The organism is Phyllobacterium chamaecytisi (genome assembly GCF_020164455.1).
GTDB lineage: Bacteria > Pseudomonadota > Alphaproteobacteria > Rhizobiales > Rhizobiaceae > Phyllobacterium > Phyllobacterium chamaecytisi.
The window spans coordinates 1-57,671 of sequence record NZ_JAIQWW010000009.1 but is presented as its reverse complement, the minus strand read 5'-3'; the positions used below and the strand labels follow the sequence as shown (position 1 = coordinate 57,671).

56 protein-coding genes and 2 pseudogenes (1 of these 58 running past the window's edge) are annotated in these 57,671 nt (G+C 56.2%); 43 read left to right on the top strand and 15 right to left on the bottom strand.

From position 1 onward, the window contains the following. From LB462_RS15410 to LB462_RS15395, 4 genes and pseudogenes are all read left to right on the top strand, one after another. Positions 1 to 66 carry the 3' portion of a hypothetical protein gene (locus LB462_RS15410; protein WP_224509490.1) on the top strand. It extends 156 nt beyond the left edge of the window, so only the last 66 of its 222 coding nucleotides appear in the window; the start codon falls outside the window, past its left edge; its stop codon occupies positions 64 to 66. 35 nt (positions 67 to 101) lie between these two features. Then, positions 102 to 326: a hypothetical protein gene (locus tag LB462_RS15405; protein WP_224509487.1), complete on the top strand. Its 225-nt coding sequence runs from the start codon at positions 102 to 104 to the stop codon at positions 324 to 326. Positions 327 to 508: 182 nt separating this feature from the next. Then, positions 509 to 1,492, top strand: a complete 984-nt coding sequence (locus LB462_RS15400) for a cyclase family protein (protein ID WP_224509484.1) — start codon at positions 509 to 511, stop codon at positions 1,490 to 1,492. Positions 1,493 to 1,675: 183 nt separating this feature from the next. Further along, positions 1,676 to 2,595, top strand: a pseudogene (locus LB462_RS15395) (helix-turn-helix domain-containing protein); the annotation flags it as partial. 15 nt (positions 2,596 to 2,610) lie between these two features. On the opposite strand, the gene LB462_RS15390 reads toward LB462_RS15395, so the two are convergent. The 3 genes from LB462_RS15390 to LB462_RS15380 are packed head-to-tail and all read right to left on the bottom strand — an operon-like array spanning position 2,611 to position 8,383. Next, entirely contained in the window at positions 2,611 to 5,691 is a 3,081-nt protein-coding gene (locus tag LB462_RS15390; RefSeq protein ID WP_224509481.1) for an efflux RND transporter permease subunit, read from the bottom strand. Positions 5,692 to 5,705: 14 nt separating this feature from the next. After that, the gene (locus tag LB462_RS15385; RefSeq protein ID WP_224509478.1) at positions 5,706 to 6,821 is read right to left on the bottom strand and encodes an efflux RND transporter periplasmic adaptor subunit; all 1,116 of its coding nucleotides are present in this window, start codon (positions 6,819 to 6,821) and stop codon (positions 5,706 to 5,708) included. After that, positions 6,818 to 8,383 carry an efflux transporter outer membrane subunit gene (locus LB462_RS15380; protein WP_370637192.1) on the bottom strand — a complete coding sequence of 522 codons (1,566 nt, stop codon included), beginning with the start codon at positions 8,381 to 8,383 and terminating at the stop codon, positions 6,818 to 6,820. The genes LB462_RS15385 and LB462_RS15380 overlap by 4 nt, the downstream gene beginning before the upstream one ends. Positions 8,384 to 8,555: 172 nt before the next feature. On the opposite strand from LB462_RS15380, the gene LB462_RS15375 reads away from it, so the two are divergent. Then, positions 8,556 to 9,242, top strand: a complete 687-nt coding sequence (locus tag LB462_RS15375; RefSeq protein WP_224509472.1) for a TetR/AcrR family transcriptional regulator — start codon at positions 8,556 to 8,558, stop codon at positions 9,240 to 9,242. Between the two features lie 242 nt (positions 9,243 to 9,484). Here LB462_RS15375 and LB462_RS15370 read toward each other — a convergent pair whose 3' ends face one another. The 7 genes from LB462_RS15370 to LB462_RS15340 all read right to left on the bottom strand — a co-directional run bounded on the left by LB462_RS15370 (position 9,485) and on the right by LB462_RS15340 (position 14,907). Next, on the bottom strand, positions 9,485 to 9,754 hold the full coding sequence (locus LB462_RS15370) for a hypothetical protein (protein ID WP_224509469.1): 270 nt from the start codon (positions 9,752 to 9,754) through the stop codon (positions 9,485 to 9,487). A gap of 125 nt (positions 9,755 to 9,879) precedes the next feature. Beyond that, complete coding sequence (locus tag LB462_RS15365) at positions 9,880 to 10,320, bottom strand: OsmC family protein (RefSeq protein ID WP_224509466.1); 441 nt, start codon at positions 10,318 to 10,320, stop codon at positions 9,880 to 9,882. Further along, positions 10,320 to 11,693, bottom strand: a complete 1,374-nt coding sequence (locus LB462_RS15360; protein ID WP_224509462.1) for an LLM class flavin-dependent oxidoreductase — start codon at positions 11,691 to 11,693, stop codon at positions 10,320 to 10,322. The genes LB462_RS15365 and LB462_RS15360 overlap by 1 nt, the downstream gene beginning before the upstream one ends. Before the next feature lies 1 nt (position 11,694). Continuing rightward, entirely contained in the window at positions 11,695 to 12,765 is a 1,071-nt protein-coding gene (locus LB462_RS15355; RefSeq protein ID WP_224509460.1) for an ABC transporter substrate-binding protein, read from the bottom strand. An 8-nt stretch (positions 12,766 to 12,773) separates the two neighbouring features. Next, positions 12,774 to 13,505, bottom strand: coding sequence for an ABC transporter ATP-binding protein (locus LB462_RS15350; RefSeq protein ID WP_224509457.1), 732 nt, complete (start codon positions 13,503 to 13,505; stop codon positions 12,774 to 12,776). Further along, positions 13,502 to 14,233 carry an ABC transporter permease gene (locus LB462_RS15345; RefSeq protein WP_224509454.1) on the bottom strand — a complete coding sequence of 244 codons (732 nt, stop codon included), beginning with the start codon at positions 14,231 to 14,233 and terminating at the stop codon, positions 13,502 to 13,504. Before LB462_RS15345 ends, LB462_RS15350 begins: the two co-directional genes overlap by 4 nt. Positions 14,234 to 14,679: 446 nt before the next feature. Beyond that, on the bottom strand, positions 14,680 to 14,907 hold the full coding sequence (locus LB462_RS15340) for a hypothetical protein (protein ID WP_224509451.1): 228 nt from the start codon (positions 14,905 to 14,907) through the stop codon (positions 14,680 to 14,682). A 647-nt stretch (positions 14,908 to 15,554) separates the two neighbouring features. Here LB462_RS15340 and LB462_RS15335 point away from each other — a divergent pair. The 11 genes from LB462_RS15335 to LB462_RS15285 all read left to right on the top strand — a co-directional run bounded on the left by LB462_RS15335 (position 15,555) and on the right by LB462_RS15285 (position 28,338). Next, on the top strand, positions 15,555 to 15,833 hold the full coding sequence (locus LB462_RS15335; protein ID WP_224509448.1) for a CopG family ribbon-helix-helix protein: 279 nt from the start codon (positions 15,555 to 15,557) through the stop codon (positions 15,831 to 15,833). Continuing rightward, positions 15,821 to 16,111 (top strand): type II toxin-antitoxin system RelE/ParE family toxin, encoded by a 291-nt coding sequence (locus tag LB462_RS15330; protein ID WP_224509445.1) that lies wholly within the window; start codon positions 15,821 to 15,823, stop codon positions 16,109 to 16,111. The genes LB462_RS15335 and LB462_RS15330 overlap by 13 nt, the downstream gene beginning before the upstream one ends. A 758-nt stretch (positions 16,112 to 16,869) precedes the next feature. Then, a complete protein-coding gene (locus LB462_RS15325; protein WP_224509442.1) occupies positions 16,870 to 17,865 on the top strand; it encodes an LLM class flavin-dependent oxidoreductase in 996 nt (331 codons plus the stop codon). 105 nt (positions 17,866 to 17,970) lie between these two features. Then, a complete protein-coding gene (locus LB462_RS15320) occupies positions 17,971 to 18,528 on the top strand; it encodes a GNAT family N-acetyltransferase (RefSeq protein WP_224509439.1) in 558 nt (185 codons plus the stop codon). A 76-nt stretch (positions 18,529 to 18,604) separates the two neighbouring features. Next, positions 18,605 to 20,236, top strand: coding sequence for an ABC transporter substrate-binding protein (locus LB462_RS15315; protein ID WP_224509435.1), 1,632 nt, complete (start codon positions 18,605 to 18,607; stop codon positions 20,234 to 20,236). Between the two features lie 70 nt (positions 20,237 to 20,306). Further along, the gene (locus LB462_RS15310; protein WP_370637191.1) at positions 20,307 to 21,926 is read left to right on the top strand and encodes an ABC transporter substrate-binding protein; all 1,620 of its coding nucleotides are present in this window, start codon (positions 20,307 to 20,309) and stop codon (positions 21,924 to 21,926) included. A 56-nt stretch (positions 21,927 to 21,982) separates the two neighbouring features. Then, positions 21,983 to 22,984, top strand: a complete 1,002-nt coding sequence (locus tag LB462_RS15305; protein ID WP_224509429.1) for an ABC transporter permease — start codon at positions 21,983 to 21,985, stop codon at positions 22,982 to 22,984. A 13-nt stretch (positions 22,985 to 22,997) separates the two neighbouring features. Continuing rightward, positions 22,998 to 23,864, top strand: a complete 867-nt coding sequence (locus LB462_RS15300) for an ABC transporter permease (RefSeq protein WP_224509425.1) — start codon at positions 22,998 to 23,000, stop codon at positions 23,862 to 23,864. Continuing rightward, entirely contained in the window at positions 23,861 to 25,537 is a 1,677-nt protein-coding gene (locus LB462_RS15295) for a dipeptide ABC transporter ATP-binding protein (RefSeq protein ID WP_224509423.1), read from the top strand. Before LB462_RS15300 ends, LB462_RS15295 begins: the two co-directional genes overlap by 4 nt. Positions 25,538 to 25,603: 66 nt before the next feature. Further along, positions 25,604 to 26,965, top strand: a complete 1,362-nt coding sequence (locus LB462_RS15290) for an LLM class flavin-dependent oxidoreductase (protein WP_224509420.1) — start codon at positions 25,604 to 25,606, stop codon at positions 26,963 to 26,965. A 47-nt stretch (positions 26,966 to 27,012) separates the two neighbouring features. Further along, complete coding sequence (locus LB462_RS15285; RefSeq protein ID WP_224509417.1) at positions 27,013 to 28,338, top strand: NtaA/DmoA family FMN-dependent monooxygenase; 1,326 nt, start codon at positions 27,013 to 27,015, stop codon at positions 28,336 to 28,338. A 273-nt stretch (positions 28,339 to 28,611) separates the two neighbouring features. Here the strand turns inward: LB462_RS15285 and LB462_RS15280 are convergent, their stop codons facing one another. Next, positions 28,612 to 29,265 (bottom strand): nucleoside/nucleotide kinase family protein, encoded by a 654-nt coding sequence (locus LB462_RS15280; RefSeq protein WP_224509414.1) that lies wholly within the window; start codon positions 29,263 to 29,265, stop codon positions 28,612 to 28,614. Between the two features lie 653 nt (positions 29,266 to 29,918). On the opposite strand from LB462_RS15280, the gene LB462_RS15275 reads away from it, so the two are divergent. From LB462_RS15275 to LB462_RS15200, 15 genes are all read left to right on the top strand, one after another. Then, the gene (locus LB462_RS15275) at positions 29,919 to 30,212 is read left to right on the top strand and encodes a hypothetical protein (RefSeq protein ID WP_224509411.1); all 294 of its coding nucleotides are present in this window, start codon (positions 29,919 to 29,921) and stop codon (positions 30,210 to 30,212) included. 371 nt (positions 30,213 to 30,583) lie between these two features. After that, positions 30,584 to 31,588 carry an LLM class flavin-dependent oxidoreductase gene (locus LB462_RS15270; protein WP_224509408.1) on the top strand — a complete coding sequence of 335 codons (1,005 nt, stop codon included), beginning with the start codon at positions 30,584 to 30,586 and terminating at the stop codon, positions 31,586 to 31,588. A gap of 14 nt (positions 31,589 to 31,602) precedes the next feature. After that, complete coding sequence (locus tag LB462_RS15265) at positions 31,603 to 32,958, top strand: LLM class flavin-dependent oxidoreductase (RefSeq protein WP_224509405.1); 1,356 nt, start codon at positions 31,603 to 31,605, stop codon at positions 32,956 to 32,958. A 2-nt stretch (positions 32,959 to 32,960) separates the two neighbouring features. Further along, the gene (locus LB462_RS15260; RefSeq protein ID WP_224509402.1) at positions 32,961 to 34,142 is read left to right on the top strand and encodes a M20 aminoacylase family protein; all 1,182 of its coding nucleotides are present in this window, start codon (positions 32,961 to 32,963) and stop codon (positions 34,140 to 34,142) included. Positions 34,143 to 34,166: 24 nt separating this feature from the next. Further along, entirely contained in the window at positions 34,167 to 34,709 is a 543-nt protein-coding gene (locus LB462_RS15255; RefSeq protein WP_224509934.1) for a GNAT family N-acetyltransferase, read from the top strand. A gap of 227 nt (positions 34,710 to 34,936) precedes the next feature. After that, positions 34,937 to 36,754 (top strand): amino acid ABC transporter permease/ATP-binding protein, encoded by a 1,818-nt coding sequence (locus tag LB462_RS31340; RefSeq protein WP_304610448.1) that lies wholly within the window; start codon positions 34,937 to 34,939, stop codon positions 36,752 to 36,754. A gap of 50 nt (positions 36,755 to 36,804) precedes the next feature. Beyond that, positions 36,805 to 37,701 (top strand): ABC transporter substrate-binding protein, encoded by an 897-nt coding sequence (locus LB462_RS15240; protein ID WP_224509928.1) that lies wholly within the window; start codon positions 36,805 to 36,807, stop codon positions 37,699 to 37,701. Further along, positions 37,698 to 38,765 (top strand): LLM class flavin-dependent oxidoreductase, encoded by a 1,068-nt coding sequence (locus LB462_RS15235; protein ID WP_224509399.1) that lies wholly within the window; start codon positions 37,698 to 37,700, stop codon positions 38,763 to 38,765. Before LB462_RS15240 ends, LB462_RS15235 begins: the two co-directional genes overlap by 4 nt. After that, a complete protein-coding gene (locus LB462_RS15230) occupies positions 38,762 to 39,697 on the top strand; it encodes an ABC transporter substrate-binding protein (RefSeq protein WP_224509396.1) in 936 nt (311 codons plus the stop codon). Before LB462_RS15235 ends, LB462_RS15230 begins: the two co-directional genes overlap by 4 nt. A 327-nt stretch (positions 39,698 to 40,024) precedes the next feature. After that, positions 40,025 to 41,068 (top strand): amino acid ABC transporter substrate-binding protein, encoded by a 1,044-nt coding sequence (locus LB462_RS15225; RefSeq protein WP_224509393.1) that lies wholly within the window; start codon positions 40,025 to 40,027, stop codon positions 41,066 to 41,068. 52 nt (positions 41,069 to 41,120) lie between these two features. Further along, positions 41,121 to 42,290 (top strand): amino acid ABC transporter permease, encoded by a 1,170-nt coding sequence (locus LB462_RS15220; protein ID WP_224509391.1) that lies wholly within the window; start codon positions 41,121 to 41,123, stop codon positions 42,288 to 42,290. Then, entirely contained in the window at positions 42,287 to 43,363 is a 1,077-nt protein-coding gene (locus LB462_RS15215) for an amino acid ABC transporter permease (protein ID WP_224509387.1), read from the top strand. The genes LB462_RS15220 and LB462_RS15215 overlap by 4 nt, the downstream gene beginning before the upstream one ends. 221 nt (positions 43,364 to 43,584) lie before the next feature. Continuing rightward, complete coding sequence (locus LB462_RS15210; protein ID WP_224509384.1) at positions 43,585 to 43,788, top strand: hypothetical protein; 204 nt, start codon at positions 43,585 to 43,587, stop codon at positions 43,786 to 43,788. 277 nt (positions 43,789 to 44,065) lie between these two features. Further along, on the top strand, positions 44,066 to 45,682 hold the full coding sequence (locus LB462_RS15205; RefSeq protein ID WP_224509380.1) for an ABC transporter substrate-binding protein: 1,617 nt from the start codon (positions 44,066 to 44,068) through the stop codon (positions 45,680 to 45,682). A 59-nt stretch (positions 45,683 to 45,741) separates the two neighbouring features. Next, positions 45,742 to 46,752, top strand: coding sequence for an isopenicillin N synthase family dioxygenase (locus LB462_RS15200; RefSeq protein WP_370637183.1), 1,011 nt, complete (start codon positions 45,742 to 45,744; stop codon positions 46,750 to 46,752). A gap of 65 nt (positions 46,753 to 46,817) precedes the next feature. Here LB462_RS15200 and LB462_RS15195 read toward each other — a convergent pair. The 4 genes and pseudogenes from LB462_RS15195 to LB462_RS15180 form a co-directional block, all read right to left on the bottom strand. After that, positions 46,818 to 47,126 (bottom strand): annotated as a pseudogene (locus LB462_RS15195) (Rossmann-fold NAD(P)-binding domain-containing protein); the annotation flags it as partial. Between the two features lie 312 nt (positions 47,127 to 47,438). Then, positions 47,439 to 48,023 carry a Fic/DOC family protein gene (locus tag LB462_RS15190; RefSeq protein WP_224509375.1) on the bottom strand — a complete coding sequence of 195 codons (585 nt, stop codon included), beginning with the start codon at positions 48,021 to 48,023 and terminating at the stop codon, positions 47,439 to 47,441. After that, positions 48,023 to 48,229 (bottom strand): hypothetical protein, encoded by a 207-nt coding sequence (locus LB462_RS15185; RefSeq protein ID WP_224509372.1) that lies wholly within the window; start codon positions 48,227 to 48,229, stop codon positions 48,023 to 48,025. The genes LB462_RS15190 and LB462_RS15185 overlap by 1 nt, the downstream gene beginning before the upstream one ends. 64 nt (positions 48,230 to 48,293) lie before the next feature. Beyond that, positions 48,294 to 48,482, bottom strand: coding sequence for a DUF6290 family protein (locus tag LB462_RS15180; RefSeq protein ID WP_224509369.1), 189 nt, complete (start codon positions 48,480 to 48,482; stop codon positions 48,294 to 48,296). Between the two features lie 99 nt (positions 48,483 to 48,581). Here LB462_RS15180 and LB462_RS15175 point away from each other — a divergent pair, with 99 nt between their 5' ends. From LB462_RS15175 to LB462_RS15120, 12 genes are all read left to right on the top strand, one after another. After that, positions 48,582 to 48,863, top strand: coding sequence for a multiubiquitin domain-containing protein (locus tag LB462_RS15175; protein ID WP_224509368.1), 282 nt, complete (start codon positions 48,582 to 48,584; stop codon positions 48,861 to 48,863). Positions 48,864 to 48,875: 12 nt separating this feature from the next. Further along, positions 48,876 to 49,265 carry an E2/UBC family protein gene (locus LB462_RS15170; protein ID WP_224509366.1) on the top strand — a complete coding sequence of 130 codons (390 nt, stop codon included), beginning with the start codon at positions 48,876 to 48,878 and terminating at the stop codon, positions 49,263 to 49,265. Continuing rightward, positions 49,262 to 50,647, top strand: a complete 1,386-nt coding sequence (locus tag LB462_RS15165) for a ThiF family adenylyltransferase (protein WP_224509364.1) — start codon at positions 49,262 to 49,264, stop codon at positions 50,645 to 50,647. The genes LB462_RS15170 and LB462_RS15165 overlap by 4 nt, the downstream gene beginning before the upstream one ends. Then, complete coding sequence (locus tag LB462_RS31535; protein WP_370637182.1) at positions 50,593 to 50,976, top strand: ubiquitination-like system serine protease family protein; 384 nt, start codon at positions 50,593 to 50,595, stop codon at positions 50,974 to 50,976. Before LB462_RS15165 ends, LB462_RS31535 begins: the two co-directional genes overlap by 55 nt. Then, positions 50,973 to 51,869, top strand: coding sequence for an SDH family Clp fold serine proteinase (locus tag LB462_RS15155; RefSeq protein ID WP_224509360.1), 897 nt, complete (start codon positions 50,973 to 50,975; stop codon positions 51,867 to 51,869). Before LB462_RS31535 ends, LB462_RS15155 begins: the two co-directional genes overlap by 4 nt. 586 nt (positions 51,870 to 52,455) lie before the next feature. Next, positions 52,456 to 52,794: a Shedu anti-phage system protein SduA domain-containing protein gene (locus LB462_RS15150; RefSeq protein ID WP_224509921.1), complete on the top strand. Its 339-nt coding sequence runs from the start codon at positions 52,456 to 52,458 to the stop codon at positions 52,792 to 52,794. Positions 52,795 to 53,111: 317 nt separating this feature from the next. Further along, entirely contained in the window at positions 53,112 to 53,675 is a 564-nt protein-coding gene (gene msuE / locus LB462_RS15145) for an FMN reductase (RefSeq protein ID WP_224509358.1), read from the top strand. A gap of 99 nt (positions 53,676 to 53,774) precedes the next feature. Then, on the top strand, positions 53,775 to 54,032 hold the full coding sequence (locus LB462_RS15140; protein WP_224509353.1) for a DUF982 domain-containing protein: 258 nt from the start codon (positions 53,775 to 53,777) through the stop codon (positions 54,030 to 54,032). A 409-nt stretch (positions 54,033 to 54,441) separates the two neighbouring features. Beyond that, positions 54,442 to 55,038 carry an FMN reductase gene (msuE, locus tag LB462_RS15135; RefSeq protein WP_224509350.1) on the top strand — a complete coding sequence of 199 codons (597 nt, stop codon included), beginning with the start codon at positions 54,442 to 54,444 and terminating at the stop codon, positions 55,036 to 55,038. A 22-nt stretch (positions 55,039 to 55,060) separates the two neighbouring features. Then, positions 55,061 to 56,164, top strand: coding sequence for a dimethylsulfone monooxygenase SfnG (sfnG, locus tag LB462_RS15130; protein WP_224509347.1), 1,104 nt, complete (start codon positions 55,061 to 55,063; stop codon positions 56,162 to 56,164). 149 nt (positions 56,165 to 56,313) lie between these two features. Next, entirely contained in the window at positions 56,314 to 57,216 is a 903-nt protein-coding gene (locus LB462_RS15125) for an ABC transporter ATP-binding protein (protein ID WP_224509344.1), read from the top strand. Continuing rightward, a partial coding sequence (locus LB462_RS15120) for a branched-chain amino acid ABC transporter permease (protein WP_370637180.1) occupies positions 57,216 to 57,671 on the top strand: 456 nt, incomplete at its 3' end. The genes LB462_RS15125 and LB462_RS15120, both read left to right, overlap by 1 nt.

The following is a 57,671-nucleotide window of genomic DNA, read 5'->3' as shown; positions in this document are numbered from 1 at the left end:
ATCGAGCGCAACGGCTTCGGTTCGTATCAACAGGATATCCACCCCGCGCAGATCCCGGCTGGCTGAGGCCAGGCTTTCCAAGACCAAAGCTGTGAGGAAAAATGGCTGAGAGCTATTCCGACTATATGAATATCCGTCATCCTCAATACTGGATGGTTATTCCAACCGGCGCCACGATGCCCTTGGGCACGACTGCAGACGCGTGGACTCTTGTAAAGACGCGCCCCGCCGATCACCTCTCGGAGGGCGGAAGGACGCTCGTCGACAGCGAAGGCTACGTGATCATACGGGTGAATGTCACGCTTGAGGAGCTATGCGCCCTCTGATCCAGAAAGTGCCAAGCGTAAGGCGGCACGCGCGAGACCACCGGCGCCGGCGGTATTGATGGTGGAGCGAGCCTGAACTATCCCGTCCTGCTGCGCGTCTCGCCCGAGAATCGCGCGGCGCTCTCGTTTCTATTAGATAAAAGGGTGGCCTTGGAAGCGGGCCACGAAGTGGAGCAGGATACATGACCGAATCGAAAAAAGATCTGCCCAGCTACGCCGAACTCCTGGAGCGGACCGACGCCCCGCCGGGCTCCGGTTGGGGGCTGTTCGGGGCTGACGACAATACCGGCACCATCAACCTTCTCTCGACGGAGGCCGTAGTTGATGCGGCGGCACTGGTCAAGCGCGGTGTGACTTTCAATCTCGACTATGAGCTCAATGCCTTCGCGCAGCCCGTGTCGCCCTATCGGCGGGAGATCCAGCACAACATGGTAACCCGTCACGATGGGCAAGTTTATGACGATTTCGTCAACGATTTCTTTCTGCAGGGCAGTTCCCAGATCGACGGGCTGCGCCACCATCGCCACAAGATCCATGGGTTCTACAACCGCGTGCAGAACGAAGAAGTGGAGGCCGATTCGCCCGCGTTGGGGGTGCAGCACATTGCGCAGAAGGGCATCGTTGGTCGCGGTGTGCTGCTCGACATCCAGCGCTACCGCGAAGCCCAGGGCCGCCCGCTGGACCTCTCCACCAACACTGTCATCACGCTTGCGGATCTTGAGGGCGCAGCGGAGGCGCAGGATATCAGCTTCCGGAAGGGCGATATCCTGCTGATGCACACCGGTTGGGCCAACCACTTCCTTAAGCAGCTTTCCCCCGATGATCAGGCCCGCATCATAAAGGAACGCACCTTCTGCGGAATCGAACAATCGCGTGAGATGCTTGCATGGATCTGGGATAATCATTTTGCGGTCTTCGCCAGCGACACCGTGGTCGTGGAAGTGATGCCAAGTATCCCCGACTCGCCATTCGAGATCAATGTCGGGCGCTTGATGCATCCGGATCTGATCGCCCTTATGGGAATGTGTCTCGGAGAGATGTGGAAGCTTGATGAGCTGGCCGCGGATTGCGCACAGGACAGGAGCTACGAGTTCTTCCTGACAGCCAAGCCGCTCAATCTAGTTGGCGGCGTCGGCTCGCCTCCCAATGCGCTCGCAATAAAGTAGCCGGTCTACAGGACAGGCGGTGTTCCCGCGCCGGCATGGAATGCCGCCTGTCGCGCGCCGCGCTTCGATAACAACAACCGGAGCGCGTAGGTGTTGACTGTTTCATGCCCTTCCCGAGAGATGGGTGACACTTCATTCCGGAGACATGGGTTACATTTTTTGGCCTTTCCAAGCAGAGCAAAGGTGCCTTGGCAGGAGTGCAACCGTATGGACGAGCGTCTCAAATTCGTTACGCGGGTTCTGGATGGCGAGAAGACCGCGGCGCTGTGCCGCGAGTTCGGCATCTCCCGCAGGACCGGCCACAAGATCATCAGCCGCTACAATGACAGTGGGCTGGAGGGACTGACGGATCGCTCGCGACGTCCTTGCCGGCACGCCAATCAGCTTCCTTGCCAAATCGAGAAGCTGATTGTGCGTGCCAAGCAGGACAAGCCGAACTGGGGCGCGCCGAAGATCAGAGAACGACTGGCGCGGCTTTACCCGGACGTCGCCGGCGATCTCGAAGGTGCACGCAGTCCTCGACCGTCACGGGATGGTCAAGCGCCGCAAGCGGCAGCGCAACAGGGCGCAGGCAACAGCGCTCTCCCAACCTTGCCAGCCGAACGCCGATTACAAGGGCGAGTTCTGCGAGGCGCTCCACACCACCAAGGAGACTTACGCCTTCACCGTATTCAAGCGCGTGTTCAAGGAGTTCGGCTTGCCCCGGGCGATCAGAACCGACAATGGCGTGCCCTCCGCCAGCCCCAATGCGCTTTTCTATCTTTCCCGGTTATCGGTGTGGTCGCTCAGACTCGGCATCGCCATTGAACGCAGAACGGCCGGCATGAGCGCATGCATTTGACGTTAAAGCTGGAGACAACCAAGCCGGCCGGTGCCAATTTCCTGCAATAGCAGGCCCGCTCGACAACTTCGTCGACGAATTCAATACCGAGCGGCCCCACCAAGGCCTCGATATGGCCTGCCCAGCCGGACGCTATAGCGCCTCACCGCGCCACTACCGCGGGCTGGCGGAGATCGACTACCCCTTCCATGACCAGGCCGTCACCGTCACCACTTGCGGGCGCATCTGCTACAACCGCAAGAAGATCAACCTCAGCCAGGTTTTTGTGCGGTCAATTTCAAACCGAACTATTTGCTGCGGATAGTTCTCCGGTAGCAACGTCCTCTTTGGAGCTTTTGGCAATCAGCACATATGCAGCCGGCACGACGAAGAGCGTGAACAGTGTGCCAATCGAGAGCCCGCTGGCGATGACCAGCCCCATATTGTAACGCGAGGCCGCGCCAGCCCCACTGGCTATGATCAGCGGTACAACCCCAAGCACCATGGCAGCCGTCGTCATCAGGATTGGCCGTAACCGCACTGACGCCGCTTCGACAATGGCATCGCGCTTCGATTTGCCTAGCGCGCGCTGCTCGTTCGCGACTTCCACCATAAGGATGCCGTGTTTGCTGACGAGTCCCATCAACGTGACAAGCCCGACTTGCGTGTAGATATTGAGGCTGGCGCCCCCGAGGCCGATACTAATGAAGATCAGGGCACCGGCAAGCGACATCGGCACGGAGACGAGGATTATGATCGGATCGCGAAAGCTGTTGAAGAGAGCAGCCAATGACAGGAAGACAATGATCAGCGCGAAGGCGAAAGTGGTGACAAAGCCACCCGATCCTAACTCAAGTTGCCGCGACGCCCCGCCGAAGTCGACTGAATAGCCGGATGGCAGCGTGTCAGCCGCGAGCCTCTTCAGCGTTGCGAGTGCATCGCCCATGGCGACGCCAGGCATGGCGACGCCTGAGATCGTGGCGGCATTGATTTGCTGAAAATGATTGAGCGACTGCGGTACGGTCCTGGTCTCGATATGCGCAACTGTAGAAAGTGCCACCGTCGAACCGTCACTGGTGCGAATATAGTAATCCAGCACTTGAGTGGCGTTTAGACGTAGATTTTGCTGGACTTGCGGAATGACCTTATAGGACCGTCCATCAAGGCTGAAGTACCCCGTGTAGTTGCCTCCCAGCATGGTCGCGAGCGCACCACCGATATCGCTCATCTTGAGGCCGAGTTCGGCTGCTTTGTCACGGTCGATCACGACGGTTGATTGCGGCTGATCGATCTTGAGATCGTTGTCGAGGAAGATGAACTGTCCCGTCTTCATTGCATCCAGGATGAATTGCTGGGCGACGGTATTGAGTTGAGTAAAGGAATTGGTGGTGGCGAGGACGAATTGGACCGGAAGCCCGTTACTGCCTGGAAGTGGCGCGGGTTGGAAGGCCACGGTTCGTGTGCCGGCGATACTTGCTAACTCATTCTGGATAAGGGGCTGGAGAGTTTTGGTGGTGGTTCCCCTTTGATCCCACGGCTTCAGCACCCAACCGGTGAGCGCCTGCCCCGGTGCATCGATCTGGAACACGCTTTGCGTTTCGGAATGCTTCGTGAACATCTCATAGGCCTGCGACCCATAAAACTGGCGTTGATGGAGCGTGGAATTGGGTGCTGCTGTCGTCAGGTTCAGGATGATGCCCTGATCCTCGTCGGGCGCGAGTTCACTCGTCGCGCTCGTATAGAGCCAGTAGATGCTCGACAGCACCAGCACGCCGAAGACAAGTACCACTGGCAAAAAATCGAGCGTGCTTTCGAGCCCGCGGCGATAGCCCCTCGTCAAACGGTCCATGGTACGGTCGATGAACCGGACTAAGCGCGCTTCGATGGTGGTGGCATCGCGATCGTGGGCCTTGAGCAGGTAAGCACAATTCATCGGGGAAAGGGTCAAGGCGATGATCGCCGAGACCGTCACTGCGCCGACCAGTGTGAAGGCAAACTCCGTGAACAACGCACCCGTCAGTCCGCCCTGAAAACCGATCGGCACATAGACTGCGACCAGCACGACCGTCATGGCGATGATCGGGCTGGCCAGCTCGCGCGCGGATTGGATCGCAGCATCAATAGGCTTCATGCCCCTTTCAAGGTGGCGGTTGACGCTCTCCACTACGATGATGGCGTCGTCCACCACCAACCCGATGGCAAGAACCAGGGCCAGCAAGGTCAGGAGATTGATCGAAAAGCCGAAAAGCAGCATCAGGCCGAATGTACCGATCAGAGACAGCGGAATAGCCACGACCGGGATGAGAACAGAACGCCATGAGCCGAGGAACAGAAACACCACAAGTGTGACGATGGCACCCGCCTCGATGAGAGTATGAATCACCTCGTCGATTGCGCTGTTCACGAAGTCCGTCGAATCGTAGAGCACTTCACTGGTCAAACCGTTCGGAAGTTGCGCCTGTATATCCGGCAGCGCGGCGCGAACTCCTTTGATGACGTCAAGCAGGTTGGCTGCTGGTGCCACCTGAATACCGATATAGACCGCGGATTTGCCGTTGAAGCTTGTCGCCGAGTCATAGTCATCGCTGCCGAGCGTGACATTCGCAACATCCTGGAGCCGGATGACTGCCCCGGAGCTCTGCTTGATGACGAGGTTTTTGTAGTCCGTTAGCGAGTGAAGGTTCGTCGACGCCGAAAGATTGACCTGAACCAACTGTCCTTTGGTAGTGCCGAGACCTGAGATGTAGTCGTTGTTGCTCAGGGCCTGGCTGGCGTCTGTCGCGGTCAATCCATAGGCGGCGAGCTTGACAGGGTCGAGCCACGCGCGCAGTGCGAATCTCTTGGCTCCCAGCAACTCCGCTGTCTGCACACCTTGCACGGATTGCAACTTCGGCTGCACGACGCGGGTCAAATAGTCCGTCACCTGGTTTGTTGCGAGAACGTCACTAGCAAAACCGATATACATGGCGTCAACGGTCTGACCGACCTTGAGAGTCAGAGTGGGCTGCTGGGCACCTGAGGGCAACTGGTTGATGACCGAATTGACCTTGGTATTGATCTCAGTGAGCGCCTTGCCGGAATCATAGTTGAGCCGAAGATTAATGGTGATCGTGCTGGTCCCCGTCTTGCTCGTCGAGGTCATGTAATCGATGCCATTGGCCTGGGCTATAGCATTCTCCAATGGCGTGGTGATGAAACCCGCGATGATGTCGGAGTCCGCTCCGGCATACGTGGTCGTGACGGTGACGATCGCGTTCTGGGTACGGGGATATTGCAGGATCGGCAGGGAAGTCATCGATCGAAAGCCGAGCACGAGAATGAGGGCGCTGACGACGAGGGCAAGAACCGGACGGCGGACGAAGATATCGGTGAAACGCATGGCGGAGAACTTTCTTACCGGTCGACTATAGATGGGGAGGCCTCGGCGACCGGGACATGGGTATTGTCAACTACGACAGGACTTCCGTTATGCAGCTTGATTTGACCGGCAATCACCACGGTCTCACCTTCTTTGATCCCTTCCGTCACCGCGATCTGATCGCCACGGACGAGACCCGTCTTGACGAAGGCCTCTCGCGCCAGGAGCTTGCCGTCACTTGTCTTGTCGACGATGAAGACGCTGTCGCCATAGGGGTTGTTGACGATAGCCGTCTGCGCCAGCGTGATCAGCGGCTCAGGCTGGCCCACAGAAATGGAAACTTTGGCGAACATACCGGGCAGGAGCCGCCCGTCCGGATTTTGCATCGTCACGCGCACTTGCACGTTGCGGCTGCCGGAGTCGACCTTGGGATTGATCGCGGAGATTTCGCCAGCGAATGTTTCCCCGGGATAGGTGTCTATCATTGTAAGCACAGACTGACCGACCTTGATCTGGCTCAACGCCTGCTGTGGCAGAAACAGATCAACGAAGATCGGATCGAGCGCCTGCAACGTCACGATGGTTGTGCCGACACTGAGGAATTGACCGATGTCGGCCGAGCGGATGCCAAGACGGCCGGCGAATGGCGCTTTAAGGGTCTTTTGTTCGACAAGCGCCTTCTGTTGCGCCACTAGGGAACGCGCATTCTTAAGATTGGCAAGGTCGGTATCGAGTGTCGCCTGGCTGACGGCACGTATTTTGAACTGCTCCTGGTCGCGCTTGAGAGTCAGGGCATAAAGATCGGCGGTGGCTTGGAGGGAGTCCAGTTTCGCAGCATCGTCATCCGCGACGAGTTGCAGGAGTGTCTGGCCGGCGGTGACCATGTCACCCGATTGGAAGGCGATATCCTTGACAATGCCGGAGACCTGGAGCGCCAGATCAGCGCCGTTGACCGCCTTGAAAGCACCGACCGCCTCGATCTTGGGCTGCCAGGTATCTTTCGTTGCCACGACAGTGGAAACCGTTTGAGGCGGATTAGCCAATCCCGCCATAACCTCCTTAATCATCCCGGCCTTAAATATCTGGAATCCATAGAGGCCCCCGAAAACGATTCCCACAGCCACCAGCATGATTGCCATCCGCTTGATCATCGCGCAGTCTCCTTAGCATTCAAATATTGAGGGGCGCTCAGTGGCTGTGATTGGTTGGGTCCGGCGAGATAACCAACCTGCACACGTGGTGCTGCATCCGGCGTTTCATCGACGCGGTTCCACCAACCTCCGCCCAATGCCTGGAACAGGGCCGCTGTATCGGTGAAACGCATTGCCTGAGCCTTCACGCGTGAAATGCGGGCGTTCTGATAGGTCTGCTGTGCGTTGACGACTGTCACATAGGCCACCGCGCCGGATTTGTACTGTTCCTGCGCGATTTTGAGACTGTCGAGCGAGGCCTTTTCGGAGGCTGCCTGCGCCTTAAGCGCATCGGCGTCGAACTGAACAGCGCGGAGACCGTCCGCCACATTCTGGAAAGCCGTGATGACAGCGCTTTTGTACTTCGCCAGGTTCTGCTGGTAAGTGGCGACCTCTGCCTCCTTGGTATGGTAGAGCGTCCCGCCATCGAAAATTTTCTGGGTGACGCTCGCAGCCACGTTCCAGGCGATCGTATCTGCCGAGAACAGTTGACTGCTCGCGTTGCTGCCGTAGCTTCCTGATAAAGTGATCTGCGGCAGCATGTTCGCGACAGCTACCCCGACATTGGCGGTAGCCTGATGCAATGTCGCCTCCGCCAAGCGAATGTCAGGACGTTGGCGGACGATCAGGGAGGGAAGACCGACAGGTAGTGCCCGCGGCAGATGCAGGTCGGACAAATCAACGCTCTCTCCGCGATCCTCACTGGGCAGACGTCCGAGATAAGCCATCAGTTGGTTGCGCTGCTGCGCAAGCTGCTTTTGCAGGGGCGGCAAGGTGGCTTGTGTTTCGGCCAGTGTCGCCTGCTGGGACAAAACATCCGACTGCGGAACGGCTCCGAGCAAAAACTGGCCGCGAACACGCGTGAGCTGCTCGGTTTCAGACTTGATGATGTCTTGCGTCGCCGCCATCTGTGCCCGCAGCGAAGCATCCGTGATCGCCGCCGTGACGACATTTGCGGTCAGGGCAAGAAATGTCGCCTCAAGCTGAAACCGCTGATAATCGGCCTGCGCCCGGAGTGACTCGATCTGGCGTCGCGTACCGCCGAAAACGTCCAAGGCATAGTTCACGCTGACCGATGCGTTGTAGAGCGTATATGGTGAAGTCGTTGGAGGCGTTGTCGGCGTGGTTTTTTCTCGGGTCACTGAGGCGCTACCATCCGCCTGAGGAAACAGACCACCTTGTTCCGCAAGAGCTTTCTCGCGTGCGGATCGCAAGGCGAACTGCGCCGCTTGAACATCCGGGTGATTGCGGATTGCTTCCGCGACGAAGGCGTTAATCCGCCTCGAGCGAAACAGTAACCACCACTCACCGGGAATATCCTGTCCGCCCGCAAAGGATTGGGACGCGCCGCCTGCAAGAGCCGTTTTGCTCGTCGCCGTCAGATGCCTTTCAACAGTATAGCCTGTAACCCGAGGCGCCGACGGAACTACATAGTCTGGACCAGCTATACAACCATGGACAAGAGCACTCGACACAGCGAGCACGCCGATACGGGACAGTGATCGACCCTTCAAAATCACCATCGCGAGCCAGTATCGTGGCTGTGCAGGTGCGGCTCTGGCTGCCATTTCTCGATTCCGGTCCATGTGTATCTCACAAAACTAAACGGTTCAGTTTTTTGCATACCAATGCGCGATGTGGTAGGCTAGTGTCAAGAGAAAACTGAACCGTTTGGTTTTTGGAGGATGGAGTCTGATGGCGGTCTTGAGGGAAAAAAGGCGACAAAACCCGCAATCCGTGGAGCCTGCGGCCTCGATAGCCCACACTCAGAACAGTAAATTCGGGCTGATTCTAACTACGGCGCGCAAGTTATTCCTGGAACAGGGTTATGACACGTCCAGTATGGACATGGTTGCCCGTACAGCTGGTGTGTCGAAGGCGACCCTGTATGTGTATTTTCAAAGCAAGGAAGCGCTACTCCTTGCTCTGGTCGAGCACGAGATCCAGGCCCTAGGTCCCGGTCCGATGTGGAAACCAGGATCAGGACCCCTGGACGTAGAAAAAACCCTTCGCCACATCGCCGATAGTTTCACCGCATTCTTCCTGACGGACAAGGGTCTGGCTTTGCACCGACTGATAATCGCCCAGGCGTCTCGCTTTCCAGAGATCGGACGAGCTTTCTATGAAGCGGGTCCCAAGAAGCTTCATGCTGAAGTGGGTGCCTTCCTAGAGGCTGCCATTGCTGAGGGATTCTTGGCCGTGCCTGACACTGCGCTAGCAGCAACCCAATTCCTCAGCCTCGTACGAGGAGATCTCCCTTTGAATTGGGCTCTCTCGCTTGATCCGCTTTCAAAAAGCGGATTAGATGCCCAGATTGACGGAGGCATCCACGTCTTCCTGGCTGCCTATGGAAAAAGGCCTGAAAATCGTCCCGGCGTTTGACCTTGTCCCCGCACCAATAATGGTGCAAAGCGATCCCGCGGTAGCTTCGGCCTTCGTCAATCAATATCAAAACTTTCGGATGCAAGCCGATCCGACTTAGGGCGCTCGACAGTTTAGCGGCCGAGTTTCTTGCTTCTCGCATTCGCGGCTGCGGTGCCGGATTTAACACGCTCACTGATGAGGTCCCGATCGAGCTCCGCAAAGGCGGAAACGTCGATATGAGCCGGACTCTTAGCAATTGTTCACCACCATCTGGATAGCAAGGTGAATTCTGCTGCCTCATCTCCAGGCAGTTCGACGAGATTGAGCAGGTCGGCAGGAATAAGTCCGATGAGGGCGAAGAAGCTGACACGTTCACACTGGACCATGGGAGACTGTGCATCGAACTGCCCTCGCAAAGACGCCTCAAAAGCCTGCATTTCCTTTGAGCCATGACCATTGGCAGCGCTTAGAATCAAAGAAGCAAAGCGCTTGTTTGCCTTTTGCCAATCGTTCCAGATTTGGGCGTTCATGGCAGAAGGGAAGCAATTGGTGGCGGGTCGCAGTTTAGAGAGTGTATGCTTCATACGGGCGATAAAGGGGGCACCTCAAGGTTTCTGCGCTAAGCAACGTAACAGGGCAACATATAATAGTTGTCCTATGACTCGGAGGCCAACGCAGCGACTGCCTCGATCGTGCCTCCGCGCTTCAAGGTATTGAAGATCGGGCAGGTCGAGCGAAACGCTTCAACAAGTGCTTCCTGTTCTATTGCATCAACATTCGGCACAGAGATTTCCAAACGGATCCAGCGATATCGTGTCACGTCCTCCGGGTCTCGCTCGAACGATGCCGATACGTCTGGATTGCCAATAGGGATGTTTCGTTCAGCGGCATTGCTTTCGATTACCGCTATGGCGCAGGACGCCAGAGCAGCGAGCAGGAGTTCGCCCGCCTGAACGGCTTCGCCCAGTCCACCTGCGGACGATTTGCGGTCAGCCACGAAGTGATTACTTCCTGCCGTGACGATCTGGCGGCCCTGCGTTCCCACCGAAACCGCAGAGACCGTAACAATATCGGCAAGCTGTTCAGAAATACTCATCACGCGACCTTTCTGCGAACGTCACTACGCGAATCCCAACCACCGATGTCCGGGCGTTCGAGGCCAAGATGATCCCGCAGGGTCGAGCCTGTGTAGTCCGTGCGGAATACACCACGCTTTTGCAATTCCGGCACGACCAGCCGCACGAAATCGTCAAAGCCACCGGGCTGGTAGGGCGCGCTTACAGTGAAACCATCCGCAGCACCCCGTTCAAACCATTCGACCAGCTTGTCGGAGACGTGCTGCGCATCCCCGATCATGTCGCCTTCATAACGGCTGCCATAACGTTTGCCGAGATCACGAAGCGTCAGTCCATCGCGTGCGGTCGCTTCACGGACTTCATCGTAATGGCCTTGGACGCCGGGGACTTCAACGTCGGGTAAAGGCTTGTCGAGCGGAAAGGCGCTGAGGTCCACATCGAGATGGTATGAAAGCGTTGTCAGGCCGGCTCGCGGCTCGACGAGATCGCGAAGCACGGTTGCCTTTTCTTCGGCAAGCGATGTCGTTTCGGCAACAACCGGCGTGATGGAGGGGAGGATTTTGAGGCTGTCCGGACTGCGCCCGAAACGCACCACGCGTTCTTTCATTTCTTTGTAGAATGCGATGGCGCTGTCGATGGAATCGTGGCTGACAAAAATGACGTCGGCCCAGCGCGCGGCAAAGTCTCTTCCGCGGTCCGATGCTCCGGCCTGAATGATGACGGGATATCCCTGTGGTGGTCGTGGTACGTTCAATGGTCCGCGTACATTGAACCACTGGCCCTTGTAGTCGATATAATGCACTTTTGCCGGTTCGGCGAACAGGGGTGTTTCCCGGTCGAACTGCAATGCATCATCTTCCCAGCTGTCCCAGAGCTTCGTGGTGACCTCGAGGAATTCGTCCGCCCGGTCATATCGCCGGTTGCGCGGAAACTGCTCGTTCAATGAAAAGTTTCTGGCTTCTGCATCCTGAAAGGAGGTGACCACATTCCATGCGGCGCGCCCCGCCGAAAGATGATCAAGTGTCGCAAAGGAACGAGCGACCTCGAAAGGCTGATAGTAACTGGTTGAGCGCGTCGCAGCCAAGCCCAAGCGGCTAGTTGCTGCGCCCATCAACTGCAGCACCTGCAACGGATCAAGCCGCAGCGATCCAAGCGATCCGTATCGAAGCTGACTGTCATTGCTGCCTTCAAACCGGTCCGGAACGGCGAGAATATCGGCGAAGAACGCCATATCGAAACGCCCGCGCTCAAGCGTTTGAGCGATGCGGCGATAATAGTCACCGTCCAGCCAACCGTTCTCCGAGCTCGGAAACCGCCACCCACCGGGACGTCCCGGTCCTGCCGTTACAAATGCGGCGAGATGCAGTTGGCGTTGGGTTTTGGGCTTTGCCATATCATGCTACTCCAAGCTTTTTCTGCAGACGATCCTTGATCTCGTCGAATTTCGGCAAGAGCAAAAAGCCCGCTACGTCGGTCTTCGTGGGCAGGACTCCAAGTTCCTGGAAACTATCTGCCATTTCCTGTGTTGAGCGCGCCGCCGCTTCGTCGATGGGCTTCACGGTGTCGACGAGCGACTCTGACAGCCTTTTGTCGGCAATGAGTTTCTCGTAGACTGCGGGTTCGAAGCCCGTCGAATCAAAGCCGCCTAGGGATTCCCAAACCTTGACCGCAGCCTTCGGATCGGCGTTCACGCGAGCCTGCGTATCTCGAATGCTCTTCACCAGGCTGACTGCAACATCGGGATTTTCCTTATAGAAATCCTCTCGCGCGACGTAGAAGGCATGATCATAGGTCTTAACGCCATCAAGACGGCGAAACTTGTCACCAAGTCTTGCCAAACCGAGACTGGTGGCCGGTTGCCAATGGATCCAGGCATCAACGCTTCCTTGAGCCAGGGCAGTGAATGCGTCAGCACCACTGAGGCTCACAGCCTCCACATCGGTCAGACGCAAGCCTCCCTCTTCGAGATATTTTATCAGGCTGTAGGTTCCCGTAGTGCCATTCTGATGGGCAATGCGTTTGCCGCGCAGGTCTGCTGGCCCCTTGATAGACGAGGCCGAGGCGACCAGAATATCAACGGTATCGGAGGGTAGGGGATAGGCAGCGAGCGGTACGATGGGCACGCCCGCCGCGACCGCGTTGACGATCGCTGTTGCGGTGGCGAAACTGAAGTCGATACCCCCTGCGCGAATTGCTTCCATCACAGGAAGAGAGGCGGTGAAACCCGGCTGCCAGATGATCTTTGCGCCAGCATCCTTTTCGACCTGTTTGGTTACCGCTTCTTCCCGCAAGGACGCCCAGATACCCGACCGCCCGTCGCCGATCACCGCGACCGTAACCTGCGGTTGATCCGCCAATGCGGGGCCTATTCCGCTGGCGGACAATGCCGCCATCCCCGTTAGAGCAACGCCGCTCTTCAACAATGTGCGGCGACTTATCTCGTCGTCTAGAACTCTTATTGGCATGATTAACCTCAGTGAGATTGCGCAAACTGTGCTGTTGTTCCGGTTCCGGAGAGCAGCCCGAGAAGGTAGTCCTTCTTCTCCGCGAGCTGCGAATGATGGCGGGGGCGGGCGACGTCGACAGTGATATCAGCCGCAATGCCGCTGGCAGTAAGCACGAGAACGCGATCGGATAATATGAGAGCCTCGTCGACATCATGCGTGACCAGAAGGACCGTTCGCGGCGCATGATCCAGCAGTCCCTGCAACAGAATGTGCATCGATGACCGCGTGATCGCATCGAGCGCCCCAAACGGCTCATCCAAGAGAAGGACATTGGGTTCGTGCACCAAGGCGCGCGCAAGAGCCACCCGCTGCCGCTGGCCACCCGAGAGAACGACCGGAAACGCATGTTCTCTACCTGCGAGACCGACCGCATCAAGCATGCGCATTGCATTCGGTTCGCCGTGCCGCAATCCAAGTGTCACGTTACCAAGTACGGTGCGCCATGCGAGCAACCGATCCTCCTGAAACATGATCCGGACCGTGGGCTTGGTCTTCGTTCCACTTGCCCAGGCGTCCCCACACGTTGGAGTTTCAACTCCTGCGAGTATCTTCAGCAATGTCGACTTGCCAACGCCGCTCGTGCCCAAAATCGAGACGAACTGACCAGCCGGTATATCGAGATTGATGTCTTGAAGGACCTTGCGGCCTTCATAGCTTCGCGACAATCCGCGTATGCTAATGTCTGCACCGCTGATCATTTATTTGCTCCCGGTGCATAATTGGGATGCCACCGCAACAGGCGCGATTCCAGGATCCGTATGAGCCAGTCTGCCAACCAGCCGGCAATTGAATACAGTATGATCGCAAGGATAATGATGTCGGTTCGCAGCAATTCGCGTGCGTTCTGCACCAGATAGCCGATACCTTCCCGCGAAGCGATCGTCTCGGCGACGACCAGTGTCAGCCATGCAACACCAAGTGCGTATCGCACCCCGACCAGAATAGGCTGCAGTGCCGCGGGAAGAACGATCTGCGTGATAATCTCGCGCTGTGACAGGCCATAGGCCCGCCCCACTTCGATAAGCTTCGGATCGACATTGCGGATGCCGCTGGCGGTGTTGATATAGACCGGGAAAAGCGCCCCCAGGGCGACCAGGAGAACCTTCGGCTGTTCGCCGATCCCGAACCAAAGGATCATCAAAGGGACCAGCGCAAGATGCGGAATGGTTCGGATCATCTGAACCGAACGATCAAACACCAGTCTCGCGACGCTCGATATGCCGACGGCAATTCCTAAAACAAAGCCCGTTGACGCGCCCAGTGCGAAGCCAAATGCGATGCGACCTAGACTGACCAATATGTCGCGCTGGAGGGTACCTGCCGACCACAGCGCTTGAGCGGTCGTCAGCACCGTTAAGGGGGAGGGCAAAATATTCGGAGAAACGTACCCAGACACGGTAACGCTATACCATAGGAGTACCGCCATCGCCGGCAGCACCCAAGGTAGAACAGTTCGGCCATAAAGGACGCCTGGAACCGACCGCCGATTTGCAGGGGTCCGTGATGAATGTTGGACGAGGTTGAACCCCTGTCCATCCAAACGAGGAGACACAGAATCACTCTCCCCTTGAGTTCTCCGGGATACGTCCTCCCGGAGAACGACATCAATGGTCATCGTGTGGTCGGCTCCTGAACCATGGAATTGGGCCGCGCAACTTGCAGCGGGTCGGAGGAAGCAGTCTATTCGCCGCTCGCTATTAGAAACGAGGCCAGCTGTCCTAAACTCGCCTTCGATCGGAGTAGGTTTCGCCTGTTTTGTCATGATTGTTAGAATTGAATTTTGACAACTGGCCCTGGTTGAGCGCGGGTCAGTGACCGTCGTTGCTCATAAATCGCATCATCCCCTCGTTGTGAAAGAGCGGGACCAAGGTCTTAAGGAGCGTTGGAATTTTTTGCGAACTCTGCAAGCACGAGTGCCATCGTCACCTGAAAAACATCGGCTATGATGTCGGCCAGAATTTCCACTTTGAGGTTCGCGTCCGGCTTCAGCACGGTGGCCACAAGCATCGGGAATACTGCCGCGATCTGAGCGATAACTTGGACAAGCCCCGTAGTCCGAATCGTGTGGGCGATATCACTGGTCGTCTCACTGTCCGGCAAAAGCCGGCCTCTCATAGGGGATGTAGCGTTCGAAAAGGAACAGCAAAAACACCTCGACCCCATAGCTGCCCGAAAATGCAATCATCGGATGATTGCTCAAGAACGCGAAATTAGACTCCGGGGAAGCCCGAGAAAAAGACAAAGCGCCAAGAGTGATGGGCAAAAAATCTCTTCATGTTGTCCGTTTGTGGAAGCTCGATTGAAATCAGCGGCAAATCAGTATCCTGATCTCAGCCGATCCATGATTTCGCGACAGGTTCGCGGGTGGCCCGTCGCTGAAACGCCCGTCCGTGCAGGATCATATCGGTGTTGAATTGAGAGGTAGCGCTCATCGCTCGCCGACGGTTGCCTCATCACCGCTGAAGCATTTTGCGCACACCGAGCAATAGTGCGCATACCAAGATGGAGGACAGTCGCATAGCCACCACCTTTACCTGAAATTTTGAAATCGACTTCGGTGCTGCGAATTGCAGCAGCATTACGTTCTGAGGTGCTGGCACGACGCAATGGCTAAAAATAGCCTAATTTGGCCACTGCTATTGGAGAAAAATGTAGAAAGGCAGGGTAGAGTGTAGTGCGCATGGACAACAGGATAAGGAAGGAATAAAGTAGCGCTAGGTATTACCTTTTGCTACGAAGACCGCAACATGGCAACGGCAACATCCATCAAGCTCGATGACGAGCTGAAAAGGCGAGTGCAGGACCTAGCCGACGCGCGCCGGCGTACCTCGCACTGGATTATGCGGGAGGCCATCGCGCAGTACATCGAGCGCGAGGAAAAACGGGAGGCGTTCAAACAGGATGCACTACGCGCTTGGGAAGGCTATCAGCAGTCGGGCCTGCATCTGACGCTTGAGGAAGCCGACGCCTGGCTGGCGAAACTCGAAGCTGGCGAGGATGCGGAGCTGCCTAAGTGTCACGTCTGATTTGGACGCCGCCGGCACTGGCTGACGTTCAACGGCTCTACCGACTTCTTGCACCGAAGGATGCCGACGCAGCGCAGCGCGCCATAAACGCCATCCGCTCGGGCGTCAAGGTTCTGGCCCATCAACCGCACCTCGGTCGCCCTGTAGAGGAGATGGACCCAGAATTTCGGGAATGGTTGATCCACTTCGGAAACAGCGGCTACGTCGCCCTGTACCGCGTTGACGGCGAGACGGTCGCTATGTTGGCCTTTCGCCACCAAAAAGAGGCGGGCTTGTGAGGGGAGGGCGCAATGGTCGAATTTATGAGAGCAGCCGAGGCCGTCATCGCTGTCCCAGACAATACCAGCAAGACCGCGTCGCAACTGCGAGATGTTCCCGGGCAATGACAATCCCATGCTCGCAAAGAAGACCGCGGATCTGATTGACGAGCCTGACCCGGTCGGCGATCAAACGCTGGCGAATGCGATGGACCGCTTGCACCGCCAATTGATCCGCGGACTTCGGCGGTACAAAGTGCATTGACGACTGACCGACCGCGATGCATTCGAGACGGGCATCGATGCCATGCAGCGCTTCGTCCGAACGCTGAACCGAGATCTCGATGCGTCAGGAATGCAGTTGAGCACCCTTGGAGCAACGGCCAGACTGGCGGGCAGGTCAACAGGTTGAAGACCCTCAAACGTGCAATGTACGGTCGCGCAAGTACTGAACTTCTACGTGCAAGAATGCAGCCGCTCCACGCATCCAGTCACCACACAGATTGAGAAAGATCCAGATATACTGCTGCGAACCCTTCCGAAGGCATCATTAATCTCGCCAAGCACATCGTTCCGTCTTCGAGCCCCACATAAAAGATAGGGAATTACGTTGTCTACAAAATCGTCAAAGCCCCGGGGGCTGTCGTTGAACGTCTGGACAAACGAAAAAACACTTTTCTTCTCCTGCAGGGATTTTAGTAATCCATACCTATGTAAATCCACGGATTTTGTATCGGATGCAGGTCGGCCCCTAGAGGGTGCTGACTTTGGGAAAACCTATGACCTACGCACTGAGCTTGCTCGACAAGAGCCCAATCGACGAGAATGAGACCGCTGCCGCAGCTTTGGACCGCACGGTTACGCTTGTGCAAAAAAGCGAACGGTGGGGCTTTCATCGTTTCTGGGTCGCGGAACATCATAACAATGACAGGTTGGCAAGCTCATCACCAGAGGTGTTGATCGCCCATCTTTTAGCTCACACGTCGCGCATTCGCATAGGGTCTGGGGGCGTTATGCTGCAGCATTACAGCGCCTATAAGGTTGCTGAAAATTTCAACCTTCTTGCAACCTTGGCACCGGGCCGCGTTGACCTTGGCGTTGGAAAGGCACCAGGCGGTCTTCCGTTGTCAACGCATGCCTTGCAGGGCGCCTGTGACCCAATCCGTAAGCCGGGATTTGGCCAGCAGCTCGCGGAACTCGACGGCTTCCTCTCTGTAAAATCCGGTCCGGAGATCGCACTGAAGGCCAACCCTATTCCGGCGATCCCGGTGCAACGCTTTTTGCTGGGCGCCAGTGTCGAAAGCGCCCAGCTTGCCGCTGCTTACGGTTGGGACTTCGTCTATGCCAGCCATCTCAACGGCGACGAGGCTCTTCTGGATCAGGTCTTTACAGCCTACCACGATGCGAGCGGTGGAAATGTACCGCTCCTCGCGATTGGCGTGATCGTCGCAGAGACGCACGCGCAAGCGGAACGCCTTGCTGGTGACTTACGGCGATTCAAAGTGAGTGTTGAACACGGGCAGGGTGTTACCGTCGGCAGCCTTGAACAGGCGGAGGAATATGTCCGGCAAGCGGGGCTTTCCGAATACCGTATAGAGGAACGCATGCCTGGCGTTCTGCGCGGGACGTCCGCGCGGGTTCAACAGGAATTGCATCGCCTGCACCGTCGTTACGGCATTAGCGAATTTATCCTTGATTGCCCCGCTACAGAGAGAAACGCGCGCCTCGCGTCGATCGAGCTTCTGGCTAATGCGCATTTCTCCCTCGCGGCCTGACATGACTGAAACAACGAAGAATATTCATGTCAGCGGCCTTCGACACCCAACGCTCTCGCTGCCTGATTGTAAAGCGCCCCACTACAATGACGGAGACTGGTCTTAATGAGTGGTTCCATTCGTATCGCGACGGCCGCAGATGCCCCGGACCTGCACAGGCTATTGCAAGCGGCATATCAGCCGCTACGCGAGATGAACATCCGCTTCACCGCGATCACGGCCAGTGTCGATCTGGTTCGCGAGAAAATCGACCGGCACACGACCTTCGTGGTCGAGCGAGATGCAATCATCATAGCCACTGTCTCCGTACGCTTTCCCTGGCCGATGGGTGAAAACCATCTGCCAAGCTATCCGTTCCTCCATTGGTTCGCAGTTGCGCCCGAACTCAAGCGGCAATCGATTGGCAGTGCTCTGCTCGATCATGTTGAAATGAATTTCTTGCGCGATCAGATCAAGGCTCCCGCCGTTTATCTGGCGACCGCGACACGTCATCCCTGGCTGATGGGTATCTACGAGCGCCGGGGATATGAGGGTTTCTACAAGCGCAACAAGGACGGCGATGAGATGGTCCTGCTCCGAAAGATCCTCAATCCGCGCATTTACGAAACGCTTGAAGTGGCTGAATACCAGCGCTTCGAGCCTCATCTGGCGCAAGCGCAATGATGAGGCCAGTCCCCCAAACATCCTCCCGCCAGAAGACTGCCCATCAGGCCGATCATGAGATTCAGGAGACTGGGAAGTGGTGACCAGAAGAGGCTTTATCGGCGGTGCGAGTGTCCTGGCAATATCCGCCGTCATCGGTGTGCGAAGCGCACGCGCGCAGGACAGTCTATCGCCCGTCTCGGGAGGGTCGCTGGCTTGGGGTGTGGAGACGGAGCCGAGCACGCTCAATCCTCATTTGAATGGGCAGGCAAAGGCCAAGCTCATCCTGCGTAACGTCTATGAATCCCTGCTCGCGCGAACCGCAGATGGCGGATATGTGCCCTGGCTTGCGACCGATTACACGATATCCGACGAGGGGAAGACTTATACTTTCACGCTGCGCGATGGAGTAGCGTTCAGCGACGGCGAAAAGCTCGATGCCGCTGCAGTCGCCCTGAACTTCAGGAAACTCAAGGAGGCGACCTATTCCGGCAGCATCAGTGCTGGGCACGTGTCCCATGTAGTTGAGGCTCTGGCACCCGATCCGCGCACTGTCGTTCTCAAGCTCGACACCATCTATTCGCCGTTCCTGGATGGCGCGGCTGGTATCGAGATCATTTCGCCAAAAGCCTTCGCCTCGCAACAGTTGAAATCGGGAGGCTCAGAAATCGCGGGTACAGGGCCGTTCATCCTCGAGCGGTACGTAAAGGGACAGGAAATTCGCTTCGTCAAGAACCCGGCCTACAACTGGGCACCCCCAAATGCAGGCCACCAGGGCCCGGCCTATCTTGATGAGATCACCTATCGCTTCCTGCCGGAATCCGCCGTTCGTACCGGTGCGTTGACTTCGGGTCAGGTTGACGTGATCGAAGGCATTTCCGGTAATGATGCGGCTCTTTTTAAGGAAAATCCGGACTTCACCTACCAAAGTGCCATCAACACTGGCACGCCTTACACGCTTTATCTCAATGTCACGCACGGTCCGACCGTAGATGTGAAGGTTCGCAAGGCGGTTCTGGCTGCAATCGATGTCGCCAGGGTGATTGAATCCGTCTACCGCGGCGAACGCACGCGTGCCTGGGGAGTTCTGACACCGGCAGACACGGATTTCTACGATAAGAGCATCGAAGGAAGCTATGGTTTCGATGCGAAGCTTGCCAACCGTTTATTGGACGAAGCTGGCTGGACAGCGCGAGATGCCGACGGCTTGCGGAGCAAAGATGGTCAACGGTTATCTATAGAGATCGTGCAATCTCAGGCCACCTTGCGCGACCAGCGTGACGTGCTCCTTCAAGCGTTGCAAGCACAGGCAAGGCAGAACGCCGGCATCGATCTCGCTCTGAATTATGTTGATGCGGGAACCTATGCCGATCGCCAGAAGAGCGGTCAATATGGCGCCATTCCCAATTCGACCACCACCCAGGAAAACGCGGTAACGATCTACTTTCACTATCTGCCAAGGGATTTGGGGGGGTCGATCAACTACAGCCGGACGGAAGCTCCCGAGGTGCTGGCGTGGCTGAGGGGCGCAGCGTCTACTTTGGATCACAAGGAGCGCTTCGACATCTACAGCAACCTTCAGCGCTTTGCCATTCTTGAGCAGGCCTATGGCCTGCCGCTCTATGTGCCGGAAGACCAGGTCGCAGCTGCGGCAAACGTACATGGGGTGAGGTTCCGCCCGTTCAAACATCTGCCGGAAAATGCCTACAACATTTGGGTGGAGCGATAACCGGCAGATGCGCCGTTTCCTGGGCTGGCCATCAATTCAACATCAGTAATCATGGGGGTTAATTATGAACATGCTTTTCCGCCGATATTCTCTAGGGCTCGCCGCGGCATTCACCGCCGCCCTTTTCGCAGCCGGCGCACATGCTGCCGACACGACTCCAATTGCGGGCGGGACCCTGGTCTGGGGTGTGGAAACCGATCCGGCAACGCTCAATCCGCAACTCAACGGACAGGACAAGACCAAGCTGCTGCTGCGCAATACTTACGAATCTCTGCTCGCACGCACGGCGGACGGCGGCTATGTGCCGTGGCTGGCGAATGAGTACCGGATCTCCGATGACGGAACGACTTACACCTTCACTTTGCGTGACGGCGTGACTTTCACCGATGGCGAGAAGCTCGATGCCGCTGCCATCGTGACCAATTTCACCAGGCTCAAGGATGCCGCCTATTCCGGTAGTGCCAGCGCCGGGCCCGTATCCCGGGTGGCCGACGCCACGGCTCTGGATGCGCATACCGTTGAGCTTAAACTCAGCGAGGTCTATGCGCCATTTCTCGATTTCGCGGCAAGCCTCGAAATCCTCTCGCCCAAGGCTTTTAATTCCGGGCAGCTCAAATCGGGCGGCCCCGAAATCGCCGGTACAGGTCCATTCATTTTGAAGCGCTACGTGAAGGGTCAGGACATCCATTTCGTCAAAAACCCAGCCTATAACTGGGCACCAAAGACCGCAGCTCATCAGGGTCCCGCTTATCTGGATGAAATTACATATCGGTTTCTGCCGGAATCCTCGGTCAGAACAGGCGCATTGAGCTCGGGACAGGTTGATGTGATCGAAGGCATCTCGGGCAACGACGCCGGTCTCTTCAAGGACAATCCTGATTTCACCTATCAGAACGCGCTGAATACCGGGACACCCTATTCGCTGTTTCTGAATACCACCTTCGGCCCGACACAAGATGTCAAAGTGCGCAAGGCGCTGCTTGCTGCTGTTGATGTCGACGCAGTGCTTAAATCCGTCTATCGCGGCGAGCGCACGAGGGCGTGGGGCATCACGTCGCCGATCGACTCCCAGTTCTACGACAAGAGCATCGAAGGCACCTATGGTAACGATCCGAAGCTGGCCAACCAGTTGCTCGATGAAGCGGGATGGAGCGGACGCGATGCCGCAGGTTTCCGTGTCAAGGACGGTAAGCGGCTTTCTGTCGAGATAGTTCAGGCGCAGGCAACTGTCCGCGACCAACGCAACGTGCTGCTGGAATCCGTGCAAGCGCAAGCGCGGCAGAGCGCGGGCATCGATCTTACAATCTCCTATGTAGACGCGGGCACCTACACGGACCGGCGCAAGAGCGGCCAGTTCGGCTCCATCGCGAATTCCAACACGCCGACAGATGCAATCGATATTGAAAATCACTATCTGCCGATCGATCGGGGCGGATCGATCAATTACAGCCGCGCCGCCGCGCCGGACCTCCTGGCCTGGCTAGAAGCCGCTGCCTCGACGCTCGATACCAAAGAGCGCTTCACTCTATACGCAAAGCTGCAGCGCTTCGCCATTCTCGATCAGGCTTACGCGCTGCCGCTCTATGAGCCGGAAGACCAGATCGCCGCCGCGTCCTACGTCAAGGGCATCAATTTTCGGCCATTCAAGCAACTGCCGGAAAGCGCGTACGACATCTGGCGCAGCGAATAACTGACCGAACCGGCCCCTTCCGCCTGGCGTGTGGAAGGATAGAGGAGACAGAGAGAATGGATGTTGAGAATGTAACCGCGCTCCGTCAGGTGCCTGTCTCCCCGGCCTCGCGGCATTTTTCGCTGATGCGTGCCACTTTGCTCTCGCAGGTTCTCGGACGCGTCGGTTCCGGTATCCTGGTGCTATGGGCCGCCATCACGCTAAGCTTCATTAGCCTGCATGTCGCGCCGGGTGACATTGTCAGCCTGCTGATCGGAGAGCAGCTTCGCACGCCGGTGATCGAGGCGGCGATCCGCGCCGAATGGGGGCTCGACGAGCCGCTTTTTTCGCAATATCTCTCCTATCTCTGGCGGGTCCTGCACGGAGATTTCGGCCGCTCTTATATTCTGCAAACCGATGTAGCGACGCTGATCCTGTCCCAGATATTGCCAACACTCAAGCTAACGGCAGCGGCTCTAGTTGTCGCTGTCGTCTTTGCGGTGATCAGCGCAGTGGCCACTGCCGGGCTGCGCTGGCCAAGGCGTATCGCAGGCGCAATGGAACTGGTGCTCGTCTCGACGCCGTCTTTCTGGCTCGGCATCGTCCTGCTTTTCATCTTTTCCTTCACGCTGAAGTTATTTCCGGTGGCCGGAGACAGAACGTTCTCGGCCCTCGTTCTCCCTGCGCTGTCTCTCGGACTTTCGCTCGGTGCCGTCATCGGGCAGGTCCTGCGCGAAGGGCTGGAGCGAGCGCTCGAAGAACCTTTTGCGCTCACCGTTCGAAGTTGGGGCGCTAACGGATTGACACTGCGGCTGCGTCACGGCTTGCGTCATGCGGCACTCCCGGCCGTGACGCTGACCGGCTGGCTGATCGGCAATCTATTGTCCGGCGCCGTCATTACTGAACAGGTCTTTGGCCGGCCGGGTCTTGGAAAGATCACCGTCGATGCCGTGCTCGGCAAGGATTTGCCGGTCGTTCTGGCGGTGGCGATCCTTTCGGCGTTCATCTACGTCGTGCTCAGCACATTGGTGGACATTCTCTATCTTCTGATCGATCCGCGCCTGCGCGCGCGGACATAAGAAGGAAGCTGACATGAGTGTCTCGCCGACAGTTTCACGCGCGTCGGGCATCCGGCATCTCCTTCTCATGGCCTTTCGCCGTCCGGGCCTGCTGGCTGCTGTAGCCTTCCTTCTGGCCGTCGCGATCGGAACGGCCTGGCCGCAGTTCCTGAGCGCCTACGATCCAATCGCAGCCGACCCTTTGCAGGCTCAGTTGCCTCCCGGCGCCGCGCATTGGTTCGGCACCGATCAACTCGGCCGCGATGTCTTTTCGCGTGTCGTCCATGGCGCCCGCTATTCGATCCTGATCGGTGTCAGCGCCGTGGTGATCGCGGCGGTCGTGGGTTCGATTCTTGGCCTGTTCGCCGGGCTCGCCCGCGGAGTCATCGACGAGGCGATCACGCGGTTTCTCGATGTCGTTTCCGCTTTTCCCGACCTGCTGCTGGCGCTGGTGCTGATTTCCTTCACGGGTCCGGGAACCGTCAACTTGATTTTTGCGCTCGGCGTCGCGTCCATTCCACGGTTTGCAAGGGTGGTGCGCGCCCAGACTTTCGTAATCGCCGAGTCGGGCTATGTCGAGCAAGCAAAGACGTTCGGCCTTACGAAGGCAGTTCTCGTGCTGCGCCATATCCTGCCTCATGCGATGGCACAGGTGCCGATTCTCGCCACCATCGGCCTCGGCACCGCCATCATCGGCGCTGCGGGTCTGAGTTTTCTGGGCATGGGCCCACAACCACCCATCCCGGAATGGGGCGCCATGCTGGCAGAGGGCCGGAATTATCTGCGTGTCGCCTGGTGGATTGGGGTCTGGCCCGGCGTCGCCATCACGTTGACGGTGATTTCCGTGAGCGTGCTTGGTCGCCATTGGCAGGCCTCATTCGAAGGCAGGAGGCAAGGATGACACCACTCATTCATATCCGCAACCTCGCCATCGGTTTCCCGAAGGCTGGCGAGCCCAACACCGTAGTCCGCGGCCTTGATCTTACCATTCATCGTGGTGAGTCGGTTGCACTGGTTGGCGAATCCGGTTCCGGCAAGTCGGTAACGGCCCGCTCGCTTGTCGGACTAACTGGGACCGGCGCAAAACTGACCGCCGATGTTTTCGATATCGATGGAGAAAATGCACTCGATTTCCACGAGCGGAGCTGGCGGCAGCTGCGAGGTAACAAGATCGGCTTCGTGCTGCAGGACGCGCTGGTTTCGCTGGACCCGCTGCGGCGCATCAGTCAGCAATTGTCGGATGCGCTTGGGGACGGAAGCTTCTTCAGGCGTCAGGACCGGCACGGTGAAAGCCTGACGTTGCTGAATTCGGTCGGCATTCCTGATCCTGCACGCCGCCTGACGCAATACCCCCATCAGCTTTCGGGGGGCTTGCGTCAGCGCGCGCTCATCGCGACAGCGATTGCCCGGGGGCCGGCACTTGTTATTGCTGACGAGCCGACGACAGCGCTCGATGCAACCGTACAGAAACAAATTCTCGATTTGTTGGCGGAGCGGCGGCGCGCCGGAAACACGTTGCTGCTGATCAGCCATGACCTCGCCATCGTCTCTCGGCTGGCGGATCGCGTGCTGGTGATGCGAAATGGCCAAGTTGTTGAGCAGGGCCCTACGGCTGAAATCCTTTCGGCGCCAAGCCATCCCTATACACGTCAATTACTGGACGCGATCCCCTCGGCAAGCTCCCGGGGTTATCGGTTGTCGCCAGCGGGTCACGAGGCGCGGATAACGGCTGCCACTACACAAGTTCCAGCAACGGCAAAGAGTGCTGAACGGCGGAGACTTCTCCTGCCGCCAAAATCGATCGATCCGCAGCGGAAAGTGCTCACGGTCGACCATCTGTTCAAGCGCTATGGCAGTGGCGCCGCATCGTCACTGGTCGTCAACGATGTTTCGTTCAAACTGGCCGCGGGCGAATCCCTTGGAATTGTCGGTGAGTCGGGGTCTGGGAAGACAACAGTTGCGAGAATCGTGCTTGGCCTCGTCGCGCCCGACGCGGGCAGGGTGCTTATAGACGGGCGACCCTGGAGCCAACTGACCGAGGCGCAACGACGAACACATCGTGCCGGGATCCAGCTGATTGCCCAAGATGCGCTAAGTTCTTTTGATCCCAGATACACGGTCGAAAGGATCGTCGGTGAAAGTTTGGACTCGGTCGCTATCTTTGGTGCAGAGCGCAAGCGCAGGGTTTTAGAGGTCCTCGACGCGGTGCGCCTTGGTCCTGCATTTCTGACCCGCCATCCGCGCGAGCTTTCAGGTGGGCAAAGGCAAAGGATCGCTATCGCCCGTGCCTTTGCACCGCGTCCGAAATTACTCGTTGCCGACGAGCCTGTGAGCGCACTTGACGTTTCCATACAGGCGCAAGTGCTTGATCTGCTCGCAGAGCTTCAGGCAGCGTCCGGCACATCACTCCTTTTCATCTCGCATGATCTCGGCGTGGTCCACCACCTTACCGACCGCGTCGTGGTGATGAAGGAGGGGCGGATCGTTGAGACCGGAAATGTCAGCGCGGTCTTTGCGGCGCCGCGCCATAGTTACACGCAGGCCCTTCTGGAGGCCATTCCCACCCTTGCCTGATGCGTGTTGCATCGCAAGAGGTCGGGCATCCGGCATGACATTTATGATGATCACAGGAGTTCATGGATGAGCAATTGGAAAAACACAACGGGCAACCGGCAGATCAAGCTCGGCGCAATTATTCAAGGGCCGTCCGGCAACATGGCGGCGTGGCGTCACAAAGATGCTGTAGCCGATGCGAGTATCAATTTCGGCTATTGCAAGGCGCTCGCTAGGAAGGCCGAGGACGGAAAGTTCGACTTTCTGTTCGTCGCGGATGGCCTTTATATCAACCACAAGTCCATTCCACATTTCCTCAACCGTTTCGAGCCATTGACGCTCCTGTCAGGACTGGCGGCAGTAACCTCGCATATAGGGTTGGTTGCCACGCTTTCGACTTCCTATAGCGATCCCTTCACCGTTGCACGTCAGTTTTCGAGCCTGGATCATGTCAGCGAGGGAAGAGCAGGGTGGAACGTCGTTACCTCTCCACTCGAAGGCTCGGCGAAGAATTTTTCGCGCGCCGAACATCCCGAACACGGCAAACGTTATCGTATTGCCAAGGAATTCCTTGAGGTCACCAAGGGCCTGTGGGATTCCTGGGAAGACGACGCCTTTGTGCGGGACAAGGATTCCGGCGTCTTCTTCGACCCGGAAAAGCTGCATACGCTTCATCACCGCGGCGAATACTTTTCCGTCGAAGGTCCTTTGAATGTTGGCCGCTCAGCGCAGGGCCGCCCCATCGTCTTCCAGGCCGGTGCATCAGAAGATGGCAAGTGGCTCGCATCGGCAGAGGCTGACGCGATCTATACCCGCCAGGAGACGATCGAACTGGCGTGCGAATTCTATCAGGATGTAAAAAAGCGGCTGCGCGAAAACGGCCGCCGCGAGGACGACCTGCTTCTCTTTCAGGGCATCAGTGTCATCATCGGTGATAGCCAGGAGGATGCGGAACGCAAATACTGGGAAACGGCGGAACTGGTGACGATCGAGAACGCTCTCGACTACCTCGGGCGGTATTTCGAGCACTACGATTTCTCGCAGCATCCGCTGGACGAGCCTTTTCCGGATATTGGCGATCTGGGACAGAACAGTTTCCGCAGTACGACGGATACGATCAAGCACAATGCCCGGGAACTGGGCCTCACGCTGCGTCAGGTTGCTCTGCAGGCGACAACGCCGCTTCCGACGTTCCTGGGTACTGCCGAGACCGTTGCTGACGGGTTGCAACAATGGTTTGAAGCCGGCGCTGCCGACGGCTTCATTTTGAGGGGCGGTACGCCAACTGCCTTTGACGACTTCGTCGACGAGGTGATCCCGATCTTGCAGGCACGTCATTTATTCCGCGACGATTACGACGGAAAAACCCTGCGCGACCATCTCGGATTACCATTCCCCATTAATCGTTATGCAGCATCGGGCGCAGAAGCGCTCGCGCGTGCGGGTTGAGAGATTGGCGAAATCCAAACCATCATAATGAAACAAGGAGTTTAGCCATGACCATTCCCCGCCCACGCCGCTTGAAAACATTGGTCGGCGCCGGCAACTTCGTGTTCGCCTCCAACGACCCCGATCAAACAACCGGTCCGCGCCGTGCGGTAGAGCTCGCACGCAGGGCCGAAGCGGAAAAGATAACCGGTCTATTTACCGCCGACTTGCTGCAGGCCGACCCGGCAGGCCTGGCGGGGACAACCGGCACGCAGGAGCCGATTGTTGCCCTTGCCGCGCTGAGCCAGGTAACCTCGCACATAGGCCTCGTGGCGACTGTATCGACCACCTATCATCATCCATACAACCTGGCTCGCCTGATTGGAACACTGGATCATGCAAGTGGCGGCCGTGCGGCATGGAACGCGGTAACGTCTTCCGTCGGCGAGGAGAACTTTGGTGGTGACGCACTGCCTGATCCTGCGAAGCGCTATGCACGAGCCGCTGAATTCATCGAGGTGATCAATGCGCTTTTTGAGGCCAATGATGATCACGCCGCCTTTAGAGGTTCGAGCGGATCGATTGGTGTCGATCCGGCCAAGCTGCACCGCATTGATTATCGCGGCGAGCATTTCCAGGTTCAGGGTCCGCTGAACGTCCCGCCGCCACCGCAGGGCAGGCCGGTGCAATTTCAGGCGGGCCAGTCCACAGAAGGTGTTACGTTGGGTGCACGCTATGCTGAGGTGGTCTATACGTCGCAACCCACACTTGAAGCCGCCGTCAGCTTCGTCGGGGAACTGCGCCGTCAGGCACGCAGCTTTGGTCGCGGTAACAATCTTCCGCTGGTGATGAATTCCTTCCACGCCCTCATCGGCGAGACGGAGGCCGATGTCGCGCGACGGCTTCGGGAAAAGCATGAAAAGATCGACTATGAACAGGGCCGTCTAAAGCTTGCTGACATGCTTGGCGGAGATATTGATCTGTCGGATCTGCCACTCGATAAGCGCCTGCCGGAAGGATTGGTTCCTGAGGTCGACAGCGTTAATCGCCGCCGCGGCCGGGTCGAGATATTCCGGCGCTATGCAAAAAGCGGCCTGAGCCTTCGCGAACTGATCATCCAGGCTCAGGAAACCGGCCATTGGTCAATCGCCGGCACACCGGTGCAGCTGGCAGACGCTCTCGAAGAACGATTTCGTGCCGACGCACTGGATGTCATTTCTCTACACGGGCTCGGCAATCCGGACCAAGAAGGCTTGCTATTGAACGGTCTTCTTCCCGAGTTGCGCAAGCGCTCGCTCATCGATGAGGAATACCTCGAAGGCGGCTTCCGGGCCAATCTCGGCTTGCCCAGCCTCGCTTGCCTCAGTCAGGAACGCCAGTCCGGGGTTGGGTGAGCATTTGTGTAAAGTGGAAAGCGATGAGCTTTGACCGGTATGTCCATCCTGACGATCAATGCGGAGCCAATCAAAGTGACATCGAACGACGTAGGTGGGGATGACGCCGCACTTAAGGCAATTTCGTGGCACTCTGAGTTTATGATGATCGCTATCGCCGTCCGCACCAAGGCACGGGCGCACCGGCGCTGGCGACGCAAGCATATCGTGATTGGGAATAGGTTTCGTCACCCCAGATCGAGTAGCAAAAGCGGAACCTTATCGGACGGCTGATTAGCTTGCAGAGAGCCGCTGGGGTAAAATCCGAGGGGCTTTGAAATCGGCGTTGTCGATCAGAATTGTGGCGCGATCACGGGGGTTGCACTGCCGCAGATACATCCGTTGTCCTTCTAAATAGCGGGCATTCTCGGGAGCAAAAGGATCGACATTCGAACCATCCCTAGCCGCCATTCGACTATAGGAAATGACAAAAGGAACATCGAGAAAAAGGCTCAAATCCCAGCAATCGATGAGTTCGTTACGATGAAGAAATATTCCGTCGACGAGCAATATGGATCGTTGGTACGGTTTCGCCACGGCGGATACTTTTTGGTTTGTCCTATGGTTAAAGCCAGCGGTCTGAACAATGTGCGCCCCTGTTCGAAACGGTATAAGCAAATCACGCCTGAACATGTCGTAGTCGTAGGAGTCAAGAAAATAGCCCTCTGGACTATTTCTGCCTCGCAAATACCGGATGTCCTTCGGATGGTGGAACCCGTCTATGCTTGCCTGAATAACGGGCTGTCCAAGCGCTCTAATAACTGTAGCCAGTTCGTCTGCAAATGTCGTCTTTCCGGCGCCATCGACACCATCGATCGCCACAACGATGCGATCGTTCCCAAGCACCATTGCCTTGCATGCTATCTGTTCCAGAAGCCGGTCTCTCACGACAGCCTGCTTCACAGGAGCAGGTCAAATTCGGATGATGCAAGGGTTGTGATCATTGAAGGCGCTTTCATATCGCCTATATCCGATACCAACATCGACATGGGCTTGCCTAGGCACATTGAGATAGATTGTCAAATTTGCGCCGCATTCAATTTCTCGAAGAAGCATCCCAAAGCATGCATCCAATACTTAAACCAGTACATTGGCCATCAATACGGCAAACCCAAATCCGATAGTCAGGACAATTAAATATTTGATGGGGCACGAGTGACATGACCAAGCTGCATCATCATCTTCACTCAGATCGTCGTACGCGGAGAAGTGGTTCATGCGCCGGTTCCGTTGCTGTGGGGAAGTTGCCTCTAAATCCGGCGTCAATCATCAGGTCGCAAGATGGTTGTGACGAGCGAAATACTTTCAATGTTGAACATGTAGATAAAATATCTTTGCAATTTAGACACTTAGAGCAGCTGCTTGTGGTTGGACAGCTTTGCGCATCCACTGCTACAGATTCGGGTGGCATGTTTTCCACCAGTCAGATCCCCTTAGAATTGAATGATTGGGAATTTCGGCGGGCCGCGCTGGGGAGGAACGCGACGGGCGCAAGATTGAACTGAGTTGGGCCAGGTTAGCTACCGGCCCGCGAAAGAAGGATGATCCGGATGTCGAAAACAAATACCCATAAGCAGCAACTGCGGGAGGTACTTGAGCAGGATCCTGATCACCCGGTCGAAATTGCCTTGCGCAAGGCAAGAACCCTAGGCCAGCTGGAGCGCCTGGCCGGCATTGAAACGCAGCAAGAGCGAGCTGCCTTCTGGCTTCAATTCGCTTCTCTAAGAAACAGGGCGTCATTCGCCGGCAAGGCCGAACTGAAACGAATTATCCGCAACAAGGCAAGGTCTGAGGACTATCAAGCGACGTTGCCGCCGAAGCGTCAGTATGGATAAGGCGAGTCTGCTCGCGTTCTAGATCCAAGACAGATCCGCTTGGAATATCTTAGTTGCAACTGTATTCAGATACATGGCGATCACCCAAAACGTTACATAATAAAGGGCGCGCAGGGAAGCCGTTAGCCTTACATTCTGGAATCCGGATGGTACAACGCTAGATGCTTGCGGTAGCGCCCCGTTTTCGGATTTGACTGACGCTGCAAAGCAGCAGGAAGATCTTTGAGTGATATATTTCTGAGGTTCGTCAGAATTTTAGCAAGGCTTTCTTTGACGATAAGCCCAATACGGGAAAATCTGGGTGCCTCTGACACGAGGCGTTCATCCCATCGCGATTGAGCGCTTTCATTTTACGGAGGCGATTTCTCAAAATGGGTTATGCACTCAGTCTGCTCGACAAGAGTCCGATTTTTGACGGCGAAACAGCGGGTGTTGCGTTAAAGCGCACGGTGGCACTCGCTAAACAGGCCGAAAAATGGGGTTTTCACCGGTTCTGGGTAGCCGAGCACCACGATACATCAGGCGTTGCGAGTTCGTCACCTGAGGTGTTGATCGCTTTTCTGGCGGCAAATACATCGCGCATCCGTATTGGATCTGGCGGGGTGATGCTGCAGCATTATAGCCCCTACAAAGTCGCGGAAAATTTCAATGTTCTGGCAGCTCTTGCCCCTGACCGGATTGATCTCGGTGTCGGGAAAGCACCTGGCGGCTTGCCATTTTCGACCCGTGCTCTGCAAGGACTGCTCGCACGCCCGGAAAAGCCGGATTTTGCCGCCCAGCTTGCGCAGCTTAGTGCATTTCTGGACGATACCCTGCCATCGGTTCATCCGCTCGCCGGCGTGAAAGCTACCCCAGTGCCTGCTGTTTCGACCCAGCGTTTCCTGCTTGGAGCGAGTGTCGACAGTGCTGAACTTGCCGCGGCACAGGGATGGGCCTTCGTGTTCGCCAGCCATCTCAACGGTGATGAAGAAGTCTTAAGGCAGACACTGGATGCCTACAGAAAGAAAGCACCTGACCGCAGACCCATTCTTGCTGTCGGTGTGGTGGCCGCGGAAACGGACACTGAGGCAGAACGGCTTGCAGGCAATCTTGAGCATTTCAAGGTTCATGTGAATGGTGGGCAGAGCGTGACAGTTGGCAGCGTCGAGCAGGCCAAGGAATATGCCCGGCAGGCCGGAGCGCGCGATTACCGCATTGAGAAGAAGATTCCCAACGTCATTCGCGGTTCTGCACGCAAAGTCATTGCTGACCTTGACCACCTGCACGAGCGCTACGGCATCAGTGAATTCATCATCGACACACCAATCAACGATGCGGCGCAACGTCTCGCGTCGATCGAACTTCTGGCGCAGGCCCGATATGCGGTCGCCGCGTAAAATGGAGAAATCAGATGAGCAAGAAACCTGTTCGGTTCGGGGTGATGCTGCAGGGCCCTGGCGGTCATATGAACTCATGGAAGCATCCGAGTTCGCCGCCGGATGCGAGCGTCAATTTCAACTTCTATGTCGAACAGGCCAAAAAGGCTGAAGCTGCCGGCATTGCCTTCGCCTTCATTGCGGATGGGCTCTATATCAATGAAAAGTCCATCCCACATTTTCTCAACCGTTTCGAACCCATCGCAATCCTGTCAGCGCTCGCCGCCACGACGTCGAAACTCGGCCTGGTCGGCACGTTGTCTACTTCCTACAGCGATCCGTTCACTGTCGCACGGCAGTTCGGATCGATCGACAAGATCAGCAACGGACGCGCTGGGTGGAATGCCGTTACATCTCCGCTCGAAGGATCAGGTAAAAACTACGGTCGCGACCATCCCGACCATGCCCTTCGCTACGAGATTGCGGAAGAGCATCTCGACGTGGTCAAGGGCCTTTGGGACTCATGGGACGACGACGCCTTCATTCGCGACCGCGCCACCGGTCAATTCTTCGACAAGTCCAAACTGCACAAGCTGAACCACCACGGCCGGTTCTTCAATTCAGAAGGACCGCTCAACATTGGCCGCTCGGCGCAGGGCCAGCCGGTGGTTTTCCAGGCTGGATCTTCGGATGATGGCATTGATCTGGCCGGCAAGCACGCCGATGGGGTCTTCACCAATCATGTGCCGATAGAGGACGCACAGATCTTCTACCGCCGCATCAAGGAAAGCGCGAAGGCGCATGGCCGCAATCCCGCTGAAGTTCTGATTTTCCCGGGTATCTCGCCCATCGTTGGCGCAACGGAAGAAGAGGCCGATGCGAAATACCGCGAAATCCGCGATCTGGTTACGATCGACGAGGCGCTGGCTTATCTGGGGCGTTTCTTCGATCATCATGATTTCAGTGCCTATTCGCTCGACACCCCGTTTCCCGAACTTGGCGACATAGGCAAAAACAATTTCCGCTCAACTACCGATCGCATAAAACGTGACGCGAAGGCGAAGGGGCAGACCTTGCGCGAGGTGGCGCTTGAGGTCACGACACCCCGCAATTCCTTCACCGGGACGCCGGAAAAGATCGCCGAGGAACTGATCCGCTGGATCGACAATAACGCTGCGGATGGCTTCATCCTCGGTTTCCAGATTCTCGCGGCAGGGCTCGACGATTTCGTGCGTGACGTGCTGCCCATTCTCGAAAGCCGCGGTTATCACCGTTCTGTCCTGCCGGGCGCGACCTTGCGTGAAAATCTGGGACTTCCGTTCCGCGAAAGTCGCTATGCCGAAAAGAGCGCGTCGGCCACCAAGCCTATTGCTCAAAAGGAAACTGTTTAGCGATGACGCATCATCCGGACAAAGTCGCGGCGGGCCTAGACCGATTTCTCGATGAGGCGATCGCACTTCGACGCGATCTTCATGTCCACCCGGAGCTCGGCTATAATGAACATCGGACCAGCCGGATCGTTGCCGACAAGCTCAGCTCCTGGGGATATGAGGTTGCCACAGGCATAGGCGGTACTGGCGTGGTTGGTACGATGCAGAACGGAAAAGGCCAGAAACGCCTTGGCATTCGGGCTGATATGGACGCTCTGCCGATAACTGAGACGACTGGCCTGTCTTATGCCAGCGGCACCCCGGGACAGATGCACGCCTGCGGCCATGACGGCCATACCACCATCCTTCTGAACAGCGCCCGCTATCTCGCCGACACGCGAGATTTCACCGGCACTCTCAATCTCATCTTCCAGCCGGCGGAAGAGGGCGGCGCTGGTGCTCGCCGCATGATCAGGGATGGCCTGTTCGAGCGTTTCCCCTGCGACGCAGTCTTTGGCCTGCACAACTGGCCTGGCGTAGCAACGGGGCAATTCGGCTTTATTTCAGGTCCCGCCATGGCCTCTGTTGACAAGGTGACGATCCGTATCGTGGGCAAGGGTGGTCACGGAGCGCGTCCGCAGGAAACGGTCGATCCGGTTGTCGCCAGTGCTTCCCTGATCATGGCGCTGCAGAGCATCGTGGCACGCAACATCGATCCGCTGGATGCGGCCGTCATCACTGTTGGCACCATTCATGCGGGCATCGCACCGAACGTCATTCCCGATAGTGTCGAACTCGAACTGACGGTCCGGTCCTTTCGCGCCAACGTACGTGAAAAGATCAAACAACGCATCACGAACCTGGCCAAGGCACAGGCGCAGAGCTATGGAGCGACCGCCGAAATCGACTATCCGAGAGGATATCCGGTGCTCGTCAACCACCCCGGAGAGACGGAATTCGCACGTCAGGTCGCCGTCACCCACTTTGGCGAGGAGAGAGTTGAGAACAATTTCCGGCCGATTTCCGCAAGTGAGGATTTCGCCTTCATGCTGGAAGCGTTGCCTGGCAGTTATCTCTTCATAGGCAATGGCGACAGCGCCCCACTGCACAGCTCGCGCTATGACTTCAATGACGAGATCATCGCCCCGGCGTCCCGCTACTGGGTCAAGCTGGCAGAAGAATATCTTGCCAAGAATCCATCCTGACTTGTGAAAGGAAACGAGACAATGATGACTGATGTTTTCGTCTACACCACTTCCCATGACAAAAGGGCAAGCCCCCTTATCGAAGCGCTGATTGAAGAATATGACAGTCGTTACGGCAACTACTTCGGCGAACCGGCACGCAATGAACTGAGCCGTTATCCAGCCGAATATTTTGCGCCGCCACACGGCTCATTCCTCCTGCTGTTGCGTGACGGATTGACCATCGGCGGCGGCGCGTTCAAGCGCTATGATGAGCGAACAGCCGAACTGAAGCGCATCTGGACCCATGCTGATTTGCGCCAGCAGGGACTGGCGCGGAAGGTTGTTTATGAGCTGGAGGCGCAGGCAGCACGCCAAGGATATTCCCGCATATATCTGACCACCGGATTCAGGCAGCCGGAGGCGACCCAGCTCTATTTGCGTTCGGGGTATACCGCGCTCTTTGACGTCAATGTTGATCCGGAAGTCTATGGCCATCTGGCCTTCGAAAAAGACATCAGCCACCTTGCAGCCCAAACTCCTTCGCAGGCCGGAGAAGCCGGTAAGCTTTCAACCCATGCGGCTTGAACGGAGCAAAATACCGCAATCCTGGCGCCAAACACGCCATGGGATTTAATACTCAAGAAACAGTAATTTTTGCAACAATGCTTCCGATAAACCCCTTGATACGCAGCATCCATCTTTGACTGTTTCGTCTAAACACTACTAAATCAGTCGAGTAAAATTACATCCCTGAGAGTATCAAACCATTCGGGGTAGCTCGATGACAGGTATTGCGAAGAGGATCCAACAACATGGCGATTGCGACAGATTATTCCGATGTTCGTTCTCTGCCGCAATCTTCCAGCGGAGGTGAGGACTACACGCACCACAGGATCGTCAAGGCAAAGTACCCCGCGCGTTTCTTTGGAACACTTTTTGCAGCATTCGTCATTGTCGTCACGTTGCAGTCTATACTCACTAACCCGAAGTGGGGCTGGAGCGTTTTTGCCGAGTGGTTTTTTGCCGCGCCCGTCTTGGCTGGCCTCGCCCGAACCCTCCTTCTGACCGCTTTGGCGACCGTGCTTGGCTTCGCGCTTGGCACGGCTCTGGCTCTGGCCCGGGTTTCGAAATCGCCGCTGCTGGGCGGGCTTTCCTGGGCCTATATCTGGCTGCTTCGCTCCATCCCGCTTATCGTCCTGCTATTGATACTCAATAACCTCGGCTACCTTTACGCGACCGTCCGGATCGGTGTTCCCTACACGGATATTCTCTTCGCCGAATATCCGACGATTTCGATCTTGAGCCCCTTTGCGGCAGCCCTGATAGGACTCAGCCTTAACCAGGCAGCCTTTTCTTCGGAAATCATCCGGGGTGGGATCCTGTCGGTCGACCCGGGTCAGCTCGAGGCAGCGGCGGCTCTCGGTCTCCCACGCAGGCGGCAGGCCTTCCGGATCGTCCTTCCTCAGGCGATGCGCACGATTCTGCCGACAGGGTTCAACGAGATCATCAGTTTGGCCAAGGGCACGTCTATGGTCTACGTGCTCGCTCTGCCGGAACTCTTCTATACGGTGCAAGTGATCTATCGCCGCAACCTTGAGGTTGTGCCGTTGCTCATGGTCGCGACCGTCTGGTACCTGATCATCATGACGGTCCTTTCCGTCGGGCAATATTATATCGAGCGCTATTTTGCCAAAGGCGCGCTGCGCAATGCGCCGGTCTCGCAGTTTGGCCCTACGCTGCGCCGTCTGTTCGGTGCACCGATCCTGGCGCGGCCGCAAATCGCGCTTGCCTCCCCGATCAGTTCGCACGGCCAGCTTGCGGCAGTACCGAAGATCGGCGCGCAAAGGGAGACATTCGGGCAATGGCGCGCACCGGGATCGGTGAAAATCCACGGCGTGTCAAAAAGCTTTGGACAATTGAAGGTTCTGGACAATATCCGCCTCGATATCAAAGCCGGAAGCGTCATGGCAATTCTCGGTCCATCAGGCTCGGGCAAATCCACTCTCCTGCGTACCATCAATCATCTTGAGCGTGTGGATGATGGTTTTATCACTGTCGACGGTGAGCTGGTCGGATACCGCAAGAGTGGCAGGACACTCTATGAGCTGAAGGAGAAAGACATCCTGAAGCGCCGCGCCGAAGTCGGAATGGTGTTCCAGAGTTTCAACCTCTTTCCTCATCTGACTGTGCTTGAGAATATCATAGAAGCACCGGTTTCGCTGAAGCGGCTGAGCCGTCCCGCAGCCATCAACCTAGCAAGCGACCTGCTCACCCGTGTCGGCCTCGGCGACAAGATCAACACCTATCCCCGGCAGCTTTCTGGCGGCCAGCAACAGCGCGTTGCCATTGCACGAGCGCTCGCGCTTCGTCCCAAAGTCCTGTTGTTTGACGAGCCGACATCGGCACTCGATCCCGAGCTCGTAGGCGAGGTTCTGGATGTCATCAAGGAGCTCGCGCGCTCCGGCACGACACTGATCATTGTGACACATGAAATCGGTTTTGCCCGCGAAGTTGCCGACACTGTCATCTTCATGGATGCCGGGAAGATCATTGAAACAGGATCGCCCGATCAGATCCTGAACCGCCCCGCAAACGCCCGGACTGCCGAGTTTTTGGCCAAAGTTCTGTGAGCAAGGATCCGAATTTGCGAAATAATTGGAAATTGTTCCGGGCGGCCGTACTGACTGTTGTCATTGCCATTCCGGCATTTGCTGTTCCAGCCCGGGCATTCGATCTCAGTCCTGAGCAACCGCGGCGTATTCGCGCCGAAAAAGAGGAAAAGATAATTGCTTCGGTACCGCACTCGTTCGAGTTCGTGGAGGCCAACGCCTTTACCGTCGGTATTGCCGTCGACAACCCGCCACTCGCAGCATATGCGACGGATGCACAGACGGTCGTCGGCTTTGATCCGGACCTTGCTCTTCTGGTAGCCGATATCCTCGGCCGGAAGCTGGAACTCGTTCCGGTCGCTTGGGCCGATTGGCCGCTCGGCCTGCAGTCAAGAAAATTTGACGCGGTGATCTCGAACGTTGGGGTCACCGAGCAGCGGAAAGAGAAGTTTGATTTTTCGACCTACCGGCAGGGCGTGCACGGCTTCTATGTCAAATCTGACAGTCCATTAATCTCGATCAAAAAACCGAAAGACGTGGCCGGATTGAGGGTCATCACCAGTTCGGGCACGATCCAGGAGAAAATCCTTTTGGAGTGGGACAAGCAAAATCTCGCCAAGGGGCTGAAACCCATCGAACTGCAATACTACGACGATGAGGCGGTCAGTTCTCTCGCCCTCCAATCCGGTCGTGCAGACGCGGAATTCAACCCCAACCCGACACAGGCCTATCGTGCCGCTACGGAGGGAAAGACAAAGCTGGTTGGCATCGTCAACGCCGGTTGGCCCTTGATTGCTGACGTTGCCATAACCACCCGCAAAGGAAGCGGAATAGCCAATAGCCTGACCGCGGCAATCAACGAGCTGATAGCCAGCGGAAAATATGAGCAATTGCTCGAACGCTGGCAGCTGACGCCGGAAGCAATCGGTGAATCGCGCACCAATCCTCCCGGACTGCCAAAATCATGACAGCGGCTCCCCGTGCTATCCGCCATATCGGCTTCCTGACGCCGGGAAACTATAAAGATGACAATCCTTACGATGGACTGGAGAGCACCCTAAAACTTCTCGAGTTCGGGGAGGAACTTGGCTTCGACAGTGCTTGGGTCCGCCAACGCCACCTCGAACACGGAATTTCATCGGCCGGAGCTTTTCTCGCCGCCGCGAGCCAGCGCACGCGCCATATCCAGCTAGGCACGGCGGTTATACAAATCGGCTATGAAAGCCCCTACCGGTTGGCGGAAGATCTTTCGACTGTCGATGTGTTGGCGCAGGGCCGCCTGAATGTCGGAGTCAGCGCAGGGGTTCCGGCCCATGCCGATCTTCTCGGGCCGCTGGTTTTTGACGGCGACTGGAAAGATTATGACCTGTCGCATGAACGTGTGAAGCGCTTTGCCAGCCATCTGCGCGGCGACTTCATTGGCGCTCCGGATACGCTGATCGTAACACCTTTTGGACGCCATCGCCCGCGTCTGCAACCGCGCGCGAAGGGCCTCGTTAATCGCCTGTGGTACGGCGGCGGTTCATTGCGCTCCAGCCGTTGGGCAGCCCAGAACGGCTTCAACCTGATGCTGAGCAACGTCACGACGGGCGAGGATACGGACGATTTTTTCGAAGCTCAGTTGCGTCAGTTGGACATCTACCACGTCAACCGGGAGTTGTCTTGGGAACAACGTGTCTCGATTGGCCGGGTAATCGTTCCGACGGATAGCGCTGATACACCGACCAGACGTAAATATGCGGCTTATGCTGCCAGCCGCTTTGAGCGGACCCTAAAGCCGCAAGGCGAGCGGCGGATACTCTTTCCGCAAGACCTTGTTGGCACGTCGGAACAGATACTTGAACGCCTGCTAGAGGACCCTGTTTTGGCGGCAGTTACGGAGTTGCGCCTTGAGCTCCCATACGAGTTCCAGCCGCACGAATACCAACAGATTCTTTCCGACTTTGTCGAACGTATTGCGCCGGAACTCGGCTGGAAACGACCACTACACGTTGATCAACACCCGGTACATTTGAAAAGGGGCCAAGCATGACAAAGAGACTAGCACTGATATCAGCAATCGCCAGCGGTTTAATTGCCGCCACAGCAGGGCTGGGATACACGGCAAGTGATGATTTCGACCTAAGTCCTCAGCAAAAGGATCGTGTCCGGGCGGAGAAAAGCGAAAAGGCGATCGAGGCCGTTTCGAAAGACTTCAAGTTTATCAGCGATGGCAAGCTCACCATTGGTCTGAACCCTGGGAATCCTCCACTCAGCACCTATGCAACAGATGCCACGACGGTGGTTGGATATGATGTCGATCTCGCACAACTGGTCGCAGATAGCCTCGGTCGAGAACTTGTTCTCGTTCCAGTCGCCTGGGCCGATTGGCCGCTTGGCTTGCAATCGGGCAAGTTCGATGCCGTCATTTCCAATGTGACGGTCACCGAGCAGCGCAAGGAGAAATTCGATTTCTCAACCTATCGCAAGGATGAGCTTGGCTTCTACGTCAAAGCCGACGGACCCATCAAATCAATCAAGGAGCCAAAGGATATCGCTGGTCTGAAAGTGATTACGGATCCGGGCACAAACCAGGAGAAAATCCTGCTTGCCTGGGACAAGCAGAATGTCGGCAATGGCCTGAAGCCGATCGAGGTGCAATATTACGATGACGAGGCGGTCAAATACCTCGCTATCGAATCCGGACGTGCCGATGCCGTTTTCAGCGTAAATGCGACGCAGGCCTACAAGGCGAAGGTCAATGGCAAGACCAGGCTCGTCGGCACGGTAAGCGGCGGCTGGCCGATCACGGCGGAGGTCGCCGTGACAACGCGCAAGGGAAGCGGTGCCGCCGACGGCATCACCGAAGCGCTCAATGAACTCATCGCCAACGGGAAATATAAGCAGGTTCTCGACCGCTGGAATCTCGGTTCCGAGGCAATTGACAAAGCTGCAACCAATCCTCCCGGACTGCCGAACAGCTGATTTTCGTTTGATCGGAAGAAGCCGCGCCCAAGATTTGGACGCGGCTTTTCTTATTAAGGACAGTGTGCTGCGTCACCTGAAGTGGGGCTTTATTGGTACCTGATTTTGCGGCTGAACTGGCCGACGACCATCCTTCTTAAAGCAAGAAATTAAACTGGAAAAACTTGTTTTTTGAGCATGTTACTTCGCTCTCATAAACCTATTTGCAAAACGATATCTCCTGCTTCGCGTGCAAGTCATTACTGTAGCAAGAGGGGTATAGCCGGGGGATCGCACGATCCAGTCTTACCTGACCCAACAACGATATTTCGATAGGAGAGATGGATAATGCGCATAGAAAATCGGCGTCACCATACGTGGCGGACGAAGATTGCCGCGGGAGTGATTACCGTTGCAACCCTGTTATCGGGGGCCGCTCACGCCGGGCCGACTCTGGACAAGATTAAGGAGCGTGGCACAATCAAGGTCGGTGTGGGCACGTCGCCCGGATTTTTTGCACCCGACAGCAACGGTAAGTGGCAGGGCTTCTTTGTCGAGTTCGGCAGGGCTCTGGCAATCACTGTCTTCAACGACCCCGACAAGGTTGAATTCACATCGTCGTCGCCGCAACAGCGTTTGCCCGCACTTCAGTCGGGTGAGTTCGATATCCTGCTTTCCGGGGTTACCCAGACTGTCACGCGCGCCTTCAAACTCGGCTTCCATTTTGGTCCGACTATTTTCTATGACGGGCAGGGGTTGCTGGTGAACAAGTCACTTGGCGTTACCAAGGGCAGTGAGCTCGATGGGGCAACGATCGGTGTGCAAAGCGGAACAACGGGTGAGCTGAATATCGCAGACTTCTTCCGCAAGACTGGACATAAATTCACCCCGGTAACGATCGAGGACAGCAATGAATTCTTGAAGGCGCTCGAATCTGGTCGTGTTGACGCCCTGACCCAAGACGCCTCCGACCTCGCTTTGAGACGCACGCTCTTGGCAAAACCGGATGACTATGTCCTCCTCCCGGAACGCTTGTCGAAAGAACCGCTGGCTCCGGCAATTGCCGCTGGCGACGACCGCTGGCTGGAGATTGTCAACTGGACCGTTTATGCGACCATTCAGGCTGAAGAGTTCGGCATCACCAAGGAAAATGTCGACACATTTCTGAACAGCGAAGATCCCGCGATCAGTCGGTTCCTGGGCACCGATCCTTCGCTTGGACAGGCCATCGGACTCGATCCCAAGTTCGCCTATAATATCGTCAAGACGCTCGGCAATTACGGCGAGATTTTTGATCGCACCATCGGCAAGGGATCGCCTGTAGGTTTCGAGCGCGGCTATAACCAGCCCTGGACGCAGGGCGGATTGCTTTATTCGCCGCCGTTCCGCTGAGACGGATGCTTGGCCTGGCATGTCTGCGGATTCAACAACACTGAAGGAATTAATGCCGGGTCCGAAAGGCCCCGGCAGTTTCAACGCTTTTCTAGGCTGGTGGGGCCGTTATCCGGTCACACAGTTTGTCGTTTTTATCGGGCTGCTGGCAATATTCTGGATCATGGGATCGAACACGATCGAGACCATGCATCGTTTGGGTATCACACCGGGTTTCGGCTTCCTGCATCAAAGCGCCAATTTTGCGATCGGAGAAAGCTTGATCGCCTATGCGCCGAGCGACACATTTGCGCGAGCCGTGCTAGCGGGACTATTGAACACCATCGCGATCGCCCTTTCCGGATGTGTCCTGGCTACGGTTCTGGGCGTCTCTCTTGGGATTGCGCGGCTTTCCGGCAATTTTCTCCTGGCAGGCTTGGTGCGCTGGTATGTGGAGGTCGTGCGGAACACACCGCTATTGCTGCAGCTGTTTTTCTGGAGCGCCGTCACTCACGCCTTTCCTGCACCACGACAGGCGATCAATCCGTTCGGCGTGATCTACTTGAGCAATCGCGGCATCTCGATCCCGAGTCTGCAGCTCCACGATATTCCGGCATCGGCTATCGCGCTGTCTATGGCGATCGTGCTTACAGTCGTCTGCCTTGCACGTCTACGGGCAGGGAAGCGGACTGGAGCCATCGGATTTTTGAGCATTTCTTTTTTTGTATTGCTGGGTGTCAGTCTGGTATTCCACCTCAGCGGGGCGCAGGCGAACATCGACGTTCCAGCACTCCACGGCTTCAACATAACCGGTGGTCTTAACCTCACCCCCGAATTTGCCGCGCTGCTGATCGGACTGGTGGTAAATTCTTCCGCGACGATCGCTGAAATTGTCCGGAGCGGGATTCAGTCCGTGCCCGCAGGGCAGTGGGAGTCTGCGCGGTCGCTCGGGTTGCAGCCGGGGAAGATCATGCGGCTGGTGATCTTGCCGCAAGCGCTAAGGGTTATCATCCCCTTGATGACATCGAGTTATCTCGACCTCACAAAGAACTCCAGCCTCGCCGTCGCCATCGGTTTTCCCGATCTTGTCAGCGTACTCAACACCACTGCCAACCAGAGCGGTCAGGTCCTCGAGGCGCTTGCAATCATCGTGGTGTCCTACCTCACGCTCAATCTTGCGGTGTCAGCAATCATGAATCGCTATAACCAGCGCATTGAAAGCCGGGGGTTTTCCCTACGATGAATTCGTCGGTTGATGCCCTCGCCACGAAAATGAAATGGCGGCAAATTTGGCAGAACTGGCTTGATGGGCTGTTCGGCACACCCCTCAACACGTTGATCACAGTGTTCGTGGTTGCCTTGCTCTTCTGGACCGTCCCATCCCTCTTTCGTTGGCTCTTTCTAAACGCCACTTGGACGGGTAGCGCCAAGGACTGCGCCTTGAACACAGGCGCTTGCTGGGCGTTCATCGGTGCGAAACTGCGATTTATCCTTTTTGCCCTATATCCACCCGAACTTGATTGGCGTCCCTCGCTCGTGATTTGCCTTCTTGCTTTATTGTTGGTGATAACCGGGACGCCGAAGTTCTGGAGCAGACATCTCGTCTATCTATGGATAGGAACAGTCGTTCTCATCTGGATGCTCATGGCGGGAACGCTGGTCGGCCCAAGGGTGCCCACCGGCCGTTGGGGCGGATTGGCGCTGACATTGCTGATATCGGTCGTGGGCTTCGCCTGCGCTTTTCCGCTCGCAGTTCTGCTGGCATTGGCCAGACGCTCGAAAATGGGCGGTCTGCGAACATTGTCCATCCTGTTTATCGAGATTGTCCGCGGGGTACCGATGATCGCCATTCTCTACGTGGCCATGTTGTTGGTGCCAATGATGCTGCCGCTCGGCTTTTCGCCGGAAGCACTTATCCGCGCGCAGATCGGACTTACTCTTTTCGTCGCTGCTTACCTGGCGGAAGTTGTGCGGGCGGGACTGCAGTCAGTGCCGCATGGGCAGGCGGAAGCGGCCTCCGCGTTAGGATTCGGCTATTGGCGCATTGTCCGGCTGATCATATTGCCGCAAGCGCTTCGCGCGGTCATTCCAGCTCTGGTCAATCTCGCCATCGGTATTGTGCTCAATTCGACGCTTGTTGCGGTCATAGGCATCTTTGACCTTCTGAACGCTGCAAAAAACGCCGCTAACGATCCGATCTGGCTCGGTTTCTATGACGAAAGCTACATTTTCGTCGGGCTGATTTATTTCACCCTGTGCTATTCGGCTTCGCGCTACAGCCTCTGGCTTGAAGCCCGCCTGCGCGCGTCCAAGTGACCGAAAATTGGGAGCAGAATCCGCCACTGGTTTGTCCTTGAAATAGATTGAGGCGGGTAGGGGCAAGAGCTTTTCACGATACTTGACGGAAGAGGAAGAATTGTTCCTCAAACCGGTATTATCGAACCTTTTTGACTGATGCTGATCGATGCCAGCTGTCATACTCCAGTTGGAATGGAGGAGATCCACATTAGTTCACGCCGATGATGGATGCAGCGTAAATGATAACGAAACTCACTGAAGAAATCATTGATCTTATGGGCAAGGCTGAATCCCTGGAACGCGGGATGACGCACATGGGGGCAATCGAGATGGGCCGGTATGTCGATGTCTCTGATGAAGTGGCCCGCCACTATCGCCACACCATCGCGCTGTATCATGAGGCTATCATCAATTTACGCAATAGCACCGGTTCGACCACTTAGGCGATGCGCTCCTCCGACAAGAAGCAGGTTCGCTTCGGCGGTACCGGTGCTTCCAGTCCCATTTTGGATTCCTTCAAATAAATATTAGACACAGTCCAATGTAGATGTGATGAAGTGTGCAGTCTAAATGATAAATCATTCTTTATTGTGACAATATAGAAATCTATTTTTGTACATAATGACTATTTGGTTTTCCAGTTCTCGATAGGGTTATTTTAGGGCGGTAGGGTTTCTCTCGGCATATCCCGAAAATTTTCGGTCAACGTGAGGAGTCCAGATGACAATATTCCGACTGCAGTTGTTCAAGCGATCCCACAGCGTAACCGGAATTGCCTTGCCGCTTGTCGCAGCCCTTGCATTCCAGTCACCCGTCCACGCGGGGACGCCAGCCGATACCCTTGTCGAAGCCTTCGCGCTGGATGAGCTTATTACGCTCGATCCTGCCGAGGCCTTTGAAGTTTCGTCCGGAGAGATCACCGGAAATACCTATGACAGATTGGTCCGCCTCGATAACACGGATCCTTCGAAAATCATTTCCGACATTGCCGATAGCTGGAGCGTTTCCGATGACGGATTGAACTACACGTTCAAGTTGAAGACCGGCCTGGAATTCGCCTCCGGCAATCCCATAACCGCCGATGACGTGGCCTGGTCCTTCGAACGGTCCGTCAAGCTCGACAAGAGCCCGGCATTCATCCTGACCCAGTTCGGCTTGACCGCGGGAAATGTCGCTCAAAAGGCCAGGGCGATTGATTCCTCCACCTTCGTTTTCACAGTCGATCAGCCTTATGCGCCAAGCTTCGTCTTGAACTGCTTGACGGCAACCGTCGCTTCGGTTGTCGACAAGAAGCTCGTCTCCGAACATGCCGTCAACAATGATTTCGGCTATGCCTGGTTGAGGACAGCTTACGCCGGTTCAGGTGCTTGGAAGGTCCGCGATTGGCGCGCCAACGAGATCGTCGTGCTGGAGCGCAACGACAATTACTACGGCGCGAAATCGTCGCTCAACCGCGTGATCTATCGCCACGTCAAGGAAAGCGCCGCGCAGCGATTGCTGCTCGAAAAAGGCGATATCGATGTTGCGCGCAATCTTGAGCCGAACGATCTGGAACAGGTCGCCAAGGACAAGGATATCGCCACAACCAGCGTGCCGAAGGGAACCATCTATTATCTGGGCCTCAACCAGAAGAATACCGAACTCGCCAAGCCGGAAGTACGCGAGGCATTGAAATATCTCGTTGACTACGCTGCGATCGGCGACAAGCTGATCAAAGGCATCGGTGAAATTCACCAGACCTTCCTGCCCAAGGCCATTTTGGGCGAACTTGACGAAAACCCGTACAGGCTCGATGTCGCCAGAGCAAAGGAACTGCTCGCAAAGGCAGGTCTGACGGCGGGCTTTTCCGTCACCATCGATGTTCGCAATACCCAGCCTGTAACCGGTATTGCGGAATCGTTACAGCAGACTTTTGCGCAAGGTGGTGTCAAGCTGGATATCATCCCCGGCGATGGCAAGCAGACATTGACGAAATACCGCGCACGCGCCCACGATATCTTCATCGGACCTTGGGGGACAGATTACTGGGATCCCAACTCGAACGCCGACACGTTCACAAATAATCCAGACAATTCCGATGAAGGCACGAATAAAACCCTGGCCTGGCGCAACACATGGGATGTGCCGGAGCTGACCGGGGAAACCCGGGCAGCGCTGCTGGAGCGCGATAGCGTAAAGCGGGCCGAGATCTATCGCGATCTTCAAAGAAAAGTGTTGGCATCGAGCCCTTTCGTCGGGCTGTACCAGCAGATTGAAGTTGCTGCCTACAGGTCAAATGTTCATGGTTACGAACTGGCGGCGTTCGGTACCAATCCGTTGTCGCCCATATCAAAATAATCGGATCGCGTGTGGAGAAATGCGATAGTCATTCCAGAAATCGACGATGAGGATTATTTGTGGACCACAACTCTTCCAAGGCGACCTTGCCGACATTGGACTTTTCGAGATTCCGCGACCCGGAGAAGCAAAATGGTTTCTTTGAGGATTTGCGGGCGGCTGCGCGTACATTCGGGTTTTTCTACCTGAGCAATCACGGAGTATCCTCCGCGCTTCAGGAGAAAATCGTTACAATCGCCCGAGGATTCTTCGCGTTGCCTGAAAAGGATAAACTCGCGGTGGAGATGGTGCGCTCCCCGCACTTTAGAGGCTACACCCGTGCCGGTTGGGAACGGACCAAAGGCCAGGCGGACTGGCGGGAACAGTTCGATATCGGCGCGGAACGGGAAGCTGTAGCCCATCTTCCAGTTGGCAAGCCATGGTTGCGCTTGCAGGGTCCAAACCAGTGGCCAGGCTCCTTGCCGGATTTCAAACCCATCCTTCTCGAATGGCAAAACGAGCTGACGCGTATCGCGATCGAGCTTCTGCAAGCATTTGCCTTGGCGTTGGGGCAGGACAAGGATGTCTTTGCTCCTATCTATCGAGACGCCCCGAACCAGCATTTGAAAGTTATTCGATACCCGGGCCGCGAGGCGGCTGGCAGCGACCAGGGCGTCGGCGCACACAAGGACAGCGGATTTCTGACACTCCTCTTGCAAGGCAGCCAAGGGGGGTTGCAGGTTGAGAAAGATGGTCGGTGGATCGACGCCACCCCCGTTCCGGGCACTTTCATCATCAATATTGGTGAAATCCTGGAATTGGCGTCCAATGGATATCTCAAGGCAACTGTGCACCGTGTGGTGACGCCTCCATCCGGTAAGGACCGCCTTTCGGTCGCCTTCTTCTTCGGTGCAGACCTGAATGCCGACGTCCCCTTATTGGACCTTCCAGAAAAATTGGCTGACGAGACCGGTGGTATCGACGCTGATGCAACAAATCCATTGTTCCGCGAGGTTGGCCGCAACTATCTCAAGGGACGATTGCGTTCACATCCAGATGTGGCTCAGCGACACCATTCGGATTTGCTGTGAGCTTCTGTCAATGAAAGCTGTCGGTGATGGTCTCGCGCACCAGATCTCGTCAGTGGGTCTAATGTTTAAAATGTCTCGACCCACGGCCTGGATTCGACTTCCCATGACCAGGCACTGCGATGTTGTCGATGGACCGAGAGATAGGTCTCAGGCATAGCATCCGGGCATAGCAACTGATCGGGCGGATCGGACGACACTGCCTGCTTTGCGCCATTGGCAGCGGTTTTGCCGTCGATGATGAAGTGGGCCACATGAATGTTCTTCGGGGCGAGCTTGCGGGGCCATGGACTGCGCAAGCCCACACAACCCGAATTTCTGCATCGCGACCCTGATGATTGGGCAACCCCCTTGACCTTATCGGAGCATCGATCAAAATGTGGAATGTGGGGGTGCTGACCAGATTTGCACGTGAACCTCTCCATCGTCGCCACCGGTTTCCAGCGGAAGTGATTGCCCACGCCGTTTGGCTCAATTTTAGGTTCCCGCTCGGCCTACGCATGATCGAGCATATGCTGGCAGCGCTGTCGCACTGTAGTTGATTGATGGAGTGGGACGCTCCTTCGACGGCGTCGATGTGCCATAGTTGTGGGTGTTGACAACAGCCACGCCAAAAAAGGAGCGTCCGCAAACCAAATCGAATGAGACAATCTTTGGGGCATGCAGAGACCGTACGACTTGCACAAACGTCAAGCTAGCAACAGGGTAAGTTCGGCGATGAGCGGTTTTACGTTACCGTGGTAGCTTGCAACCATCGCGGGCATGAATGAGTCCCGTTCCACGCGCGAAAAGTCGAAGGGGAATTGCGCTCTTTCGCCAAGCAAATCGACGAAGGCCAGTTGGGAACGACCATTGCCCTCCCGAAAAGGATGGATTGCGTTGAGCTCTGCTAGAAAGGTGGCGACCGATTCTATGAACACATCGGCTTCTTCTGCCTCTAGCCATCGACTGTCACGCAAGGATACAAACAGACGATCCATGGCCGATTTGATGTGCTCTGGGAAGCAGAATAGATTGCCGCCCTTGGCGGTGCGCACAGTTCGATACTTCCCCGCCCAAGTATAGATGTCTTGAAACAGATGATGATGGACGCGGCAATAATGCCGGGCATCAAACCTACCCTCTGGCAGGGGCTCGTTGGCTCGCAGAGCGGTCATTTCGAGTTCAAAGGATTCGAGCAGCCCAGGATCGCGGAGGCCGAGTTTGTTCTTGAGAGTGGTCGTCCCCTTGTAAGAATAAGGATCGTCGAAGGCGTCGTAACCTTCGAACACCATCAGCGCGATTTCGCCTCGACGTAGGCGCGAATGACTTCCGTTCGCTGTTCCTCGGCCGTCAGCTTGCGCGTCTTCATTGAGGCCAGCCGCTCGCGGCTCGTTTCGCTCAGGCGAATGCCTTCAACAGCTGTTATGGCGGCAAAGGCGCGATCGCCAAGAACATGTCCATCGCTCGCTCCGACGACACGTTTTATGGTCTTCTTCATGTCCATCTATCCTAACAGTTCAATTCGGCGCGGTCAGCGGGTCGAAGTTTAGCCCGCATATGCTTCACCGGTCGAGAAGTTTTTTTGCCTGAGAGATGCGATCCTTCAGGCCAGCCTGAAACCCAGGATCGCGGCGGCGGGTCTCGATGTGTTTCGTAATCGCGGCGCGGATCACGTCGGAAACCGGTAGGTTCTCGACGCTCGCCACCATTTCGAGCGCCTGAGCCTGCTCCTCCGAGAGGCGAACTGTCATGGCTTTAGCTTGTTTCATTAGAATTTAATGCACCGAATCTTTGTGCTTGTCAATCCAAGTGGTGTTGTGGTATCACGGTATCAAATCATGGAGGTAGCAATGAGTGATTCTCTTCGTAAGGACGACGACCGCGGCGATCCCCAGAAGCCGAAGGCCTTCGAGATCAAGATTGATCGAACAACCTACAAGGTTCCCCAGTCGGTATTAACCGGTGAGGAGCTGCGCAGACTGCCCGAACCTGATGTCGGGCTCGATCGCGACCTGTTCGAAGTTGTGCCGAGCGGCTCCGACCTCAAGATCGAGGCGGACGCCAAAGTTGAACTGCGAAATGGTTTGCGTTTCTTTACAGCGCCAGCTCAGATCAACCCCGGTCGTGTTTGAAGGATTCCGATAGTGTTGCCGTCGATTGACCAAAGCCATCTTGACGAACGTGCGCCGGGTAACACTGTCACGGTCGATGGCGGAATGATCTGCATTACGATCCGAGACTTCTGCCTGTCATCGGGATTCACTCAAGACAAGGCCGATCTGTTGCTGAGGCTGTCGCCCGGCTATCCCGATGTGCCGCCTGACATGTGGTGGTTTCATCCGGCGGTTATGCGGGCGGATGGCCAACCGATTGCAGCGACACAAGCACATGAGGCCTATTTGGGGCGGACTTGGCAACGCTGGTCGCGCCACCTTAATCCAGGCCAGTGGCGCGCCGGCGTCGATTCGATCGAAAGCTACCTCGCACTTGTTCGCAAGGAACTCGACCTCGCGGCAGGGGCGCTTGTCGTATGATCACGACCCTTGTAATGCCGTCCGAAATTGCTGACGAAATCAAGTATCATGCCCGACTTCCGCTCGAATTTGCCGCCGTCCTGCTCGCCCGTCGAGCGGATCTCGGCGGTGATGTGCGGCTCCTGGCGAGAAGCATCCATTGGGTAGATCCAGCCTCCTACATTCAACAGTCGGCACAACATATGTTGATTAGATCAGACGGCTATGTCCCCGCGCTAGGGCGCGCCGAATCAGATGGGGCAGTGCCGATTTGGTTTCATACCCATCCCGGCGACCGAAGCGTGCCTATGCCGAGCCGCCATGACGAGCAAGTGGATCGGGAAATCGCTAATCTCTTCCAGTTGCGTAGCGGATCGGGCTACTACGGGACGTTGATCGCCTCGCCTCGCGGAGACGGGTTTATATTCAGCGGTACGCTTCAGCATGAAAAGGACGGCGTTTCGGCGATCGATCGTATATGGACAGTCGGGGATCGCTGGCGGCTGACGCCAAGCTACTCGGTGACGCGATCTGCACCCAATGCAATATTCGATCGCCATGTGCGCGCGTTTGGGGCTGATATCCAGACCGTCCTCGGCGATTTGCGTGTAGCTATTGTGGGCGCAGGGGGGACTGGCTCGGCCATCGCAGAGCAATTGGTCCGTCTGGGTGTTCGTCACCTGTTGTTAGTCGATGCGGATGATCTGTCGGCCAGTAATGTGACGCGGGTCTATGGTTCGACACCACGCGACGTTGGTCGACCTAAGATCGAGGTGTTGCGCGATCATTTGCAAGCCATCGCGCCCGACCTTGATTGCCAGATCATCGGTCGGATGGCTACGCTGAAGCCGGTTGCCCAAGCGCTTGCCGCGCGCGACTTGGTGTTCGGTTGCACCGACGATAATGCGGGGCGGTTGGTGTTGTCACGCCTTTCGACCTATTTTCTGCTTCCAATAATCGATGTCGGTGTATTGCTCAGTAGCGACGCCTTGGGCATGCTGAAAGGGATCGATGGCCGAGTGACGGCGCTTTCCCCCGGCAGCGCCTGCCTCGTTTGCCGCAACCGGATTGACTTGGGGCGGGCCTCGGCCGAGTTGAAGACCCCGGAAGAACGCAAGCGGCTGGCCGACGAAGGGTATGCGCCGGCGCTGGGTCAAACCGAGCCGGCGGTCGTGGCCTTCACGACTGCAGTTGCGGCGATCGCGGTTAATGAACTGCTCGACCGGCTCCTCGGATATGGGCCGCCAGGCGGATCAAACGAAACCCTGCTGCGTCTTCACGAGCGCGAGATCTCGACGAATCGGGCGACGCCGCACGAAACCCATTACTGTCACCCGTCGCAGGGAAGATGGGGTGCCGGGTTGGAGGAGCCGTTTCTCGGACAGCTCTGGCCAACACCATGAAGATTGTATGGTGGAAATGGTTGCCATTTCAACGCTGGCGCGTTGTCGGCGAGGCGGAGTCGGCCGACGAGATCCCGGATCGGCTGCCGCGCAACGGCGTTGCGCTCGTCGCAGCGTCCGGTCGAAACAAATGGATCGTGTTCGACTGTCCCTGCCGATATGGTCACCGGATCATGCTCAACGTCGACGAGAGTCGACGCCCATTTTGGACGTTACAACCGTCCAAGCGTCTGACTATCTCTCCCAGTGTAGATTTCCATGACAGTAATAAGCGCTGCCACTATTTTATTCGAGGTGGCCGAATCCTTTGGGCCAAAGGTGATCGATGACATACAGTAAGAGCGCCGACAACCAATCGCAGCCGGTAATGCCGCAGCCGCCACGCGCAATCGAGAAGACGCCGATGTTCACGGCAATGAATGCCGCGCGCTATCAACGGCAGACTCTCATTCGCGATATCGAGACCGCGAATCCGAAGCTTTTGTGTTACGTAGCGGGTATCAGGGCACCTGTCGACCGGATGGACACGCTCGGGTTCGTCGATATGCTGCACAATGTCCTCCCCGGCGAGCCGATCGATCTAATGCTACATACACCGGGAGGAGATGTCGATGCGGCTGAAAAGCTGATCACCTTATTGCGGAGTATGGTGGGCGAGGACGGGGAACTCCGGATCATCGTGCCAGATTTTGCCAAAAGCGCCGGCACGCTAATGGTGTTGGGGGCTAACACGATCGTGATGAGTGATTCCTCGGAGCTGGGACCCATCGATCCGCAAGTCTCGCTAAAGGATGGTAACGGCCATGACACCAACCATTCGGTGTTAAACTATTTGAACGCCTACGCCGCGGCGAAGGCGGATCTTAGGGAAGAACCCGAGAATCCGGCAAACCGCATCACCTTCGAGAAATTCGACCCCACCATGGTTAGGAAGTTCAATGCGGTCAAAGACCGTGCCCGCTTATTCGCCGAGAATCTACTTAAACGACGGGGTGCAAACTTTTCTAAGATCGCCCACGATCTCATGGACATCGGCAGGTACCCCTCGCATGGCCAAATGATTGGTTGGGAAGCCGCCCGAACCATCGGATTAAATGTCGAATATTTATCCCTGACTGACCCGAATTGGCGAAAATATTGGTCACTATACTGCCATTTACGATTGGCTATTGAGAGCGATCAACGGATTTTTGAATCGAACTACGTTTCGCTAGTTTTATAGAGAATGTCCTCGAGCACACCCTCGTGGAACGTCGAACGGTAAATTTTCGCATTGCCCTTTACTGTAAGAATGCGGCCGGTTTCGCTCAACTGCTGCATTTAATTTGAGAATGAAGGCGCAAGGATTCTCAAATTAACTGCTGAAAATCACGTTTGCTTATCAAATAAAGTGCTAATTCTCAATTTAACTGCAGCCCTAACCTATTGAAATCATTGATATGCATTCTTATAACTAAGTGCCGTGCGACACGGTTGGCGACCGCGGACCCATCCATCGAGATCGACCGACGACTACAATGGCTCGATCAAAAGGCTGTTCGCTACACTTGAGCACGGAGTTCCGGACCGCGCCCTTGCGTCCTTGCGCCCTTATGCGAGTATGCATGCGGTATTTGCCCTCTGGTTGTAGCGGAATACCGGGCATTACTCCCTCAAGAGCACTGAGGCGATTACGGCTTCAAGCCATGTTGCCATGAGCGTTTTGGCTTCCCTAAGCGTCATCGGATTAAATTCACCGACTTTCTGATGGCGACTGCATCGACAGAAAATCTCGCCCTAGTTGAAATTAAGAAGCCAAGCAAGATCTTCTGGCCAAAAGTCCCTGCCGCGGAACCGACGTCTTCAATCCATCGGCAGAATCAAGTGGCGCAGTTTACCAGATCTTAGATCAGTGCAATAAGCTGCATAGCCACCTGCCAGACCTCAAAGACGAGTCCGGGCGCTACGACCTTCATGCGCAAGCTGTGCAATGCATCGTCATTGCCGGAAAATCGCCGACAGAGATCCATCTAATAAAGTCGTTTGAGATCCTTCGCAGCTCATTCACCTATGTCACTATCATTACCTTTGACGAGCTTTGTGCCAGGTTGACCGAGATTCATAAGGCACTGTCGCCTCCTCTTAGGAAGAAGAAGCCCATGCCATAGACTGAACCCTTCTAAAGAGAGTCGCGCGGAAACTTAGCCAATTGCTTATGTCGAGAGCGCAATATTGACGGGCGACAAGTTGCGGCTAACAACCGGTCTCCCGTTCAATCCGGTCATGTGCCGTCGGTTCCACTCGCTTCGAGGCCAGCGATCAGTAACGCTCGTCACATGTCGTCCCACAAGAATGCCCTGATTGAGAATATTTTGTCCCGATAGCGTCGAAGTTCGGGCTTGGTTTTCTTCTTCATGTCACGGCTCTTGGTCTAGTCTTCCTGCGCGGCGGCATGTGCGCTGTTTTGTTCAAAAAGGATCCCCCCATGGCAAATCCGACCGTCGTCGGCCTTTCCGGTAATTTCCAGCGCCCATCAAAAACCAGATCACTTGTCGCCAACGTGGTCAGTCGGATCAGTCATCAATATGGGCTTGCTTCTGAAGTTTTCGATCTGGTTGATTTCGGTGACAGCCTTGGCGCGGCCCGCTCCACCAAAGATCTTGACGCTTCCTCAACGCAAATTGTCGAGAAAATTCTGGCGGCTGACATTTTTGTGGTCGGCACCCCGACATACAAGGGCAGCTACACGGGACTTTTCAAGCACCTCATCGATTTACTCGATCCGCTGGCCTTGCAGGGCAAGCCCATTCTCCTGACCGCCACGGGAGGCAGTGACCGGCATGCGTTGATTATCGAGCACCAGTTGCGTCCGCTCTTCGGCTTCTTCATGGCACACACATTGCCGACGGGTGTTTTTGCTGTAGATCGCGACTTTCTGGACTATGAAATTGCAACCGCGCACATCAACGCACGGATCACCCAGGCCGTAAGTGAAGTTCGGCCTTTTGTGACAGCAGAGAAGTCCATCGTCGTGAGCGCAGCGGAATAAAGATCGATCTCCCGTCGCGTCATATGTGTGTGAAGAAACTGGAGCACTCTCTTGCAAAGCGGCGTGAAAACCGGCATGTCATAGGAACGTTTTTAGCGCATGATCAATTCATTCCCGCCAGTGACCATCGAAGCCGCGCGCTTGGGCAAGCCGATAAATATCTGTTCCGTCACGCAAGCAGCCGAGTTTCTGCTTATGAAATGGCCGATACATGACGGACCCAAATTAAAGATGGCCCGCCAGCTGTGCTTTGACGCCCTCGACGGGAAAGCGAGCGCTGCAGATGCGCGCTCGGCCTTTATTGGTGCAGCGAAAGAAGCCAACATCTTCCACGACTATCTGAGTAAGAGCGCTTGATCAGCGTTTCCCCCTTGTCTTACTGAGCCGGGTTCATCGCAGCCGATTTCCCAGAGCGACCGTGGTTCGCAGGGTGCTGGAGAGCATTCGGATCCCTGCGGTCGGGCTAAGGCCAGTGCTGTGTCCGCCATGTCGACAGAGATGTCACGATCCATTGGGCCGAATTTGGGCGCCTGCACCTTCGCGCGGTTCATACGTCGGTTCGATCGGCCACACATTGCATCTACACTGACGCGCCAACGGAAATTGGACCACATCCAAGTTTAGCCTCAACCATACATTTAGATCGTCGCTGCCAAATAAACGCATCAGCCGTTTCACGTCGGGCGTTCATTTTGGAATGCCTTTCTTTTACGGAGGCCGCCAAATCCTTAGTCTTTAGTCCAATGGGTCGAGAGGATTGTGCGCCGTGCAGAGCTTAAAAATACTTGGTTTGTCAGGCAATGTCAGCCGGCCATCGCGCACGGCATCCCTTGTCCGGGCAATTACCGCGGCAGTTGGAAAGCAATTCGATATTGATGGCCATGTTATTGAACTCGCAGATGCGGCGCCGATCCTTTTCCGTGCACTGCGAGCGGATCAACTGGACAAGGCTGGGCGCGATATTATTGATGCCGTCGAAGCGGCAGATATCCTCGTCGTCGGCTCGCCTGTGTATAGAGCCTCCTATACCGGTGCTCTCAAGCATCTGTTCGATCTTGTACACTTCCGCGCATTGACGGGAAAACACGTCATCCTTGCTGCCACCGGCGGCACGCAGCTGCATGGATTAATAACTGAACACCAGCTCCGTCCGCTCTTCGGCTTTTTCAATGCGCTGACAATTCCGACGGCGGTCTATGCGACCGAGACCGAATTTGCTGGACACGAGCTGACCAGTCCCGACGTCGCGAAACGCATCGATCGAGCGGTGACGGAACTCGCTCAGCTGTTTCGTCGTGCCGATGCCAATTCCGGTAGCAGCTGCACAAGTCCGCAGCGGGAAATTGTCCTCGCGCAAACCTGAATTCATTTTGAAGGGGAAATACATGTCACAGATAAAAAGAGAGCCGGTTAAATTTGCCTATTGGGTCCCGAACGTATCGGGTGGTCTGGTCATTTCCAATATAGAACAGCGCACGAGCTGGGATATTGATTACAATCGCAAACTGGCCCAGATCGCCGAAGCCAACGGTTTTGACTACGCGCTGAGCCAGATCAGATTCACGGCCGGTTATGGTGCTGACAATCAGCATGAATCCGTGTCTTTCAGCCACGCGCTGCTGGCGGCGACGACGAAACTGAAAGTGATTGCTGCCCTCTTGCCGGGACCCTGGAATCCGGCGTTGGCGGCGAAGCAGATAGCAACCATCAACCATCTCACCAACGGCCGTGTTGCAGTCAATATAGTCAGCGGGTGGTTCCGTGGTGAATTTGTAGCGATCGGCGAGCATTGGCTTGATCACGACGAGCGCTATCGGCGCTCGGAGGAGTTCATCCGGGCGCTGCGTGGAATCTGGACAGAGGACAGCTTCACGTTCAAGGGTGATTTCTACCGATTTAACGAGTACTCGATGAAGCCGAAGCCGGTCGATCCGCTCCCGGAAATTTTCCAGGGCGGTTCCTCGCGTGCCGCACGCGACATGGCCGCGCGTGTTTCCGATTGGTATTTCACCAACGGCAATACGCCGGTGGAAATCAGGAAGCAGGTGGATGACATCCGAGCCAAGGCTACCGCTAACGGCCATTCGGTCAAAATTGGCGTGAATGCCTTTGCGATTGCTCGCGACACGGAAGTGGAAGCCCGTACAGTGCTCGACGAGATCATTGCCAAGGCGAACCCGGAGGCGGTGCAGGGTTTTGCCGATCAGGTGAAGAATGCCGGTAAGGCCTCGCCGGAAGGCGAGGGGAACTGGGCCAAGTCGTCTTTCGAGGATCTGGTCCAATATAATGACGGCTTCCGCAGCAATCTCATCGGCACGCCAGAACAGATTGCCGAACGCGTGATCGACCTCAAGAATGCTGGTGCAGATCTTATCCTGCTCGGCTTCCTGCATTTCCAGGAAGAGGTCGAGTTTTTTGGCAAACATGTAATTCCGTTGATCCGGAAACTGGAAGAAGCTGAAACGGTTACGGCCGTGGCGGCGGAATAATCCACAACGACCAAGGCCGGCAGACCTGTTCTGTCAGCCAAACCAAGCGCTGTATCGTGGCCCGTATCGTATCCGGTCTGCGAAGGGGACTTTGCGCTCTGTCGTATCGGTTTGATCGAACGGGAAATGGGCCTGGAGAGACGCAGAAAATGCATTCGATAAACTACCTACAGGTGGCCCCTGGCACCGGTGCCTTTCGAGAGCAGGTGGCAGCCCCAGAAATCGAGCTGGTGCGGCAGGTCGAGTGGCCGCCCCAACAGCTGGATACTATTCTCGGTCTCGAGGGGATCAGCCTCTCCTTTGGGGGAGTCGTTGCGCTCGATAATATCGACCTCACTGTACGATCGGGCGAAATACGGGCAATTATCGGCCCAAATGGTGCAGGCAAAAGCTCGCTGATCAACATTATCTGCGGTGTCTATCGCGCCAACCGTGGCCTCGTACAGATTGGGTCGAATTTTTATCGGCGCGTACCAACCCAAAAACTGGCTCCTCTGGGGATTGCCCGCACATTCCAGAATCTCGCTTTGTTCAAGGGCCTGAGCGTCCTCAATAACGTCACCGCGGGGCGCGCTTACAAAGTGCGCTCGAGTTTTATCGGTCAAACCTTAAGGCTTGGGCGATCCCGGCGAGAGACGGTGGATGCGCGCGAGCGCGCCATGCAGATACTGGAATTTCTTGATCTGACGCACAGCTGTGATCGCTTGGCCGGCACATTGCCATACGGGTTGCAAAAGCGCGTCGAGCTTGCCCGCGCATTGGTTGCTGGGCCCGCCATTCTCCTGCTCGATGAGCCGATGGCGGGAATGACTACTTTTGAAAAAACCGAAATGAGCGAATTCATTCGCGCCGCCAACCGGCAATACGGCACGACAATTATCCTCATTGAACATGATATCGGCGTGGTCATGGGCCTTTGCGACCATATTGCCGTTCTCGACTATGGTCGCAAGATCGCCGATGGCACGCCTGAAGAAATCCGAGCGGATCAGGGCGTGATTGATGCCTATCTCGGCGTCGCTCCCGAAAATATCGATGGCGGGGGTATCTGATGTTTGAGTTCGATTGGCTTTTCTTCTTCGAAGTTTTGATTGGCGGTCTCCTATCAGGCGTCATGTATTCACTCGTCGCGATCGGTTTTGTGCTGATCTACAAGACTTCGGGCGTATTGAATTTTGCTCAAGGGGCCATGCTCCTTTTTGCAGCACTCACCTTCGTCAGCCTGGTGGAGAGAGCTGTCCCATTTGCCTTGGCGCTGGCAATCACATTTGCATTGATGGTCGCCATCGGGATTGCAATCGAGCGCGTTGTTCTCCGGCCTCTCACCAACAGATCGCCGATGACGCTCTTTATGGCCACGCTCGGGCTCTCCTATATCATCGAGGGTGCGGCGCAGCTGATATGGGGAACCCAGGTTCACGGCCTCGATCTCGGCATTGAAGACATTCCCTTCAATTTAGGCGGCATTTTCATTAGCCAGTTTGATCTCTTTGCTGCCGCTGTCGCG

Coding starts and splice junctions, on each gene's coding strand:
- LB462_RS15405 (WP_224509487.1), top strand. CDS start 102: ATGGCTGAGAGCTATTCCGACTATATGAATATCCGTCATCCTCAATAC.
- LB462_RS15400 (WP_224509484.1), top strand. CDS start 509: ATGACCGAATCGAAAAAAGATCTGCCCAGCTACGCCGAACTCCTGGAG.
- LB462_RS15390 (WP_224509481.1), bottom strand. CDS start 5,691: ATGCGTTTCACCGATATCTTCGTCCGCCGTCCGGTTCTTGCCCTCGTC.
- LB462_RS15385 (WP_224509478.1), bottom strand. CDS start 6,821: ATGATCAAGCGGATGGCAATCATGCTGGTGGCTGTGGGAATCGTTTTC.
- LB462_RS15380 (WP_370637192.1), bottom strand. CDS start 8,383: ATGGTGATTTTGAAGGGTCGATCACTGTCCCGTATCGGCGTGCTCGCT.
- LB462_RS15375 (WP_224509472.1), top strand. CDS start 8,556: ATGGCGGTCTTGAGGGAAAAAAGGCGACAAAACCCGCAATCCGTGGAG.
- LB462_RS15370 (WP_224509469.1), bottom strand. CDS start 9,754: ATGAACGCCCAAATCTGGAACGATTGGCAAAAGGCAAACAAGCGCTTT.
- LB462_RS15365 (WP_224509466.1), bottom strand. CDS start 10,320: ATGAGTATTTCTGAACAGCTTGCCGATATTGTTACGGTCTCTGCGGTT.
- LB462_RS15360 (WP_224509462.1), bottom strand. CDS start 11,693: ATGGCAAAGCCCAAAACCCAACGCCAACTGCATCTCGCCGCATTTGTA.
- LB462_RS15355 (WP_224509460.1), bottom strand. CDS start 12,765: ATGCCAATAAGAGTTCTAGACGACGAGATAAGTCGCCGCACATTGTTG.
- LB462_RS15350 (WP_224509457.1), bottom strand. CDS start 13,505: ATGATCAGCGGTGCAGACATTAGCATACGCGGATTGTCGCGAAGCTAT.
- LB462_RS15345 (WP_224509454.1), bottom strand. CDS start 14,233: ATGGCGGTACTCCTATGGTATAGCGTTACCGTGTCTGGGTACGTTTCT.
- LB462_RS15335 (WP_224509448.1), top strand. CDS start 15,555: ATGGCAACGGCAACATCCATCAAGCTCGATGACGAGCTGAAAAGGCGA.
- LB462_RS15325 (WP_224509442.1), top strand. CDS start 16,870: ATGACCTACGCACTGAGCTTGCTCGACAAGAGCCCAATCGACGAGAAT.
- LB462_RS15320 (WP_224509439.1), top strand. CDS start 17,971: ATGAGTGGTTCCATTCGTATCGCGACGGCCGCAGATGCCCCGGACCTG.
- LB462_RS15310 (WP_370637191.1), top strand. CDS start 20,307: ATGCTTTTCCGCCGATATTCTCTAGGGCTCGCCGCGGCATTCACCGCC.
- LB462_RS15305 (WP_224509429.1), top strand. CDS start 21,983: ATGGATGTTGAGAATGTAACCGCGCTCCGTCAGGTGCCTGTCTCCCCG.
- LB462_RS15300 (WP_224509425.1), top strand. CDS start 22,998: ATGAGTGTCTCGCCGACAGTTTCACGCGCGTCGGGCATCCGGCATCTC.
- LB462_RS15295 (WP_224509423.1), top strand. CDS start 23,861: ATGACACCACTCATTCATATCCGCAACCTCGCCATCGGTTTCCCGAAG.
- LB462_RS15290 (WP_224509420.1), top strand. CDS start 25,604: ATGAGCAATTGGAAAAACACAACGGGCAACCGGCAGATCAAGCTCGGC.
- LB462_RS15285 (WP_224509417.1), top strand. CDS start 27,013: ATGACCATTCCCCGCCCACGCCGCTTGAAAACATTGGTCGGCGCCGGC.
- LB462_RS15275 (WP_224509411.1), top strand. CDS start 29,919: ATGATCCGGATGTCGAAAACAAATACCCATAAGCAGCAACTGCGGGAG.
- LB462_RS15270 (WP_224509408.1), top strand. CDS start 30,584: ATGGGTTATGCACTCAGTCTGCTCGACAAGAGTCCGATTTTTGACGGC.
- LB462_RS15265 (WP_224509405.1), top strand. CDS start 31,603: ATGAGCAAGAAACCTGTTCGGTTCGGGGTGATGCTGCAGGGCCCTGGC.
- LB462_RS15260 (WP_224509402.1), top strand. CDS start 32,961: ATGACGCATCATCCGGACAAAGTCGCGGCGGGCCTAGACCGATTTCTC.
- LB462_RS15255 (WP_224509934.1), top strand. CDS start 34,167: ATGACTGATGTTTTCGTCTACACCACTTCCCATGACAAAAGGGCAAGC.
- LB462_RS31340 (WP_304610448.1), top strand. CDS start 34,937: ATGGCGATTGCGACAGATTATTCCGATGTTCGTTCTCTGCCGCAATCT.
- LB462_RS15235 (WP_224509399.1), top strand. CDS start 37,698: ATGACAGCGGCTCCCCGTGCTATCCGCCATATCGGCTTCCTGACGCCG.
- LB462_RS15230 (WP_224509396.1), top strand. CDS start 38,762: ATGACAAAGAGACTAGCACTGATATCAGCAATCGCCAGCGGTTTAATT.
- LB462_RS15225 (WP_224509393.1), top strand. CDS start 40,025: ATGCGCATAGAAAATCGGCGTCACCATACGTGGCGGACGAAGATTGCC.
- LB462_RS15220 (WP_224509391.1), top strand. CDS start 41,121: ATGCCGGGTCCGAAAGGCCCCGGCAGTTTCAACGCTTTTCTAGGCTGG.
- LB462_RS15215 (WP_224509387.1), top strand. CDS start 42,287: ATGAATTCGTCGGTTGATGCCCTCGCCACGAAAATGAAATGGCGGCAA.
- LB462_RS15210 (WP_224509384.1), top strand. CDS start 43,585: ATGATAACGAAACTCACTGAAGAAATCATTGATCTTATGGGCAAGGCT.
- LB462_RS15205 (WP_224509380.1), top strand. CDS start 44,066: ATGACAATATTCCGACTGCAGTTGTTCAAGCGATCCCACAGCGTAACC.
- LB462_RS15190 (WP_224509375.1), bottom strand. CDS start 48,023: ATGGTGTTCGAAGGTTACGACGCCTTCGACGATCCTTATTCTTACAAG.
- LB462_RS15185 (WP_224509372.1), bottom strand. CDS start 48,229: ATGAAGAAGACCATAAAACGTGTCGTCGGAGCGAGCGATGGACATGTT.
- LB462_RS15180 (WP_224509369.1), bottom strand. CDS start 48,482: ATGACAGTTCGCCTCTCGGAGGAGCAGGCTCAGGCGCTCGAAATGGTG.
- LB462_RS15175 (WP_224509368.1), top strand. CDS start 48,582: ATGAGTGATTCTCTTCGTAAGGACGACGACCGCGGCGATCCCCAGAAG.
- LB462_RS15165 (WP_224509364.1), top strand. CDS start 49,262: ATGATCACGACCCTTGTAATGCCGTCCGAAATTGCTGACGAAATCAAG.
- LB462_RS31535 (WP_370637182.1), top strand. CDS start 50,593: ATGGGGTGCCGGGTTGGAGGAGCCGTTTCTCGGACAGCTCTGGCCAAC.
- LB462_RS15155 (WP_224509360.1), top strand. CDS start 50,973: ATGACATACAGTAAGAGCGCCGACAACCAATCGCAGCCGGTAATGCCG.
- msuE (WP_224509358.1), top strand. CDS start 53,112: ATGGCAAATCCGACCGTCGTCGGCCTTTCCGGTAATTTCCAGCGCCCA.
- LB462_RS15140 (WP_224509353.1), top strand. CDS start 53,775: ATGATCAATTCATTCCCGCCAGTGACCATCGAAGCCGCGCGCTTGGGC.
- sfnG (WP_224509347.1), top strand. CDS start 55,061: ATGTCACAGATAAAAAGAGAGCCGGTTAAATTTGCCTATTGGGTCCCG.
- LB462_RS15125 (WP_224509344.1), top strand. CDS start 56,314: ATGCATTCGATAAACTACCTACAGGTGGCCCCTGGCACCGGTGCCTTT.